Below are 54,564 nucleotides of genomic sequence, written 5' to 3'. Positions count from 1 at the left end.
CGCTGAAGGTCTGGGACGTCCCTCGCGGCCGCCTCCTCTCCGAGGCCCTGAGCCTCGGCGACGGCGGCTTCACCCAGGCCGCCTTCACGCCCGACGGGCGTTTCCTCGCCACGGCGGACGACGGGGAACTCACCGTGTGGCGCCTGACGGATCCCGCTCTCCCGGCCTTCCGCACTCCGTTGACCGGCAGGGAGGTCAGGGATCTGTCCTGGGCCCCGGGCCGCGAGCGGGTGCTGCGCTTCCTCGACGGCACGACGGTCCGCTCGTACGACCTGACGGCCAACCTGGCTCCCGCTTGGCAGCGCACCCCGGCCGACGCGACCGCGCTCAGCCCGGACGGCACCACACTGGCCACGGCGACCCGCGCCGGCGACGAGGGTGGCGGCTTCCGTTTCGAGCTGCGCTCCACCCGCACGGGTGCCGTCCTCGCCCGGGCCGCCCTCGGCTCTCTGCCGACGGGTGTCGGCGACGCCCCGCTGCTGGCGTTCAGCCCGGACGGCGGGTCGCTCGCCGTGAGCGACATCGTGCGGGCGGGTGGCTCGGACTCCGGCTCCGGCTCCGGCTCCGGCTCCGGCTCCGGCTCCGGCTCCGGCTCCGGCTCGGAACGGCAGCGGTTCACCGTATGGGACGTGGCGGCGCACAAGGTACGGACGTCGTTCGACCTCCCGGGCACGTCCGGCGACCCGCTGGCCCCCGTCGCCCTCGGCCCGGACGGCCGTACTCTGCTCGTCTCGCACGCCGCGAGCGAGGGAGTCGTCACAGACCTGTGGACAATCGGCGGCCGTCCCCGCAGAACGGCGACGTTCCACCAGGGCTTCTACGGCGACGCCGTGGCCGTCCGTCCCGACGGAGCCCTGGCCGTCGGCACCGACGACCAGTACGCCGAGCTGCCGTCCGGCCGCGTCACCGGACGGGAGCTGTCCGACGGCAGGAACGTCACGGCCCTGGCGTTCAGCCCCGACGGCGGCAGGCTCGCCGTCGGTGACGAATCCGGCCGGATCACCCTGTGGGACGGCGAAGTCGGCCACCGTACGGGCGTCATGACCGCGTTCGCGGGCGAGGACGCCCCGGAGGCGGTGGCCGCGCTCGCCTTCTCCCCCGACGGCCGCACGCTCGTCGTGGGCGGCGGCAACGGCACCCTCCAGCTGTGGGACACCGCGTCGCAGCAGCTCCTCGGCACGGATCTGCCCACGCCCGGCGGAGAGATCCGCTCGGTCGCGTTCGCCCGGGACGGCGGCACGCTGTACGCGTCCGGCCCGCACACCCCACTCCAGCGCTATCCCGTCACCACGGACCGGGCCGTGGCCGCCGTCTGCGACCGCACGGGCGGCGGACTGACCGAGGCGCAGTGGCGGACGTACGTCCCCGATGCGCCGTACCGGGAGATCTGCGCGGGGAGCTGAGCGGGACGGGATTGTCCACGGGAGACCAAAGGCCCAGGTCAGGCGTGGTTGTCCACGTGATTGTCCAGAGGTGATGGAACGGGTCGCTGGACAACCGCCGGGGCCGTGAGGATCGGGCCGTGGCCGTCCGGCCGTCCGGCACATCCCCGTCCCCTAGGGCTCTCCCATGCGCAAGTACTCGCTCCTCCCCTCGCTCCTCCTGCTCGGCTCGCTGGCCCTGACGACGGCATGCGGGTCCTCCTCCTCGGACTCCTCCGGAAAGCAGCCGTCGTCGTCCGCCCGTCCCGGACCGTCCGCCGCGGCCACCGACCGGGGCGTCGACCCGTCGCGGATCAAGGGCCTGGAGATCGTCAGCGACAACAGCGAGCACAGCTCCTGCCCGTACGCGACCAGCTATCCGGCCGTGCCGGGTGCCGAGGCCATGACGGCCGAGATGAAGGAGGACATCGAGGAGCGGCTCGCGAACTTCCGGGCGGCGGTGTGCGACGGCGGAACGACCGCGGTCGAACGCGCGGAGCTGAACGTCAGCCACCAGTTCCTGGTCGCCTCCGGCGACGTCCTGGGCGTACGGCTGACCACGCTGGACGTCAACACGGCCGGGGACGGGCTGATGACCCGCACGTACTGGTACGACGGCAAGGACCGCGACCGCCGTTCCGCCATCGACCTCATCGCGGACGGCTCCACGGACGCCTTCACCACCGCCCTGAAGAAGCAGCTCGATGGCCGGGAGGGCATCGACGCGGCCTCACTCGACGACACCCTCGCCGACCCGGCCGCCCGTGCCGCGGCCCTGGACGACATGGCGTTCACCGCCGACGGCGGACTGAGGGTGGAGTTCGACCGCGGTGAGGTGGGCGTCCCGCCGGCCGGGCGTTTCACCGTGACCCTTTCGAAGGCGACGGTCACCCCGTGGCTGTCCGACTTCGGCGGGCGCGTCCAGCGTCGGACCGCGCACCCGAGCGGCAGCCTCGACCTCGGCGTCACCGCCAAGCCCGAGCCGCCCGTGCCGACGCACACCGCCTCGAAGGACGACCCGACGGACTGCCGGAGGGTGAAATGCGTCGCCCTCACCTTCGACGACGGCCCCGCCGCCCCGGAGACGGCGACGCTGCTGACGTACCTGGCGAAGTACAAGGCGCGGGCCACCTTCTTCACCGTCGGCCAGAACGTCGCCGCCCACCCCGAGCTCCTCCGCGCCGAGACCCGCGCCGGACACGAGATCGGCAACCACTCCTGGAACCACCCCGACCTCACCGGCCTCTCCCCCGCACAGATCAACTCCCAGCTCGACCGCACCAGCGCGGCCATCAAGGCCGCCACCGGCAAGGAGCCGACGCTGTTCCGCCCGCCGTACGGCGCGATCAACGCCAAGGTGAGGGAGGCGACCCGGCTCTCCCCGGTGCTGTGGGACGTGGACACGGAGGACTGGAAGTACCGCGACGCCGCGAAGATCGCCCAGACGGTCATCGCCAAGACCGGCCGCAACGACGTCGTCCTCATGCACGACATCCACTCGACCTCGGTCGCCGCGGTCCCCGAGATCCTGCGCACCCTCACCGCCCGCGGCTACCGCTTCGTCACGGTCAGCCATCTGCGCGCGGCCCTCTGAGCCGGGCCACAGCCTCAGCCGACGTCCGCCAGCCCGGTCGCCCGGCCCTCCTCGTCCCACCGAACCTCCAGAACACGCACGACGGCATCGCGGTTCAGCGGCCCGAACACATGCGGGAACAGGACACCCTCGGCAACCCCGGGCGGCGGAGCGGGAGCGGCCGCCTCCCACTCGCACTTCGCGGTGAGCCGCTCCTCGTCGAGCACCAGCGTCAGCAGCGGCCGGGGCGCGGTCCGGTAGAACGCGTTGACGACGGCGAGCGTGGTCTCCTCATCGGGGGAGCAGTGCACGAAGCCCTCCTCCGCGAGGGAAGCGGGCGCGTACGGCTGGTCGGGACTGGCGTTCCACTCATCGCGCGGGACGACGTGATAGATCATGGCCCGGTTATACAGCAGCGGTATGCAACTTTCCGTCGCACCGGATCGTCTTACCCAATACCAGCTTTACGCAACAAAGGGGGACGTCATGAGGCGAATGGGAGCGGCAGTGGCAGCACTGGCCCTCGCGGGCACGGTGCTGGGTGTGGGGACGACCGCCGCGGGCGCCGCCCCGGCGGCCACCTCGGGTGCCACGGCCTGCCCGACGGGCTGGGGCAGCGGCGTCAAGGGCGGTGTCACCGCCGGCGCCGTACCGCTGAAGGACATCAGGACCGGCAGGCACGACTGCTTCGACCGCATGGTGTTCGACGTCCCCGGCGGCGGCGACGTCGGCTACTACGTCCAGTACGTCGACCGCCTCCACCAGGCCGGCTCGGGCGACTACATCCCGGTCGGCGGCGGGGCGATACTCGAGGTCCGCGTGGCCGCGCCGAGCTACAACCCGGAGACCGGCGCGGCCGTGTACCCCGGAAAGGTGGGCCGCCCCCTGCCCGGCGTGGACATCACCGGCTACCGCACCTTCAAGGACACCCGCTTCGCGGGCAGCTTCGAGGGCGAGACGCAGGTCGGCCTGGGCGTCCGCGCCCGCCTGCCGTTCCGGGTGACGCAGCTGTCCGACCGACTGGTGGTGGACGTGGCCCACAGCTGGACCGGCAGCCGCTGACCTCGCCGCGGCGTACTTGGCGGAGCGCAGCCCCAACCGAAAGGGAGGGTATTCACTCATCAGAGGCGTTCTCCGCCAATGCCGCAAAATGTCCGGCCGACCGTCATTGGCTTCCTGGCATTGCCACCTGCTTATGCGAGCGACCAGGGGATGCCATGCCCGGAGGCGATCAGAACCGCCCCTCGAGCTGCGAGGGTCATCACGACGGGATGTCGACCCTCGCCGGAATCGACGTCCAACAGCAGCTGGAAACGCTGATTCAGAGTTTCCGGACCGGGGATCCGCCGATGCCGGTTGTCGTTCTCCACGCCGAGGACGATGCCGAACTTCACCACCGCTCACCCCTTCCACGACCGCACCGGCCACAGCATCCGGCTGACGGAGATCCAGAACACGGGAAGCCCAAGGCCGCTGTGCGACCGTGAGGCGGGGAACAGCGACAAGCTCAGCGGCTCTACCAGTCGGTCAGGTCAACGAGGAGATCGCAATGCGGGTCGTCACGGACCGGCTGATGGAGCTCCACTTCCTCGATGAGGGAGGGGAGTGCGGCGATCAGCGCGGTACTCGTGCCGGTCAGGCGGATGTCGGCGCCGATGAGGCCTGGGTGGCCGGGAGGCAGTACGTATAGGCGCATCAGGCTCTCGCCCCGCATCAGGAAGCCGATCAGGAAGGGGTCCTCATCCTCGCCGGGGTCGGTCAGGGCACGCAGGACGGTGAGCGCTTGGCACTGTTCGGGCTCAGGGTCCGGGTCCGGGTCCGGGTCCGGGGTGATCTCCTCCGGGTGGAGGCGGATGAGCGTCATCCCCATGACGTCGCTGATGTCGCCGCTGCTGTAGAGCTGGGTTCGGGTCAGGACGGTACGCAGGATGCCGGGGATGTAGGCGGGGGCCACGTGGATGGCGATCCGTACGGCACCGGGGGTGGGCAGGACGCCGCGCAGGCGGCAGCCTTCGACGATGGGCGCGTTCAGGTGATACAGCAGCAGACGGCTGATGGCCGCCTGCTGCTCTCGGTCTTCGGGGTCGATCACCGGTTCATCCATAGCTGACTGGTCGCTCGTGTCTTGCTGGTGCCATGGGTGTTGTCCTGGCCACGGGATCGTCGCCCTGGATCGCCTGACCAAACGGGAGAAGGATGCGACACAAACGACTCGAAGAAGAGGCTGCCGACGCCGCAACGCTGCGTGCACGGCTGCGGCATGTCTACTGGATCGGTGGCGGGAGCGGCGCGGGCAAGTCGACCACGGCTCGCCGATTGGCGGACCGGTACGGCTGGCGTCTCTACGCGACCGACGACGTCATGTCCGATCACGCTCGCCGGACCACGCCCGAAGACGCCCCGTTCCTGCACGAGTTCATCGCCATGGATATGGACGAGCGTTGGGTGAACCGATCTCCGGAAGTCATGCTGGAGACGTTCCACTGGTTTCGAGGTGAGGGGTTCAATCTGATCGTCGAAGACCTTCTTCGACTGCCACCGGAACCTTCTGTAGTCGTCGAGGGCTTCCGACTGCTGCCGCACCTCGTGAAGCCCCTGCTTGCCACACCTGGTCAAGCGGTCTGGCTCCTTCCCACACCCGAGTTCAGCCGGGCCGCGATCCACAGTCGGGCCACGCCGGGGGGAGGGTTCACCCGGAAGGCCAGCGATCCAGAGAAAGCCGACCGCAACATGGCCGAGCGTGACCAGATGTGCACGCAACGCCTCTGCGAAGAGACAGAGCGTCTCGAACTGCGCACCATCGAGGTCGACACGATGATGACCGAAGACGATCTGGCCAGGCTGGTGACCGAAACGTTCGGACTCTGACAACTGCTCTGTCCGACTCCCTGGCGCTCTAGGCCTGTTTCGAGTTCGGATCATGGTGGATTGGGGGCAGCGTAGTCAGCTGAGTGCTTCGTGCGGGTGGAGACCGGCCGAGTAGCCGGCGGGCGTCTTGTCCCAGCGGGCGGCCGCCGCGCGCACCTTTGCTTCTTGCACTCGGCGGCCCGTCAGCCCTCTGTGCGGGGGCGCAGGGTCACGTGATAGTTCTCCCCGCCGTAGAGGGACTCGTAGCGGATCTCCAGGTGCAGGCGCCGAGTTATGAGGTCTATGAACTCGGCATGAGCCTGTGGCTCGTACGGGTCCACGCTCAGCAAGAACTCCTCATAGTCGGTGGCGATGGTCTGCGACTCGCTGAACGTCACAGCGTAGGGCCATACGACGAGGCCTTCACGCGCCCTGTCCGCGCCCGACTTGTTCCACACGCCGATCACTTCGCCGTCGACCGTCAGGGATGTGCTGACGACGACGGCCGGGCCGAGACCGGCGTTGATGAGCCTGATCCCCGCTTTCTGCCCCTTGGACATCCTTCGTTGCAACTGGAGTATGGGCCGCACCGAGTGGCGGTTGTGCTGCCGTGTCGCGCGTACCTCGTAGACCGAGACGGCGAACGATGCCACGGCGATCACGACGGCACACGCCGCGACGACCGTCCCCCCGTCCATTCCGGGCCGCCCCCCTTGTCCGACTCATCCCGCTTGGAATGCCCGAAGAAGGAAGAACCCATGCACACCGGCGCCGGAGAATTGGTGGCCCGGCCAACTCGTCGAATGATGTGCCCTGGCACGCGGCTGGGCCCTGTTTCGGTTGTGATCAAGATGTGAGGTGCTGAAATGAGAGTTGATCAGGCCGTTCCTGCCGGACGGCAGGTTCGGCCCGTACCCGAGCGGCTGCGGCAGCAGTTCGAGGGGGTGATCTGGCGGTTTCGCGCGGGCAGCCAGTGGCGGGATGTGCCGCCCTCATCCGGGGCCTGGCAGACCGTGTACAACCGTTTCGCCCAGTGGCGTGACGCGGGTGTCTTCGAAGGGCTGCTGGACGGGGGTGATCGCCGAGGCGGCTCGGCTCGGGCAGGTGGATCTGTCCCTTGTCAGCGTGGACTCCACGGTGGTCCGTGCCCACCACGACGCGGCGGGCATGCGAGTCAGGGAAGAGGCCCTGGCATCCCTGGTGAAGGCGGCCGGGAAGGCAAAGGGGGGCGGCGGAAGGGACGAAAGGCGCGGGCCGCAGCCGAGACGGACGAGACCGACGTGCATCAGCAAGAGCGGCGGCGCGTGCGGCGCAGCGGCGAGCGGCGAGCGGCGAGCGGCGAGCGGCGAGCTCTTGGTACTGGGCCGGAGTCATCTTCCCTCGCCTTCGCCACCGAACCGGCGGCGCTCACCTGGCGAACCAGCACCCTGTTGCGGGGCCCGGCCGAACTGCTGCTGCGGCCTGGGCTGATACGACACAAACCTCCGAGCAGGGTGGCCGTGGGTTGTCCGGGGGGCGCGCAGAACCTCGTATCCGCTCAGGCGGCGGTCGCGGCAAGAGGCGCACCCCGCCGCGCTCCCACATTCAGGTGGCCCACAGTCGATCTCCCTGCCGAACACACCGCCCCGCACCTATCCAGGACACATGGATGAACTCCGCACCGCAGCCACCCATCCTCCGTTCTCCCGACGGCAGTTCACGACCGCCGCCGGTACGGCCGCAACCGCGACGGCCCTCGGTCTGACCACCGCCGGCGAGGCCACCGCCGCACCCGCCGCAACCCCCGCCACCGCCCCCGCGGCCACCCCCTGCCCACCCAGATCCACCGCCCCCTGGTCCACCTGCCTCGCGGTAGCCCGCGCCCTGCTCGTCGTGGACGACCACGACCGCCCCCTCGTCCCGGAGTACAAGAAGATCCTCAACTCCGGCCTGCCCCGCGCCAAAACCAAGGACGCCAAGAAGATCCTCGTGGTCGGCGCCGGGCCGGCCGGCCTCGTGGCGGCCTGGCTGTTGAAGCGGGCCGGGCATCAGGTGACGTTGTTGGAGGCCAACGGCAACCGCGTCGGCGGCCGGATCAAGACCTTCCGTACCGGTGGGCACGAGCAGGCGGCGCAGCCGTTCGCCGATCCGAAGCAGTACGCCGAGGCCGGCGCCATGCGGATCCCGGGCAGTCACCCTCTCGTCATGAGCCTGATCGAGCAACTCGACGTCAAAAAGCGCCGGTTCCATCTCGTGGACGTCGACGGCGACGGAAAGCCCGTCAACCGCGCCTGGCTGCACGTCAACGGCATCCGTGTGCGCCGTGCCGAGTACGCCAAGGCGCCGCGAAAGGTTAACCGGTCCTTCGGGGTGCCGCGCAAGTACTGGGACACGCCCTCCAGCAAGATCCTGCGCGATGCCCTCGACCCCGTACGCGACGAGTTCAGCACCGTCGGGCCGGACGGCAAGCGCGTCGACAAGCCGCTGCCCGAGCGGGTCAAGGGCTGGGCACGGGTGATCCAGCAGTACGGCGACTGGTCGATGTACCGGTTCCTGACCGAGCGGGCCGGCTTCGACGAGCGGACCATCGATCTGATCGGCACGCTGGAGAATCTGACCTCACGGCTGCCGCTGTCGTTCATCCACAGCTTCATCAGTCAGTCGCTGATCAGCCCGGATACGGAGTTCTGGGAGCTGGTCGGCGGCACGGCGACCCTTCCGGATGCCCTGCTGAAGCAGGTCGCCGACGTTCTACGGCTCGATCGGCGCGCCACCCACATCGAGTACTGGGCCGAGGGTCAGGGTCATAACGGCCGCCGCTCCGGCGATCCCTCCCACGTCGGCCCCGACAGCCCGCACGTATGGATCGACACCGTCTCCGAGGGACGCGGCGGCAAGGTCGTGCGCGAGCAGTTCACCGGCGACCTCGCGATCGTCACCGTGCCCTTCTCCGGGCTGCGGCAGGTCCAGATCAGCCCGCTGATGTCGTACGGCAAGCGCCGTGCCGTCGCCGAACTGCACTACGACAGCGCGACCAAGGTGCTGCTCGAATTCAGCCGTCGCTGGTGGGAGTTCGACGAAGGTGACTGGAAGCGGGAGCTGGACGCCGTACGCCCCGGGCTGTACGACGACTACCGCAACGGCAAGGCGCCCGGCGACGGGAGTCTGCTCGGCGCGCACCCCTCCGTCCCGGGCGGGCACATCAGCGACGCGCAGCGCGTTCACTACGCCGCCAACCGCTGGGCCACCCGCGACCAGCCCGAGGCGGCGCACATCGTCGGCGGCGGATCCGTCTCCGACAACTCCAACCGCTTCATGATCAACCCCTCCCATCCGGTCGAGGGCAGCAAGGGCGGTGTCGTCCTCGCGTCCTACAGCTGGGCCGACGACGCCTCCCGCTGGGACTCCCTCGACGAGGAAGCGCGATACCCGCATGCCCTGCGGGGGCTTCAGCAGGTCTACGGGCAACGGGTCGAGGTGTTCTACACCGGCGCCGGCCGCACCCAGAGCTGGCTGCGCGATCCCTACGCGTACGGCGAGGCGTCCGTCCTGCTCCCGGGCCAGCACACGGAACTCCTCGCCGCCATCCGCTCCCCCGAGGGCCCGCTGTACTTCGCCGGCGACCACACCTCGGTCAAGCCTTCGTGGATCGAGGGGGCCCTGGAGTCGGGGGTGCGGGCCGCGCTGGAGGTCCACAAGGCCTGACGACGGCTGCCGGCCCGGGCCCCGTTGAGCGGACCCGGGCCGCGCTCGTCGTGGATCTCGACCGTGCGGTCGATCGCCTCCGACGGAACATCAAGGCAAGGCCGCTCGGCCCGTGCCGGTGTGGATGAGGATCTGTTCGGCCTGGGTGACGTTGTCGGCGCGGACGGCTTCGGCCATCGCGGCGCGTGCCGCCTCGGGGGCCGTGTGCGGCGGGACCACGAGGAGGGAGAAGTAGTCCTGATCGCCCCGGGTGACGAGGACGGTGTCGTCGCCGACCGGGAACGAGTCGATGTGGACGACACGGTCCTCGATGACCATGCGCGTCGGCAGTTCCTCCCAGGCGCCGGCGTCCAGGCCGACGCGCGTGATCGGACCGAGGTACTCGGTCAGTGCGGCGATCAGGACCGGAAGCTCGGCGGTGATGTCACGGGACCGCGGCCACCAGGCTCCGTCGAGCACTCCCTGACGCTCGTGCGTGGTCTCCAGCCGTACGACGGCCGTCCCGGGTTTCACGGCCTGGTGGACGGCGTCCGGCAGGAGCCTGGTCACGCGGGGGGCGTCGGAATCGGATGCGGACATCGCACTCGCCTGCCTGACGGATATCCGGTCGCACACAGTGGCTTCCTGGTTTCACGGTACTCCTCGTGCCACCGGCCTCCTGGACACGCCGGAGTACAGTAAGGAACCGGCCCGCTGATCTCCGCCAAGGGCCTGGAGGCTGCGGGGACCGTCGTCGTGGGGCCGTGTCGGCGGTTCGTTCATCAACAACGAGGTCGCCATGGAGCCACTGGAATCGTCGCCGGTCGAGCACGCCGAGGTGCACATCGTCGCCGCGTCACCCGAGGTCGCGCGGCGGGTCGCGGAAGTCCTCCGGCACTGCTTCGCCGCCACCGAGCAGCGCAGCTACCCCGCGGGCGCCGACGGAGGCACCCGTCTCCAGCTCACCGTGGACACCGCCCGCACGGCAGAGCCGGCACGGTCCTGGTTGGACAGCAGTCGGTCCTAGGATCTGTCGGACACATTCCCGTCGTCCGCGGCTGCCGCCATGAGTGGCTCCGCCGCCGCCCCGGACGTGTCCGGAGGCACGACCAGCAGGTCCCAGCGCCCCCGGCCCGGGGCGAGCAGGACGACGGTGTGCGGGGCGGAGGCCGCAAGAGCCCTGCGCAGTCGTACTACTTGGTTGAAGACGAGCATTCTGCCGGGCGTCGCGGACCACGTCGCCCCGTTGACCGTGACACTGCTGATGTGGCCCCATGCGAGCGGCAACCCTGCGAGGAGCTGCGGGAGTTCCGCGAGCAGGTCGTACGAGCGGGGCCACCACGCGCCGTCGACGGGCCGGGGCATGCCGCCGCGGGGTGCCAGACGCAGGCGGAGGAGGGGGTGGGAGGGCAGCGGGGGTTGCAGAGCGGTCGTCACGGGGGCGGATCCTGCCTCGGGCGCCGGGCACCCGGTGTGGTGGAACCACGAGAACGAGACCGACTTGAGCACCGGTATACGAAGAATCCTCGCTTCCCTCACCTTACTCCCGCGTGCCCCGAGCCCATTCGGTGTCCGAGCCGGTCGCGCTACGACGTCAGGCCGATCGCCGCGCAGTCGTCCTCGTACTGTGCGGTGCAGATGTCCTTGACGGTGTAGACGCCGTCCCGGATCACCGTGTCCTTGATGTTGTCCCGCGTGAGGGCGACCACCTGCACCAGCTGCGAGGGGATGTCCTCCTCCGTCGGGCTGTCGACCTTGTCGGGGGTCAGCGCGTCGAACTCGATCGAGCGGCCCTGCACCTTGGCCACCGCGATCTCCGCGGCGTTGTCCGCCTCCAGCAAGAACGACTTGTACACGGTCATGTACTGCTCGCCGGAGACGATCCGCTGCACCGCGTCCAGGTTCGCGTCCTGCCCGGTCACCGGCGGGATGTCGGTGGAGCCCGCCTCCTCCAGCGCGTCGATGACGGCGCCGGCCATGCCGTCGTTCGCCGAGTAGACGGCGGCGATGTTGTTCAGCCCGATGGACTGAATCGCCTTCTTCATGTTCACCTTGGCGACCGAGGGCAGCCACTCCCTGGTGTCGTACTGCTTGGCGATGACCACGCGGCCGTCCAGCTCGTCGAGCGCGCCCGCCTTGAAGCGGGCCGTGTTCGGGTCGGCGGGGGAGCCGTTCATCATGACGATCTTGCTGGTCGCCGCGTTGTCCCCGAGCGCCTCGACGAGGGCGCGGCCCTGCACCTCACCGACGAGTTCGTTGTCGTGCGAGACGTACGCGTCGATCGGGCCCTCGGCGAGCCTGTCGTACGCGATGACGGGGATGCCCGCCTCCTTGGCCTTCTCCACGTCCGACGCGATGGCCTTGGCGTCGACCGCGTCCACCAGGACCACGTCCACCTCGGCGTCGATCATCTGCTGGAACTGCTCGCTCTGCTTGTTCGCGCTCGCCCCGGCGTTGGCGTAGCGGACCTTGCCCTTGTTCCCGGTGAGGGAGGCGACCTTCTTCTTGATCAGGGGGTGGTCGAACTTCTCGAAGCGCGCCGTCTCCTTGTCGGGCAGGAGGAGGCCCACCGTGATGTCGTTGCCCTTCGTCGGGCCCTCGGAGCTGTCGCTCCCGTCGACGGCGTCGATGACTCCGCAGGCGGAGAGGGAGAGGGCCGACGCGGAGGCGGTCAGGGCCATGGCGAGGCGACGCACGGCGGTGTTGCGGGGGGTACGAGCTTTCACATCAGGTGCCTTCCGGGGTGGGGGGGGGAGGTGGCGACCAGGTGGGGGAAAGCCAACGCGGCGACGGCGGCAGCGTCAAGCGGCACCCGTTAACGAGACAGCAACAGCACAATATTCGGTTGCCCTTCACCGCACTGCCGTGGGACGGTTCGGCGAACTCCAGTACGTACACGTACACGTACGAACTCACGCTCACGGCGAAGGACTGAAGCCAATGATTGCGGCGGACCCGAGCGGTCGCCGTCGGCAGCGCTGAACCGCCTGCCCTTCCACGGCACCGCCGTCACGACGTCCTTTTCGCTGCCGTCTCGTGAGGTCATCATCACCGTGGACAACACCGTCCAGAGCTTTGCCGTCATCAATCTCCGCCGCCGCCCCGAGGTGGCCGAAGTCGGGGGTTTCGTCGCCGGGTTCGACCCCTCGACCACCAGCCCGTACCTCAACTACGCAACCCCTCTGCCCGACGCCCGCCCGACCGCCCAGGACATCGACGCCCTGATCGAGGCGTTCCGCGAGCGCGGTCTCACGCCCCGGCTGGAGTTCGCCCCGGCCGCCGCGCCCACCGTGGAACAGGCGCTGCGCGCAAGGGGATTCGGCACGGAGGCGGTGAACGAGTACCTGGTCTGCACGCCCGACACCCTGACGATGCCGTCGCCCACTGGTACGCCTGGCGCTCCCGGCCCGCTGCTCGTCGAAACCCCGTCCACGGACGAGGACTACGTCTCGATCGACGCGGCCCTGTCCGAGGCGTTCGCGGGTGCGTTCGCCTCGTCGCCGGAGGGCGTGGCCCGGCTGCGCCGTATCCAGGACGGCGGTGGGGCGGTCCGGTTCGTGCGGGCTCCCGACGGCGGCTGTGCCGGCGCGGCCTCCTGCTCGGCGCCGGCCGTGGGCACGGCCGAACTGGCCGGCGTGGGCACCCGCCCCGCCTTCCGCGGCCGGGGCATCGCCGCGTCGGTCACCGCCGCGCTGACCGAGACGATGTTCGCGCGGGGGGCGCGGTCGGTCTGGCTGGAGTACTCGGGTGAAGGCTCCCGCCGGACCTACGAACGCGTCGGCTACCGGCCCGGAGGCACCCGGCTGTACCTGACGCTCGCGGGATGACCTGGTGACCTGCGTGACATGCGCGGCTTGTCGGGTCACCCCGATACGTCACGCAGGTCCTCCGGCCGCGCGAGGGCGGACGCCGCCGTGTCATCACAAACGGTCATCACAGACGACGACGGCCTCTCCTCCAGTCAATTGACTATCAGAGAGGCCGTTCAGCGCGTCCCGCTCGATCCGCGAACCCGCGTCCCGGTCAGGCGCCCGTCCAGAGAGGCGGCGCGGGAGCCGGGGCGGGGTCCTCGGACGGGGCCACCGGAGGCGCGGCGTGGCAGGTGAAGCCGAGGCGGGTCAGTGCCCTGGTCACCTCACCGGCGCTGAAGTCGCGGCGATCCTGGCGGGTGATCACCTCGCCCACCTGCTTGACCGGGTACAGCCGGCGCCCGATGGCCACACAGGCACCGGTGACATCCTCGGGGCGGACACCCTTCATCTTGGTCTCCACCTCGCTCTTGTCCAAGTCGAAGGGATAACGGGCGATCACAACGCGCATGGTGCCTCACCAAAGGTTGGGGGGAACGGTTTCTCGGCTGGGAAACGCACAGAAAAGCGGAAACAAACAGGGCCCGCACCCGAGGTGCAGGCCCTGTTTCGCCGTATGCGCGAATGGCTCAAACGCAAACGTCAGGCAAACATCAGGCGGGAACGATGTTCTCCGCCTGCGGGCCCTTCTGGCCCTGCGTGACGTCGAAGGTCACCTTCTGACCTTCCTGCAGCTCGCGGAAGCCCTGGGTGGCGATGTTCGAGTAGTGGGCGAAGACGTCGGCGCCGCCGCCGTCCTGCTCGATGAAGCCGAAGCCCTTTTCCGCGTTGAACCACTTCACAGTACCGGTGGCCATGTCATATCTCCTGAGGCAGTGCTGGAAGCCCGCACCGCGCGGACCTCCCCATCGCCGTGATGATCACCTGCCCGGAAAAACCGGCAGCAAAATGGCAACCACAACTGCAACTGACGTCCAGCCTAGCACGGCAGGACACGAAACAAATGGATGTCGAGAAACCGGCGAGAAGGCGCCGGGAAGGAGCCGAGAGGCAGCGGGCATTGCCCGAAAATATCGGCAGAGCTCACCGCAGAATTATTTTGGGGGGCCACTCGGATTTCTACTCCGGCCGTGTGAGATATTCACTGGCCGCCCGGGACGGATCCGGGCTCTCTCTCCGGCCGACGCAGCTCCTCGTTGTCGCGCAGGGCCTCCTCCAGCCGGTCCTCGAGGCCGATGATGCGGCAGGCCGCGTCGATCGGGGTCCCCTGGTCGACCAGTTCACGGGCCCGGGCGGCCAGGCGCAACTGGTGGCGCGAGTAGCGGCGGTGGCCGCCCTCCGACCTCGTCGGGACGATGAACCCCGCCTCACCCAGGGCTCGCAGGAACCCGGGCGTACCACCGATCAGCTCGGCGGCCCGGCCCATGGTGTACGCCGGGAAGTGGTCGTCGTCGAGCCGGTCGGCGACGTACTGCTGGTCTTCCGAGGGCATCTGCGCCTTCCCGCGGGCCGCCGGAGCACGACCCGCCACAGGGGCTGGTTTCCCCGCAGGAGAACTTTAGTCGCCCGAGGCGAAACTCTGCTGCGGCGGGCACAGGTCTGCCGCGGCGACTACAGCCGGCCGAACACCTCCGGCGTCCCCGGGTGTGTGACGGCTGGTGTGTTCTGAGACCTCTGTGACCAGAGGTGTGTAAAACCCGTACCCAGAGAATCCGCGCAGGAGTGTCACACGGACTGCACACAGTCGTCCGATCGTGTCGTTAGCGTTACTGACCACTCGCTGCCTCATGCGAACGGCGAGTACTGCACGGCCCGGAGGGTCGTCGGCATGTCAACTCAGGAAGACCACAGATGGACTACTGCTCCACGTGTCGTCGGCATCTGAATGGCGCCCTCGTGTGCCCCGGATGCGGTGCCTACGCCCCGGACATCGCACCGGGCATCATCGACGGTCACCCCGTGCCGGGGCCGGCCACCACCGCTTCGCCGGGCACGGCTGCTTGGGGTGTCACCCCCTCGGACACGCCGCGCGAAGCCCCACCCGTCGACCCCACCAGCGATGACTTCGACCATGCGATACCCGCGCCGCGAGGGCGCGCGGCACGCCGTCGGCAGCAGGCCCGGTGGAAGAAGACCCAGCGCCGGGCACTGGTCGCGACGGCGGTCGCACTCGTCGGAGGCGGCCTGACCGTCCTCTCGATGGACCGGCAGTCCACGGACAAGACGCAGGCGGCCACCGCCCCGGACGTCACGGGCATGGGCGGCGCGAAGGAGACGACGGACCAGCACACCCGCCCGGAGTCGACACCGCCCACCACGCGCGGCACCTCGCGCGCCCACGAGGAGCAGGCGCCCGCGGCAGACGACCAGCGTCGCCGGCCCGCCCCTGCCTCGACCCCCACCACACCGGCGAACACCCGGCCGGACGCCGCGACCGTCCCCCGGACGCCGGTGAATCCACAGCCGCGGACCACGCCCCCGACCTCCGTCTCGGCCGGATCGGTCACCGACCAGACCCGGTCCGGCACCGGGTCCGACTCCGACTCCGGGTCCGGGTCCGGTACGACGGCCCAGCCGACCCCCGCTCCGCCCACCGCCGGCGACAACGCAGGCTCGGACTCGGGCAGCTCGCAGACGAGCCCCGACCCGTCGACGACTTCGCCCACCTCGCCCCAGCTCTGCCTGCTCGTGATCTGCCTCAGCTGACCCAGGGCCTGTCCACTACTACGCCGTCCTGCCCGGCGGCGGGCCTCCTCCAGGTACTGGAGGTCCAGCGCAGGCGGTCAGGCCTCGCGCCGCCACGCCGGGTCGCGGCCCGACAGGCCCAGGGCTCGGTCGAACAGCGGGGCGGTCGACGGCACGGGGACCTCCGGGCCGAAGGCCCCGTACTGCCTGGCCATCTCGGCCCGGCCGGCGACGTCCTCGTACGCGGCCGCCGCGAGGTCGTCGTCCACGGTCAGCTGCTGTCCGGTGGCCACCGCCAGGTCCCAGCCGTGCAGCAGCCACTCGCACAGCAGGATCCCGCCGACGAAGCCGGCCGGCATCAGGCGGCCGTTGCCGGTCAGCGCCGTCTCGCCGATCCAGGCCCGCGGGTCGCTCCACACCTCGGCGGTCGCCGCCGCCCGGGCGGCATAGGCCTCGGCCCAGCCCGGCTCCGCGGTGAAGTCATGGCCCTGCTCGACCTCGCCCGGCTGCGGGGGCTGCTTGAGCCCGGCGCCGTACCCGCGTGCGCCGGTCCAGTAGATCAGGTGATTCAGCAGCGCCCGGACGTTCAGCTCGGTGCACGGCGTGCGCCGGTCCAGCTCGCCGGGACCGATCCCGCGCACGACGTCCACGGCCGCAGCTGAGGCCCGGATCATCACGACTGTCGGCTCCATGGCGCTCGCTCCTTGCTCTGCTGTCTCCGGGAGCACGGTCCCCGCTGTCTTTGAGGGCACGGTAGGCAGACCGAGAACGGCGGGGATTGAACAAACGCGACAGCGGGAGCGACGGACGGCGACCGATCCGGAACGTACTGCGTTCGTGTGAAGTTCAGACCACGAGCGTTACGGCACGCGCGATGTGCTGAGCGGACTCGACCTGGAGGTCCGCAGAGGCGAACTCTTCGCGCTGCTCGGCCCCAACGGCGCGGGCAAGAGCACCACGATCGAGATCCTCGAGGGCTACCGCGCCCGCTCCGGCGGCGACGCCGAGGTCCTGGGCCAGGACCCCGCGCGCGAGGACCCCGCCTGGCGGGCCCGCCTCGGCATCGTCCTGCAGGCCAACCGCGACCACGGCCGCTGGCCGTTCCGCGCTGCTGCCCGACAGCGCCCAGACCCTGGAGGTGTCGGCTTCGCGCTCGCCCCGCGGCTGCTCCAGCGGATGGCCCGCCGGGAGTCGGGAAGCCGGCTGTCGGAGCGGGAGCAGCGGCGGATGGTGAAGACGGCGTACTGACGTGGTGGTGAGGCTGGAACCCCGAGAGGCTCCAGTGGGTCTAGAGGGGCGAGGGTTCTCCGCCCTCCCGGCAGTCCCTCACGGGGCAGCCACACCTGAACAGGGACCCACTCGCGAGGCCCGGCGCACGAGGCGCGACACTCGGAGGGCGCTCGGCCCACAAAGCTCCGGCGCACGCCCCCTGCTCGCCCACGCGCCCCTCCTTCACCACACACCCGACCCCAAAGCCGCCCTCCTTCACCACACTCCCGTCCCCAAAGTGCCCTCACCGCACTCCAGACTCTCAAGCCCCCACCACAACGGCCCCACTCGCAAGACCTGCTCGCAAGACCCTGCTCGTAAGGACTCCCCGTGCCCAAGGCTCTCCCTGGCCCGCCGCAGGACGCGCCGGCCGCACAGGCGCCATCGATACCGGCCCAGACCGCAAACGACGACCCGGCTCCTCACATATCCCCGCCGGTCACCCACCCCCCGGGTGACCGGCGCCCCCAGTTGCCCGGCAGCCTCGACCCCTACCTCCTCGCGGCCGCCCTCTTCCTCGTCTACGCGGCCGTCTCCATCTCCCGCTACCGGCATCTGGCGACCATGTCGTGGGACCTGGGCATCTTCGAGCAGGCCATCCGCGCCTACGCCCACCTCCAGGCGCCCGTCGTCGACCTGAAGGGCCCGGGCACGAACGTCCTGGGCGACCACTTCAGCCCGGTCACCGCCCTCCTCGCCCCCCTCTACCGGCTCTTCCCCTCCCCCATCACGCTGCTCGTCGCCCAGGCCGCGCTGTTCGCGCTGTCGGCCGTACCGGTCACCCGCGCGGCCGCGAATCTCCTGGGCCGCCGCCGGGGGCTCGCGATCGGCATCGCCTACGGCCTGTCCTGGGGCGTTCAGCGCGCCGTCGACTTCGACTTCCACGAGATCTGCTTCGCCGTACCGCTGATCGCCTTCTCCCTGGAGGCCGTGCTGGCCCAGCGTTGGCGCCGGGCCCTGCTCTGGGCGCTGCCGCTGATCTTCGTCAAGGAGGACCTCGGCCTGACGGCGGCGGCGATCGCCGTGGTCGTAGCCCTGCGCGCCCGCGGCAGCTCCCCCCGCACGACTCTGTACGCCCTCGGGGCGGCGGCCCTGGGCGCCACCGCCACTCTGCTGACGCTCACCACGATCATCCCGGCCTTCAACACCGTCGGCGACTACGACTACTGGACCAAGGTCGACAGCGGCTTCGCCCTCTTCGACGGCGTCGACACCAAGCTCCGTACCCTGGCCTGGCTGCTGATCCCCACCAGCGGCCTGTTGGCCTTGCGCTCCCCGCTGTTCGCCGTCGCCCTGCCCACCCTCGGCTGGCGCTTCGTCTCCGCCGACGACCACTACTGGGGCACCGACTGGCACTACAGCGCGGTCCTGATGCCCGTCGTCGCGCTCGCCCTCGTCGACGCCCTCACCGCCGCCCGCCGCAGCTCCCGCCCCTGGCTGCGCTCGTACGCGTTCCACGTGCCCACCGCCGTGGCCGCGGCGGCCCTCGCGCTGACGACCGCCCTCCCCGTCTCCGCGCTGACCGAATCCGCCGCCTACGACAAGCCCGCGCGCGTCACCGCGATAGAACGCATGCTGAACCGCAGCATCCCGGACGGCGCGACCGTCGAGGCCAACATCGGCCCGACCAGCCGCCTCACCTCCCGCTGCCGCGTGTTCTGGCTCGGCAACACCCGGGGCATCGCCCCCGACTACATCGCCCTCGACAACACCGACGGCGGCATCCGCGACGTCGAGGAGTACGCCCGCCAGCTCCACCCGAAGGCCCAGTACGCGATCATCGGAAACACCCAGGGTTACGTGGTGCTCCAGCACCGCACTTGAACCCGTACAGAGCCCTGAGAGCACGAGTGGGCGGGCAGTGCGGGCATGAGCCGCGCTGCCCGCCCAAGCGGTCCACGTTTACGGAGCTTACGGAGCGTCGATCAGATCGTGCGGCGGCACGTTGACGGTCCGGGCGCCGGGCTCACCGCCCAGGATGACCTTCCGCAGGGCGACGTTGTTGTCGGTGTTCGTCTCCTGGAGCCGCTTCTCCGGGTTGGCGATCACCTGGATGTAGTACGTGCCGTTGGGCAGGTCGGTGATGTCGAAGGACTGGCCGGGACGGTACTGGGTGTACGTGTCGCCGGAGCCGACGTCGAGGACCTCACGCACGGAGATCGAGTTCTGCTCACCGCAGGCGGTCGACAGGTCGGTGTTGTACGGGTGCCAGTTGGCGTTCTTCACCGTGTAGTCGATGGCGTCGGTGTTGGCCAGACAGAACGCCTCCTTGCCGCTGCGCACCTCCTTCGTCTGGTCCTCGCTCAGCAGCCGGTAGCTGGCGAAGTCCGTGAAGTGCCAGTGCTCGTGACCCTGCCGCGGGTCCCACTCCATGGTGCCGGTGGGCGTGTACCCCACCTGCTTGCCCTTGGCGTCGTAGAAGTACTGGTAAGCGTCCATCAGGTCCTTGCCAGGACTGCGGAACCCGTCCACGACGAGGGGCGCGGGCCCCGCGTTCCACACATTCGCGGAGAAGGCGAGGTAGTCCTTGCCCGGTACGTCCCCGTCCTCGCCGTCGGTGATGGCGATGTCCCAGGCGGGCAGCGAACGCAGGTCGGGCTTGGGCACGTTGGCGGGAGCACCCGCCCGCCCGGTGGGCCGCTTGGTGGCCGGCTCCAGCGCGGGCGCGACACGCGAACCGTCGGTGTGCCCCTGCCCGTCGCCGAGGTGGTGGGCCGTGCCACGGTCCTCGAGGGCGTTGGAGAGCTCGGGCGCGGGAGGAGCGTCGGCGCCGCGGGGGCCGTAGTGGTGGCCGGTGGACCCGGAGTCGGAGGTGGCGTGGGCCTCGTGCCCACTTCCGTGGTGGGCGGAGGACCGCGTGGAGGAGGTCAGCCCCGCCGCCCCCTCACCCTCACTCACGTCCCGTACGGTCAACTTGATGGTCGGGCGCTCATCCGGAATACCGAACAGGTCCCGGTACACCTTGGCCACCGCGACCTTGGCCGTGTACTCACCCGCGGGCAGGTCCACCGGATTGTCCCAGTCGACCCTGCTGGTGTTGGCCGCCCAGCCCTTCTCGACGCCCCACACCGAGCCCAGCGTCCAGGGGTTGGTGGAACAGCCCTCCGGATAGTGCGAGGTGGCCGGCGCGTCGGGACGAAGCCGCCCGGACGCGTTGTTGGGACAGAAGGTCTCGGCGGCCTTCCTCACTTCCTCACCGGCGGCGTTGGTGATGGACATCTCGAGAAACCCGGGCAGCCCGGAGAAGTCCTTCACCAGTCCGGCAGGCAGCTTCTTCGTCTTCGTACGCGTCCCGTCACGAAGTATCTGCTGGGCGACGACAGGATCCTTGTACGACTTCCGCGTCACCTTGAACTCCAGCGGCGCGCCGTCGACGGTGACGTACGTGCCGAGGTCCAGGTGGACACCCTCCTCGCTCCACCGGTCGATGGTCACGGAGTTGGACGCGGCGACGAGCTTCAACGACGGCTGCCCGGCCGCACGCTCAGCCGCCACCGCCCCGGTCCCGGGAACGGCCCCGGACCCCGTGACGACGACGGTGAGCGCGGCCCCCGCGGCGAGCGCCGAGCGCTTTAAGCGACTTCTGTGTTTCTGACTGGTCATCGGTTGCTGGTCTCCCACGCGTTCTCGATCGAGTATGTGAGCGCCCTGTGAGAGACGTATGAGCCTTGTTGAGGTTGCCTGTTGAGGCGGAACTGGACTCGGGGGGCCTGGACACGTCCGAAAATCGCCGCCGCCCTGCCTGCGGACTGGCGGACTTGGCGGCCGGAGGTGTAACGACACGCGCACGTACGAGCGTCCGACGCTGACCACGGTCGGCTCCTTCCGCAAGACCGGTCTGGGCTTTGCCCGGGGGCGGGAAAGCTGGTGGAGCCGATCGGCACGCTGTTCCAGTCCTTCAGCACCATGGAGCAGGGCATGGGCCGTACCGCAGGGTCACGGAAGTGCTGGCGCTGCCCACGGAGCAGGACGCCGTGTCCGGAGCCGCGGCTCCGGCGCCGTACCGGGGCGGGCGGCAGGGGTGGGCGGCCGCGGGCACCCGTGCTGGAGTTCCAGGACGTCTGGTTCGGCTACGAACCGCGGCGCCCCGTCCTGCGCGGCGTGACCTCCGAGATACCGGAGCACTCCCATGTCGCCCTGATCGAGCGGTTCTACGACCCGGACCGCGGCCGGATCCTCTTCGACGACCGTGACATACGGGCACTCGGCCGAGCCGACCACCGGGCCCGGGCCGGCCTGGTGGAGCAGCATGCCCCGGTGCTGTACGGCACGCTGCGGGAGAACCTGACCTACGCCGTCCCGGACGCCGGACAGGACGAGGTGGACCGGGTGGTCGAACTGGCGCACCTCACCGACCTGGTCGACCGTCTGCCGCAGGGCCTGGACACCGACGCCGGGGAGCACGGCATGGCGCTGGCCGGTGGCGAGCGCCGGCGGATCGCGATCGCCCGTGCCCTGCTGACCCGGCCGCGCCTGCTGCTGCTGGACGAGCCGACCGCCCATCTGGACGCGGTCAGCGAAGTGGCGCTGCGCAGATCGATCCGCGAGACCACGGCGGAGTGCACCCTGCTGGTGATCCGGGCACCCACGACGAACTGCCGGCGGACAGCGAGCAGTACCGCGTGCTGTCACGTGCCCAGGAAACGGGGGACGTGCTGTCCGGGTAGCGGTGTCATCCGGCGGGCTCGGCGGAATGCGAAGGGCGTCGGCGTTGTTCGTCGGGCTACGGGGTCACCAGGTTGAAGACCGGGTAGATCTTCGGTTCCGCCTCCGGCGCACCTGCCTCTCGCAGCAGCGGCAGGACGATTTCGCTGAACCGTTGGAACGCCTCCTCGGACTCCCAGACGTCAGCGACAAACCAGCCATCGGGAGTGCGGGCGGAGATGTGCGAAATGAGACCGGGTACCGGCCAGTCCGTGGTGTTCTTGACCAGACCGCGGCCCTGATTCACCTTGTCGGTGACCTGCTCGTACTGGGCCTGTGTCATGCCGGGTTGGTCGAAGACCGCGATGATCGCCATGCTGGGCTCCATTGCGCGCGAATTTGCGGGGTCAGACCCACCCGACCATCTCGGTGAGCCGACCGCACCTCGGGCTGCGCCGTACGGATCGGACCTCTCGAAGCTGTCCGGCCACGGAGGGACATATCCACACCGTCGGGCGAATGCGACCGTTACCAAGATCCGCCTGGGCCGTTGGCCCGACAGGCGCGCACCGCCCCCTTGGGCGGACCAGGGCGCCGGTGCCGTCAGGAATCTCCGACAAGGGAACAGAGATGAACAAAACATCCCGAATGGCGACTGTCACGCTCCTTGCTCTCGGCGCCCTGAGCCTCCCGGCGTACACCGCCTCAGCGGCCGCCCCTACCGCCGACCCCGGTCCGGTCGGCGGCCTGCTGCATCAAGTCACCGGGCCAGTCAAGCCCGTTGTGGCGCCCCTGCTCGAACAACTCCCGGCGGTGAACATCAATAATGTGGGCCGACGCCTCTAGGGCCTGTCACCCGGCCGGAGATTCGTCCCTGGCGTCCGCCGACTGATGCACCGGCAGGCCGCGGCCGTCGGCGCCGAAGCCTGCCGGAGGCGAGGAGGCGGTGCCACGATGCAGCCAGGCCAGGAGGAGACCGAGAGTGCAGGCGATCGCCGGCCAGTAGACGTAGCGGTAATTCGTCGCGGGCATGATGGGCAGGTAACCGAGCACGTATGCCGCCGCACTGACCCCCAGCGCCCGGATCGGCATCGAGAACGGTCCCCTGCCCGGGCGGATGGAAAGCACGAGCCCGATCGTGAGCCAGAACCATCCCCGGAAAAGCGGCCGAAGATCCGTGACCGCACCTAGGACGTACGTTTCGAGCATGTCCTCCATTCGGTCGTGCGACACCTTGAGCCCCAGCTCGTTGTCGCGGACCCCCGGGTGATACGGATAGCCGGTCTCGAAGAGCAGTTCCGTGAAGAGCCGCAGCCGGTACTGGACATAGCCGGGAACGTGGCTGCTCATCTCGCGCGTCCACAGGGACGTGATCTGGTCCGCGTGCCCCACCAGCCCGTTCGCCGGGCGTTCGTAGCAGGTCCAGTAGGTGTCCGACAAGGAATTGACGCGGTCACACTTCTTCGCCGCGGCCACGAGGCGGTCCCGCAGGTCCGGTGACACATCCGCCGACCGCAGTTCTTTCACGGTCAGTACGTGGACCAGGTCGTCGAGCATGATCTGCGCGGCTTGTTTCGTGTGTACGGGCCGGGCGATCCAGGAGATGGCGGTGGCCGGCACGACAAGGCCGACCACGAGTGCCGCTGTGCAGATGACCCACATCCGGCGTCCGGGATTGCGCCACAACGCGAGGACGAGCATGAAGAAGATCGGAATCGCGGCGAAGAACGCGTTCTTGCGAACCAACATGGCGTAGGCGAGGAAGAGCACGCCCAGCCAGAGCAGGCCCCACCGCAGCGCGGGGCGAGGGCGCCCCTCGCGCAGACGCAGGCCGACGAACGCGACCGCGCAGGCGGCGAGAAGCGCGAACGCCGTGTGGACGTCCTTCCACACCACCCCGACGAACGTCAGAACGTGGGGAGTCAGCCCGAGGCCGAGGACGGCGAGCGAACCGGCACGGCTCGCGGTCAGTTCCCAGACGCACCAGGCCATCACCCAGAGCGCCCCCCAGAAGACGACGGACTGGAGGACGGCCATGGACGCGGGCGAGCCGGTCACCGCGATGAGCGCACGCCATACCAAGCTCAAAACGGGTGGGTGCCAGTCGGTGAGTGGCGTCTTTCCCATGGCTTGCCGGAGCTGGTCGATGCTGTCGGGGCTCATGTACCCGGGGGCGAAAACGACGGTCGTGGCCAGGCAGCAGGCCGCGGCGACAGTGGTCAGTACCCCGATCCAGCGCTGTTCGCCCCGGATCCATCGAGTATGTCCCATATGCCGGATGCTAACAGCGCCGGCAGGACCGGCCGGATCAGGGCGCGACGAAGACGTAGCGCCGGTAGGCGAAGAAGCGGAACAGCGTGGCGAGAACCCAGCCGAAGACGCGGGCGGCATTGTCACTGAGGGCCGATTCGAGCCCGATCACGTGCCGTGCCAGGAAGACCGTGCCCGCCGTGATGGCGACGCCGACGATGTTCGCGAAGAGGAACAGGGTCAGCTCCTGGGTCACCTTTTCGCGACGCTGGTGACGGTAGGTCCAGTAGCGGTTCCCGACCCAGCTGAAGAGCGTCGCGGCACTCGTCGCGATCACGGATGCCTGGACGGGCGCGGTCCGCATCGATCCGCCACCCGCGGCGCCGGGGAGGCCGAAGACCAGCAGGTTGTAGCCGCCGTTGTCCACGACGAAGGCCAGCGCCCCGACGATCCCGAACTTCGCGACCTCGCGCCAGACGCCCCTGACGGCGTCACGCACACGGAGTGTCAGAAACACGAGAACCGGCACAAAGCGAGGGTAACGACACGGCGCGCCCTCCCTTTCCGGACTCGCCCATAACGCATCATTTCTTCTTATATGCGGCATCTGTTCGCGCAGGGGTGTTTGGCGTAAGGAGTTAAGGAGTGGTCGTGAGACCGACGATCGCGTGTGTCGTGCCGTGTCACAACGAGGAGGCGGCCGTCGGCAAGGTGGTGCGCGATCTGAGGGCGGCGCTCCCCGAGGCCGACATCTACGTGTACGACAACGCCTCGACCGACCGCACGGTGGAGGTCGCCCGCGAGGCGGGTGCGATCGTCCGGGAGGAGCCTCGCAAAGGCAAGGGCAATGTCATCCGGCGCGCCTTCGCCGATGTCGACGCCGACGCGCTGCTCATCATCGACGGCGACGACACGTACGACGCGTCACGGGCGCGCGACATGGTGAACCTGCTCTTCGAGGGGCCCTACGACCAAGTCGTCGGCGCTCGCCGCGAGACGGTCAGCGGTGCCTACCGGGCGGGGCACACCGTCGGCAACAAACTGCTCACCGGGGCGGTTCGCTCTCTGTTCGGCAATGACGTGACCGACATGCTGAGCGGCTACCGGGTCTTCTCCCGGCGCTTCGTCAAGTCCTTCCCGGCGCTCTCCCGCGAGTTCGAGACCGAGACCGAGATGACCGTCCACGCCCTCCACCTCCGCCTCCCCACGGCGGAGGCAGTGGTGGATTACAGAGTCCGGCCCGACGGAAGCGAGAGCAAACTGCGAACATGCCGAGACGGCTGGCGCATCCTCCGGCTCATCCTCGATCTGGCGCGGCGCGAGCGGCCCTCGCTCGTCCACACCGTGATCGCGGCTCTGCTCGCCCTCGTCTCGGTCGTTCTCGGTATCCCCGTGATCACCGACTTCATCCGGACAGGCACCGTGCCACGCTTCCCGACAGCGATCCTCGCCGCCGCGATCATGACCATCGCGACGCTCGTCCTGCTCGTGGGCTACATCCTCGAATCGGTCATGTACATGCGGCAAGAACAGTTGCGACTCGTGCACCTCGCCTACCCGGCACCGCACCCCTCGCCACCGCACACGGGCCGGGAGACCGACGCCGATCCCGTGCCGGTTCGCAAAGCCGCCGGCCGGTCGTGACACCACCGCTTCTCGAGATCACCTGAAAATACGGTCCACGCCCACGTCGCCCGAAGCCACATTTCGGCGATAATCGGAATATGAATACGGCGATGTATGAACTAGCGGCCGCGGGGGGCGATGTGCTCAACGTGATCGCCGCCTTTGCCGGAGGCCTGTTCATCGCCGGTGCCTTGATCTGGGCCGTGCGATTGGGCATGAAGGCCATGGACCAGGAGCTGCCCCACCCCCGCCCGGAGGAGCAGCCGAAGCTGCCCGAGTCCGGCCCGATCCGCGAGGTCAGGGAGGTGCGGGAGCCGGACGAAGTTCCGGTGCCCCCGGACGGGCGGGAACGGCTCATGCCGTATGAGCTCCACCACTCGGGAAGCAAACGAGGTAAGGACCAGCACCGGAAGCGCTGGCTGCCCGGTTCCAGCGGCTCCTTCGGCAGCGGCGGCCTCGGTCACACGTGACCGCCGCCTGCACCTCGGCGTGCGGGGGCGGCCCCCGCACGCCGAGCTAGCTGTGAGCGGTATCGCGCGTTGCAGCGCTGAGACGACTCTTCCTGGGCCGGTACACCGCCAGTGCCCAGATCACGAAGAAGTTGATGGCGATCATGATGACCGACCAGACCGGGGCGTACGGCAGGAACAGGAACTGGGCGACCATGCTCAGGGACGCCAGGAAGATGCCCGCCATCCGGGCCCAGGCGGCGCCCCGGAGGATGCTCCAGCCGGTGGCGGCGACGACCGTGCCCAGGACGAGGAGGATCACTCCCCAGCCGGTCAGGTTGATCTTGTAGACGTAGTCGCCGAGGCTGGCCCACACGTCGTCCTCCGCGAGCGCGGAGATGCCCTGGAAGATCGCCAGGACGCCGTTCATCAGCATCAGCACACCGGCGAATACGACCCCGCCCGTGACCCAGCCGGCTTCGGTCGGCGTCAGTGCGGGGCCGGCCTCGGCGGACGCGGGAGCGGCCGGCCGGAAGGTGTCGTCCCAGGCCGGGGGCGCCTGCCCCCCGCCCGTCGGCGGCCGACCCCCTCCGGTCGGCGGTGTCGCGTGCGGCTGCTGGGTCATGGCGGTATCCCGTCTCTGCCGGGGCGGACGGCACCGTACGCCGTGAGCCGTACGCCGGAAGCCGTCCGCCAGCGTCTCGTCCTTCGACTCCTCGACGATCGGGCGAGGCGGGGTCCGTCGCCATGAGGGCGGGGCTGTCCGGGTGAAGGTCGGCGTGCGGCCGGCCGTGCGCCGACCTTCACTGGAACCGGACACAACCCCACCGAGTCCCGGAGGCGCCATGGCCGGTCACCGTAGGCACTGGGCCACGAGCACGCCCCTGACCGCCCTGCTCGCCCTCGTCTCCCTGACCGGCTGCACCGACGACGAAAGCCCCTCGGAGACGGTCAGCAGGGCCGCCTCGGCGGCCCGGTCCATCGGCGCCGAGGCCACCGCCGCCGCATCCTCCCTCGCCGCGGAGGCCTCGGAGGCGTTCGCGTCGGCGACGGCGGAGGTGGGCCGGAGGTTCGACGAGATCGAGGGCGGCGTCGACGTCAAGGACGACGTACGGCTCGGCGCCCCGGTCACCGACGGGCGCACCACGGTCGAGGTCACCGCCGACAACACCGCCGACTCGACCAGGTCCTTCGCGGTCGAGGTCGACTTCACCGACCAGCACGGCAACCTGCTCGACGTGGTCGTCGTCACCGTCCCCGACGTCCCGGCCGGCGAGTCCGGGAAGGCCACGGCCCGCAGCAACCGCGAGCTGGGCGCCGATGTACGGGCGGTGGTGGGGCGGGCGGTGCGGTACTGAGCGGCGCGGAGACATGACCGGCACCCCGGTGGCCTTCACCGAGGAGGACTACGCGGCCCGTATGGACCGCGCGGCCCGGGACGCCGCCGCCAACGGAGACGGGCGGTCGGCGCCTGAACACCACCCCCACCGGATGCCGATCGTGGCTTGAGCCGGATCCGTCAGCCCGCCACCGGCCAGTTCAGCTCGGTGCGCAGGTCACGTGTGTCCATCTCCGGCGTGGGCTGCGTGACGTGCCCGCCCCGAAACTCATCGCCGAGCTTTGGACAACGACTTCTTCGCCGACGCGTCCCTCACCGTGATCTGAATCTGCTCGCTCGTCGCGCTCACGCCGTTCAGCGATGCCGTCGCCTGAAGCCGCCCCGCGCCGGCCGCGAGCGCCGGGCCCGGCACGCACGACCAGGTGCCGTCGGTGCCGGCGGTCGTCGCGCAGACCTCGTTCTCGGTCGCGTCCCGGACGGTGACCTGGGCGCCCGGATAGGCCGTACCGGACACCTCCGGCCGGTCGGGCAACGGCACTCCCGACTCGGGCCGGGTCAGCTTCGGCTCGGGCAGTCCGACGGTCACGGCGCACGCGCCCCGCTGCCGGACCAACCCGCTCGCGTCCGTGAGCCACAGCGCACAGCCCCGCGGCCGCGTGCCCGGCACGACGTCCCGGGGCACGGCCAGGACGAAGGGGAAGACCCGGCCCCGCCAGGCCTCGGCCGCCGCGGCACCCGTGAAGGTGTACGTCCCGCTGCCCCCGTCGCGCGCGAGAGCGCCCCGGTAGCCGCGGGCGTCGAGCGGCACGCCCCTGACGGCGATCCCGTCCGGCGCCGTCAGCGTCAACGACGACCCGGCACCCAACGGCGGCCCCGCGTACCCCGCGACCTCGACGACCCCCTCCCGCCCCGGGACGATGGTCACGGCACCCCACAGCTCACGGCCGGGCTCACCGGCGTATGCCGCGGCGGGCGACGAACCGCACAGGGCGGCGATCGCGCCCGCCACGGCTATGCCCGCCAGGGCGGCTGACTTCCTGGACCTGCTCATCGTCGGCGGAACTCCTCACGGCTTCACGACGGACGTCGGCGACCCCCTGCCAGCGATTCTCCCGTCCCGTTTCCGCAGGTGGCATGTGCTGTACGGCCGTATGGGCGAGGTGGGTTCCACGCGGTGCCGGTCCGGCGAGAGCTTCATGGAGAAGACCGGCCTGGTCGTGACAGACAGTCAGGCGATCCAGACGGTGGTGTCCGGCCCCAGCAGCCCGTCCTCCAGCGGGGCGCTGCTGAGCAGTACCTCCCCCGCCGGCAGCCGTACGGCCGCCCCCGACAGGTTGGTGACGCACCGCCAGCCGTCGTGCCGGGTGAAGTCCAGTACCCCGGCCGGGCTGTCGTCCGCCCAGGTCAGCGACTCCCCCTCCAGCAGCTTGCGGCGCAGCCGCAGGGCCGTGCGGTAGAGCTCCAGGGTGGAGCCCTCGACACCGTCCTGGGACTCGACGGCGTACGCCGCGAAGCTCTCCGGCTGCGGCAGCCAGGCGCCACCCGCCCCGAAGCCGTACGACGGTCCCGTCGCCGTCCACGGCAGCGGCACCCGGCATCCGTCGCGGCCCTTGCGGACGCGGCCGGTCTGTTCCCAGATCGGGTCCTGGAGGACCTCGACGGGCAGGCCGGCGACTTCGGGCAGGCCGAGTTCCTCGCCCTGGTAGACGTACGACGATCCGGGCAGCGCCAGCATCAGGAGCGTGGCCGCCCTGGCCCGTCGTAGGCCGTGGGACTCGTCCACCGCGGGCGCGTGACCGCCGGACAGCAGCCAGGCGTTGTCGTCGGTGCCGGGCGGGAGCATCAGCCGGGAGGTGTGCCGTACGACGTCGTGGTTGGACAGCACCCAGGTGGCGGAGGCGCCGGCCTGGTGCGCGCTGTCCAGCGAGTCGGTGATGACCTGCCGCAGCTCGTCCGCGTCCCAACCGGCCTGGAGATACTCGAAGTTGAAGGCCTGGCCGAGTTCGTCCGGACGGGCGTACAGCGTGCGTCGGGCGCCCTGGACCCAGGCCTCCGCGACCGCCATGCGGGGCGGGCGGTAGGAGTCGAGGATCTTGCGCCAGTCGCGGTAGATCTCGTGGACCTCGTCGCGGTCGTAGAAGGGGTGGGTGCCGGGCGCGAAGTGGGGCAGCGCGTCCTCGCTGCTGAGTTCGGGCGCGCCGAGGTCGCGCAGCGGCTCGCTCAGGTCCTTGGCCAGGGCGTGGGCGACGTCGACACGGAAGCCGTCGACCCCGCGGTCGGACCAGAAGCGCAGGGTGGTGCGGAAGTCGGCGCGGACCTCCTCGTTCGCCCAGTTGAGGTCGGGCTGCTGGGGCGCGAACAGGTGCAGGTACCACTGTCCGTCCGGCACCCGCTGCCAGGCGCTGCCGCCGAAGACGGACTGCCAGTCGGTGGGCGGGAGTTCGCCGTGCGTACCGCGGCCGTCGCGGAAGACATAGCGGTCGCGGGCGGGGGAGCCGGGGCCGGAGGCGAGGGCCTCCTGGAACCACACGTGCTGGTGGGAGGTGTGGTTGGGGACCAGGTCGACGATCACTTTCAGGCCGAGCCGGTGGGCCTCGGCGGCGAGCGCGTCGAAGTCGTCGAGGCTGCCCAGGCGCGGGTCGACGTCCCGGTAGTCGGCGACGTCGTAGCCGCCGTCGGCGAGTTCGGAGGGGTAGAAGGGGCTCAGCCACAGGGCGTCGACGCCGAGCGCGGCGAGATGGTTCAGCCGGCGGGTGACGCCTCGCAGGTCGCCGAGTCCGTCGCCGTCGGCGTCGGCGAAGCTGCGGGGGTAGACCTGGTAGACGACGGCCTGGCGCCACCAGTTGGGGTCGCGGGAGGAGAGGTCGGGAGTGGTCTCGGGGCGGTCGGGACGGTCGGTCACGCGGTCTCCCTCGGGGCAGTGGTGCGGGGCGCTCAAGTAGGCACTCCGGTACCTGTCCACATTGTCGGGAAAGCGAACTCGAACGCCGTCCGGAGCAGTTCATTCCCCGTGTGATGAAATTGTGATGGCCTTCTGAAGTCCCCCTCCATAGCCGCAGGTTGACAGCGTTCTGCCAGGAGATCCACGATGTGCGGACACCGTGGCGCATGTGACCAATGGGCCCAGTGCTTTTCAGACCCTGTGCATCACTCTGTGTATCTCAGGGCTCTGTGTGCGTTTTTGACCCGGTGTTCTTCGGAACACTCGCCACCCCCCTCACCCGATGGGATCCGCATGTCCATAGCTAGACGTGTCACCGCGCGCCGCCTGCTGGGGACGGGCGCCGTGGCGCTCGTCCTCTGTGCCGCCCCCGCCTCGGCCGCCTGGGCCACCGGCACCCCCGGCGGCGACGGCTGGAAGTCCGGCGGCACCTACAAGCCCGGGACGGGCGCGGGCACGGAGACCGGTACCGACCGCTGCCAGTTCTCGCTGGACGGCTCCAACTTCTTCGACTCGGTCAAGGTCGACGACCAGAACCTCAAGCCCACCGACGACGGCAAGGTCCACATCAAGGTCCGTGCCGCCGGCGACGCCACCACCTGCACCGCCTCCCTCGCCTCCTACCTCGCCCACGGCGCGACCTTCGCGACCTCCGGCGAGCAGGTCTTCGTCGACTTCGACACGGTGACCGTCAAGCCGGGGCAGACCGACTCCCTCGACATCGCGGTGCCGGACGCGGGCTGCTTCGCGCAGATCGACCTCTACCGCGGCGCGGTCAAGTTCGACGGCAAGCTCGACGCCAACGACGGATTCCAGCACGGCGACCTGCCCAAGGGCCCGGACCGCCCGGTCATCAAGGACAAGCTGATCGCGGCCTGGAACGGCGGCACGAAGAACTGCACGACGCCTCCGCCCACGGAGGAGCCGCCGTCCACGCCCACCCCGCCCCCGTCGACCCCGGAGGAGCCCACCGAGCCCTCGACGCCGACGGAGGAGACGACGCCTCCGGCGACCGAGCCCCCGGCCTCGGAGACGCCGTCCACCGAGACCCCGACCCCGACCCCCTCCGACTCCACCACCGCCCCGGCCCCCAAGCCGAACGGCGGCGGCGACAACCTCGCGGAGACGGGCGGCAGCAGCGCGACCGGCCCGATCGCCATCGGCGCGGCCGTACTCCTGGCGGGCGGCGCGGGCATCGTCCTGGCCACGCGACGCCGGCGGGCCGCTCGCTCGTAAGTACCGTCGGCTGATGGCTTGAACGCCGGACGGGCAACTCGCTCGTAGGCCCATCAGCCGACCCCTCGACCGCCGGCCGGGCAACGTCAGCCCGACCGGCGATCCCCCCGAGGCCCCGCAGGGGTGTCGGGAGCCCCGCCCGCGCACTTCCCCCGTGGTGCGCGGGCGGGGCCGTCGGCCCTGGCCTGTAGGGGTTTCAGTGCGGCCCTGACCGGAGGCAGCCGCCGTGGCCCACGTGATTGCAGACGGCGGTCGCTTCCAGGGCCTCGACCGGCTGTTCGCAGACCACGCACACAACCTGACGGCGGCGCAGCCGCTGTTCGCGGTGCCCCCGGAGAACCCGGTGATTGGCAGATCTGTTCCACCAACACGGCCACGTGACCTGGTGTTTTCCCTCGCGGGGGTGGAACAGATCTGCCAATCACCGCCTCCCACAAGCGTCAGCCCCCGTCGGCCGCGCAGTGCTCCAACAGCCCCCGCACCTCTCCGTCCACCACCCGGTACCGCACCACCCGCCCCTCCTTCTCCCCCTCCACGACCCCCGCCGCCCGCAGCAACCGCAGCGCCTGCGATACGGCGGGATCGTTCATGCCGGTCGCGATCGCCAGGTCGGACACGGCCAGCGGCCCGGTCTGGTGCAGGGCGAGGAGCAGCGCGAGCCTCTTGGGGTCCGCGAGGAGGGAGAAACGGTCGGCCCAGGTGCGGACGTGGCCGGGTTCGCCGATCGCGGCGATGGCGTCGCACACCCGGTGCCCGTCGATGGTGCGGCGGTCCGCTCGGTCGGCGGGGACGAGATGCATGCCGTCATCCTCGCAGGCGACCTGTGTGATCTTGAATACCTGCGCAAGTACGCAGCTATGCAGGAGACCGCCTGCCGCCCTACGGTGGGCGGGCCGTGGTGCTCGGGAAGCCGGTGACGCCCCTTCAGGGGCCATTCCGGAGCGGCCCTCGCCACTGTGATCGGGGAGTTCACGTCCCGTCCGGCGCAAGCCGGTGCCACTGGTCGTACGACTGGGAAGGCAGGAACGGCGGACACACGACCCGTAAGCCAGGAGACCGGCCACGGCATCTCACGAGTTGATCCACGAGGTGCTGGAGCGTGACCGTATGACCCTGCCCGAGCCCACATCCGCCTACCGCTGGCGCCGCGAGGACACCCTCAAGACCGCCGGCCTGATGGCGGTGATCGCCGCCCTGCACGTCGTGGCCTTCGGTGTTCTCTTCCTGCTCGTCGTACCCGGTCACTACGAGGTCGGCGACAAGGCCTTCGGCATCGGCCTCGGCATCACCGCCTACACCCTCGGCATGCGGCACGCCTTCGACGCCGACCACATCGCCGCCATCGACAACACCACCCGCAAGTTGATGGCCGACGGCAAGCGGCCGGTGTCGGTGGGCTTCTGGTTCGCGCTCGGTCACTCCAGCGTGGTGGTGGCGATGGCCGCGCTCGTCGCGGGCGGCGCCGCGCTCGCGGGCACCCTCATGAACGACGACTCCCGCACCCACCAGACGCTGGGGATCGTCGGTACGACGGTCTCGGGGACGTTCCTCTACCTCATCGCCGCCCTCAACCTGGTCGCCCTGCTCGGGATCCTGAAGGTCTTCCGGGCCATGCGGGCCGGCACGTACGACGAGAAGGAACTCGAACAGCACCTGGATTCACGGGGGTTCATGAACCGGATCCTCGGCCGCCTCACCAAGTCCATCAGCCGCCCCGGCCAGATGTACCCCCTCGGCTTCCTCTTCGGCCTCGGCTTCGACACGGCCACCGAGGTGACCCTGATGGTGATGGCGGGCTCGGGTGCGGCGGCCGGTCTGCCCTGGTACGCGATCCTCTCCCTGCCCCTCCTCTTCGCCGCCGGCATGAGCCTGTTCGACACCCTCGACGGCACGTTCATGAACTTCGCCTACCAGTGGGCGTTCTCCAACCCCGTCCGCAAGGTCTTCTACAACCTCACCATCACCGGCCTGTCCATCGCCGTCGCCTTCTTCATCGGCACGATCGAACTGGTCGGCGTCCTGCACGAGAAGCTCGACCTGACCGACGTCGTGACCACCTGGATCGCCGACATCGATCTCGACAACGTCGGTTACGTCATCGTCGGTCTGTTCGTGGTGGTGTGGGCGGCGGCCATCGGCTACTGGCGGCTCGCGAAGGTGGAACAGAGGTGGGCGGTACGGCCGGCCGACACCCGCTAGTGCCCCGACGGGCAACTGCCGGGCGTCGCGACATCGCTGAAGCCGGCAGCGCTGAAGCAGGCCAGCCCGCACCGCGTCGTGTCCATCCCCCGCCCGGCAAGGAGTTCCCGCTGCGCCGCGAAACGCTCCGCCGACTGCGACCGGCCCTAAACGCCCTCCACGGTCGCCAGCCACAACTTCACATACCGCTCCACGTCCACGCCCAACGCCACATCCACCAGCGGCTGTTCACGTACGCCCTCGTGGATCTCGGACTCACCGGGCCGTGAGCGGCGGTCGACGATCGTCTGGCCTCGGGTGGGGCCCGGGGCCAGGGCGACCTCGACCGGGAGGGGCTCGGTGGTGATGCCCTCCGGGTCGACGACCGCGCAGACCGCGCCCGCGTCGCCGAGGCCGCCCATGGGGGTGGGGTCGCCGGAGGTGGCGGGGTCGCGGTGGGCGAGGAGTTCGCCGGCCATGCGGAGGCGGGGTTCCGTGCTCGCGCGCAGGCGCTGGACATCCCCGGCCGGGACGAGGACCTGCTTGAAGACGTCCAGGCCGTACATCGTGATCGGCACCCCGGCCGTGAGCAGGATCGCGGCGGCCTCGGGGTCGTGCCACACGTTGAACTCCGCGACGGGCGTGGCGTTTCCGGCCGCCACCGCGCCGCCCATGAACACGATCCGCTCGATGTTCCGCACCACCTCCGGGTGCGTGCGCAGGAGCAGCGCGATGTTCGTCAGCGGTGCGGTGGGGATCAGGGTGACCGGACGGGGGGAGGCGAGGATCTCCTGCCGCAGCAGCGTGACCGCGTCGACGTCGACCGGGACTCGGGTCGGCGCGGGCAGGCCGAGGTCGCCCATCCCGTCCTGGCCGTGGACGTGCCGGGCCGTGCGGACGGGCTCGATCAGCGGGCGTTCGGCACCCCGCGCGACCGGTATGCCGGACGCCCCTGCTTGCTCCAGCACGGTCAGGGTGTTGCGGACCACCCCGTCCACGTCGGTGTTCCCCGCCACGCAGGTCACCGCGCGCACGTCGAGACCCGGGTGCCGTACGGCGAACAGCAGGGCCAGGGCGTCGTCGACACCCGTGTCGCAGTCGATGATCACCGGGATGGGCTGACCTGTCACGGCTGTCACGGCTGGGATCCTCTCTCCACGGGCTACGAGAGTGACCTTACGCAGCCCGCCACAGTTCGGTGCCGCGCTCCTCCACACAGGCTCCGATCACGCGCAGCAGTTCGGCCACCGGCACCGCCCCCGGACGCCGCCCGTCCCGCAGCCGTACGGCCGCCAGGTCGCCGCCGGCCTCCCGCTCCCCGATCACCGCCTGGTACGGCACGAGCCGCGCCGCCCGGACGCGGGCGCCGAGGGTGCCGTCACCGGGGGCCGCCAGCTCCGCCCGCAGACCCCGCGCCAGAGCCCGCCGTACGACCTCCTCCCCCTGCTCCACCTGCGCCTGCGCCACCGGCAGCACCACCAGCTGCACGGGCGCGAGCCACGCCGGGAACGCGCCGCCGTGTTCCTCGATGAGGTGCGCGACCGCCCGTTCCACGCTGCCGATGATGCTGCGGTGCACCATGACCGGCCGGTGTTTCGCCCCGTCGGCGCCGATGTAGCGCAGGTCGAAGCGCTCGGGCTGGTGGAAGTCGATCTGGACGGTGGAGAGGGTGGATTCGCGTCCGGCGGGGTCGGTGATCTGGACGTCGATCTTGGGGCCGTAGAAGGCGGCCTCGCCCTCCACCGCCTCGTAAGCGATGCCGGAGCCGTCCAGGACCTCCCTGAGCAGTGCGGTGGCCCGCCGCCACAGCTCCGGGTCGGCGACGTACTTGCCTTTGCCGCCCTCGCCGGGGAGGGAGAGACGGTACCGGGCGGCGCGGATGCCCAGGTCGGCGTAGGCGCGGCCGATCAGCTCCAGGGCCGCGCGGGCCTCCTCGACGGCCTGCTCCAGGGTGCAGAAGATGTGCGCGTCGTTGAGCTGGATGGCCCGGACGCGGGTCAGCCCGCCGAGGACGCCGGACAGCTCGGAGCGGTACATGCCGCCCAACTCGGCCATCCGAAGGGGGAGTTCCCGGTAGCTGTGGGAGCGGGAGCGGTAGATGAGGGCGTGGTGGGGGCAGAGGCTGGGGCGCAGTACGACCTCCTCCGCGCCCAGTTCCATCGGCGGGAACATGTCGTCGCTGTAGTGGGACCAGTGGCCGGACATCTCGTACAGCTCCCGCTTGCCGAGCACGGGCGAGTACACATGCCGGTAGCCGGCGGCGCGTTCGGCCTCCCGGATGTACTCCTCCAGGGTGTGCCGTACGACGGCCCCGTCAGGAAGCCAGAAGGGCAGGCCGGACCCCATCAGCGGGTCGGTGTCGAACAGGTCGAGTTCACGGCCGAGTCGGCGGTGGTCGTAGTACATGGTGAGCTCCCTCGCTCGGGGGGCGAGGTACCAGGGGGACCAAGGAACGACGCAGCCCCGGGGCACTCGCCCCGGGGCTTCGGACATGCGGTCCAGTGGTCAGCGCGCCGGGACACTCTCCGGCGTCGTCGTGAGAGACGGATGTGCGGGGACACGGTCGCGCTGCATGGCGGGACCGTAGCAGCGGGGCGCGGGGACGGGCGACCGGTTTTCCCGCCGGTCCATCGGCCTCACCCGGACGGCCCGGCCCCCGCTCACTCGGACGGCCCGGCTCACTGGTGGCCCGACGGGCGCGGTGGTGCCGTAAGAGGGCGCACTCGATCTTGGCCGCCCCAAGGAGACACCCCCGATGACCCCACCGCCGGTCCGCGCCCTCCTCGCCTCCGCGCTCTCGCTCGGCGTCCTGCTCACCGCGACCGCCTGTTCCTCGCTCATCCCCGACCCCCAGACCGCCCCGAGACCCGCCGTCCCGCCCACGACAACCCCGTCCCCGGCCACCCACCGGCCCACCACACCTCCGTCCCCGACCGCCGCCCCCGCCCTCACCCGGGCACAGGCCGAGGCCGCGCTGATCACGGAGGCCGACCTGGGCGAGCCATGGGCGTCGACGCAGGGCCCCGCGGCCTGGCGGGACGGGCTGCTCAAGGCCACGACGAAAGCCCCGGGCTGCCAGCGCCTGCTCGACGCCCTCTACGCCGAGGAACTGTTCGGCGCGGACGCCAGGGCCCGGGCGGTGATCGGCCTCGACGACGTCTGGAACGAGGCCCAACTGCGCTACCAGATCCTCACCCCGCGCCGGGCCGACATGGAGCGGACCCTGGCCTGGCTGAAGACGCTGCCCCGCACGTGCGGCCGGTTCACGGCCAGGACCGCCCACGGCTATATGCAGCGCGTCCGGGTCACCGAGGCGCCCCTGCCGGACGCCGGGGACGCCCGCCAGGGCCTGCGCGTCACCCTGTACGGCGAGACGGACTACGGCGACACCACCCTGCTCGCCCTGGAGGTCGCCGCCGTCCGCATCGGCGAAGACGCGATCACTGTCTCCAACGGCGGCCTCGGCGAAGTGTCGTCCGACGCCACGCGGGGGGCCGTGGAACTGGGGGCGAGGCGCCTGACGGAGATCCGTACGCACGGACGGGTGGAGGTCTGAGCGAAGACCGGTCCTCAGTCCCGCTCGAACCTCGTCCGGTACGCGACCACATCGCGCGCCACATCGAGGGCCGTACGGTCCCGCGCGAAGGCGTGCGCCCTCAGCCGGGCCAGCGCCTCCTCGGAGCCGACCCGGAGCTGGGCCATGATCATGCCCACGGCCTGGTAGACCTCGTCGTGGTCGGCGGCCAGGCCGCTCAGCCAGGACTCCGCACCTCGGCCGCCGTTCTCCTCCCCGCGCGGCAGCGCCATCAGGGCCACCGTCATCACGCCGGCCACCAGCAGCGCGGTGCGCAGCTCGCGGGCCGTGAGCTCGCCGGGGGTGTCGCGGTAGAGGTCGAGCGTGCCCACGCACACGGAGTCGTTGCCCAGCGGCAGCGAGTACATGGCCCGCACCCCGGCGGCCGTGGCCTGCTGCGCGAAGACCGGCCAACGGCCGGGGTCCTCGCCGGACGTCAGGTCGCAGGCGAGCACGGGCGCGCCGGTCCGCCCGGCGTGCAGACAGGGTCCGTCGCCCAGGGTGGCCTGGATCTCCGCCAGGTACGCGGCCCGCTCGCCGCTCGCGCTCAGCCGTACCGGCATGCCGTCGCAGTGCAGCGCCACGCTGGCCCCGGCCACCGGCAGCAGTTCGACCACCACCTCGCACAGCCGCCCCGGGATCTCCCTGGGCTCGGCGTCCCGCACCTCCTCGGCGATGACGTCGACGGCCCACATCCGGTCCTGCCGGTGCTCGCGCTCGTCGTCGACACCCGGTCTGCGTGGGCCCGGCGTCCGGGGGCCCGGCCTCGGGCGGTCGCCACCCGCCGCACCGCGCCCGCCGGCGTCGTCACCGGGGGCACCATGTCGATCGTTCCTGGGCCGCACGGCCACCGCCTCCTTCGACCACAGCGCGGCCAGCGTCGTGCGTGGGCGCCGCCCGACTACCCCTCGCCCATGGGGCGAAACCCGGGCGGGCAGGGCAAGCCCTACCGCTGCTCGTACGGGTCCGCCGGCTGAGGCACCCGCCGCACCGACGTGGCGTCGAGGACCGGCGGCCAGGCCGCGTCCGAGCCGAGCTCACCCTCGGGATGCCAGGTGCCGGTGACGGTGACCCAGGTGTCGACGGGCGGAGCCGCGTCCGAGCCGTCGCCGCACACTTCGGCCTTGCCGGCCGTGGCGTCGGCGGCGCAGCAGCTGACCTGGAGCCGGGTCACGTACCAGGTGCCGTCGTCGCCGTGGGTGACGAAGCCGGTCATCCGGACGGTACGACCCGCCAGCGAGCGCCCGCTGTCGTAGATCGCCCGGGACCCGAACTCCGCGAGGGTGAGCTCGACCGGGTCCCCGGCAGGGAGCGCCGGGAAGGTGCCGACGCCCTGCGCGACCCGCTGGGCGGCCTCGCGCTCCGCGCTGTAGGAGCCGAGGGCGGGCGGCGGGAAGAGCAGCAGGGCCAGGGCGGGGAGGGTGAGGAGCCAGGCGATGCGGGGGCTGTGCGCATGACCATGGCCGGGGTCCTCCTCGGGGTCGGAGTGGCCGGAGTGGTCGGGCGCCGACCGCCGTACGACCGCCATCGCCGCCCCCAGCAGCACGAGCACCGCCCCGGACACCACCAGGTACGGCCGCAGCCCCGCCTGGACGTACCGCAGGTACAGCTCGCTGAACAGCGAGATCCGCAGGATGGCCGCGCCGACGAGCGCGAGGAGGAGGGGCGAGCCGTACCGCCTCACAGCAGCCACCACCCCACCAGCACGCTGCTCGCCACGGCCACCACCCACGTCACGGCCGAGAACCGCACCGCGAAGGCCCGCCCGAAGGTCCCGGTCTGCAGGGCGATCAGCTTCAGATCGACCATCGGGCCGACGACCATGAACGCCAGCCGGGCGGTCGGCGAGAAGCCGCTGAGCGAGGCGGCGACGAACGCGTCGGCCTCGCTGCACACGCACAGCACGACCGCCAGCACGGCCAGCAGCAGCACCGACAGCCACGCCGATCCGGTGAAGACGTCCAGGACGGAACGCGGCACGGCGATGTCGAAGGTCGCCGCTGCCGCCGCGCCGAGGACGAGGAAGCCGCCCGCGTGCAGGAAGTCGTGTTGCATCCCGGCGCCGAAGGCGCGCGGACCGCCCTTGTCCGCGGATATACGTCGCTCGGGCAGCCGTATCCACTTCTCCCGTCCGAAGCGGGCCCACAGCCAGCCCATCACCACCGCCGTCGCCAGCGAGGCGAGCAGCCGGCCCAGCACCATGGCCGGCTGACCGGGGAAGGCGATGGAGGTCGCCACCAGCACCACCGGGTTGATCGCGGGCGCGGACAACAGAAACGCGAGGGCCGCCGCCGGGGCCACCCCTCGCCGCATCAGACTCCCGGCGACCGGCACGGACGCGCACTCGCACCCCGGGAGTACGACCCCCGCGGCCCCCGCCACCGGCACGGCAAGGGCCTGGTTGCGCGGGAGGAGCCGGCGGAAGACCTTCTCCGGTACGAAGACACCGATCGCCGCCGAGACGACCGTACCGAGGAGCAGGAACGGCACGCCCTGGACCGCGACGGCCGTGAAGACGGTCCACCAGGCGGCGACGGGCGGGGTGTACAGGTCGAGGGCGAGCATCGGCCCGAGCACGGAGACGACGGTCGCGATGGCGAGCAGGGCGGTGCCACCGAGAACGGCGTACACCAGGGCGCGCACGGCGAGCCGCAGCCCATCGCCCACGGTTCTCCGGTTCTCCGGTTCTCCACGCGCCTCGCCCGCCACTCGTCCTCTGCCGGAGGCTAATCGGGGCCGCTGCGCGCCGCCCCGGTTTCCGTCACAGAGGAGGCTGTGCGGGTGCGGGCCCGAGGGTGGTGGTGCCGGGGGCGGTACGGTGGCCCAGTCCCGTCCGGTACGCGTCCAGCGCGGCCTCCACCCGGCCGGTACGGCGCAGCAGGTCCCCCAGCATCCGGCACAGGTCGGCCAGGTCACCGGCGGCGCCCGCCCGCTCCAGCAGGCTCAGCGCCCGGACGTAGTGTTCCTCGGCGGCCTCGGTGTCCCGGGTGTCCTCGGCGATGATGCCGAGGAGGCGGTGCGCGGCGGCGGAGTGCAGGGCGCCGCGTTCGGAGCTGAGGTCGCTGAGCACCTCGTGCAGCAGCGAGGCGGCCTCCTCGGACCTGCCGCGCCGGTGCAGTACGTCGGCCAGCTCGACGGCGACCTGGCTGGAGTAGAGGGCGGCCCGCTTGGCGGAGAGCATGGTGAGGGCTTGGCGCAACTCGCCTTCCGCGGACTCCAGTTCACTGTTCTGGGCGTGGATGTACCCGCGCATCCAGTGGCAGTTGGCGAGCTCGGTGCGGAGCTGTAGCTGCCGGTACAGTTCGGCGGCCTTGGCCAGGGAGGCGTCGGCCTCGGCGAGGCGGCCCTCGGCGAGCAGGGTGCGGGCGACGGACCGGTGCATACGGGCGACCAGGGCCGGGTCACCGGCCTGCGGCGCGAGCGCGAGAGCGAGCTCGGCGGCCTGCGCGGCGCGGGCGTGCGCGCCCATGTCCATGTACGGGCCGATGACGCTGGCGTAGAGGAGGAGCAGCGCGTCGGGGTCGTGCAGGCCGCCGCGGTTGAGCTCGTCGAGGGTGGACTCCAACAGGTAGACGGAGTAGCGGAGTTCGCCCGCCAGGTAGTGGGAGACGGCACGTCCGCGCAGGGCCGGGACCCGGGCCGGCAGCGGCACGTCCCCGAACGCCTTCTCGGCCCGCTCGAAGTACAGCCGTCCCGCCGCCAACTCCCCCGTCTCCAGGGCGCATTCGCCAAGCCCGAGCAGCGCGGCGGCCCGCACCTCGTCGAGGTCGAGCGTCTCCGCCTCGGCGAGCAGCCGGCCGTACTGCTCCGCCGCCGCCTCGGCCTCCCCGGTGGCGAGGGTGCGCTGGGCCTCGGTCAGCCTGAGCCGCAGGTCGGTGACGAGGCGGGCCGGCCGCCCGGTCGCCAGTTCGTCGAAGCCGACGCCGAGCCGCTCGGCGAGGTGCCTGAGCGCCTCGTCGGAGGGACGCACGCGGCCGGCCTCCAGCGTCGAGATGTAGGCGGGCGTGTACGCCGGTTCGGCCAACTGCTTCTGCGTCAGCCCGCGTTCGACCCGCAACTGCTGCAACCTGCGCCCGATGGTCACCGGGTCGTCGCGCTCCGACATGCCCAACTCCCCTGACGGCTCTTGCCGTTCGGCTCTGTCAGCCCTTAGGTTAAACGGCGTATTAAGCACGCTTAAGTTACCGCTGCTGCGAGGTCACCGTGGTCGAACGCACCAGCACCACCCAGCGTTACACGAGGAGTTTCGCCGCCGCCGTGATCGCTGTCGCCGCCCTGGTCCTGGCGGCGAACGCGGGTCCGGCGAAGGCTACGGAGCCACAGCAGGCGCGACCGGCAGCCCACTTCGCGGACTCTGCCGGGCGCTAGGTGTATTGACCCGCAGCGTTGTTCACAGGCCGCAGGGTGGCACGCCGGGTGTTCCAACCCGCCACCCAGTCACCGCAAAGTCAGCACGAGACTAGCCAAGAAGCGAGTGGCCCAACGGTCACTTGGAAACGTGGTTGAGGAAGGCCGACCAAGTGGTGGGAGAGACGGTGACGTGCTGAGTGAGGCGACGCTTCGAGTCGCGGATGTGGAGGGCGGAGGTGGCGGCGACCTCGACGCAATCGCCACCGGTGTTGCCGCTGTACGACGACTTACGCCACCGCGCGTTGGTCAGGTCCTGGCTCGTGCCCATAGCGCTCCTCCATCACCCGCGCGATCAGTGCCGCCGAATCCCTTACCGAGAGGGCAGCGGCCTGCACGGAAGGCGTAACGGAGGGCGGCTTCCCTGACGGTGTCCGGGCGATACAGCGCCGCCTCGTCCAGCACCACCGGCGTCAGCGGCGGTTGCTCCCTCTTCAGGATGCGCTGGCGTTCCATTCGAGCTGCCACCAGGTCATCGAGGTTGTCCGGCATGCCGGTGGCAAGGAGACGTACGTCGCCTTCGCCTCCATCTCCGCATACGGCTGAAACCACGCCGGAAGTCGGCTTCGCAGTACCAACCCCACCAGCCGTGAGAACGCCCCGTCCGTCATCAACGCCGCATCCGCCCGCTCCGCGAATTCCCGCGTCGGGACCTTGTGGGCGGTCTCGATCTGGCCGATCAGGGACCCCGTGCAGAAGATGCTGCTGCCGAGTTCCCCCTGCGTCATCCCCGTTGCCTCCCTGTAGCGGCGCAGTTCGTAGCCGAAGTAGTCCAGCGGGGAGGCGCTCGGGTCGAGTCGGCGGAACTGCCCAGCAGAGCACCGAGATTGGCGTCAGGTACGGCCTCAGTCTCACCGTCGGTGACCACTCGGCGCGGCATCTGCGGAGCACACTGCGGGCCTATCTCCGTGCCTGGGAGATGCCCGAGCTGGTCGACGCAGCCACGCTCGCCCTCACCGAGCTGGTCGCCAACGTCGTACGGCATGTACCGGACCGGAAAGCCGCGTTGCTGATCCTGCGGCGGCCCGGCGGGGTCCGGGTGGAGGTGACCGACACCGATCCCCGACCGCCGCAGGCACCGTCGTCCACAGCTGTGGACGAACCCGCATCCGCACCCACACCCGAACTCGCCGACGGCGGTCGCGGGCTGCTCATCCTCGATGCCGTCACCGACCGATGGGGATGGCATCACCGCCCCGACCACTCCGGAAAAACCGTCTGGTTCGAATGCGACACCAAGCCGACGGATTGATGGGCCCGCGCAGCGGACCGGCGAGGACGACGTGTTTCGCCGTTTCGCCAACGCGAGATGTACGCCGATCGACACGAGAGGCACGGCCGGTGACGCCCGCGAGAACACGTCGCGGCACCACCCCTCACGGACCGAGCCACTGGAGAACACCCGCATGTCCCAGGCAGTCAAGAAGAAGAGACCGAAGCCCCGTCTCGGCAAGGCCGCGCTCGTGGCCGCCACCGCCACCGCCCTGACCGTCGGCCTGACCGGCAGCGCCAACGCCGCCGTCCTGACCCCCTTGCCGTGGAACGCGGCCACCTTTCAGGACAAGTACATGCCGCTGTTCGACTAAGACTCGGACAGCTGCTTCCCCGCGGCGGCCGTCGACGCGAGCGGAAGGCTCAACGGCGGCCTCGACAACACCGGAGCGATCACCGGTGGATGCAGGAACAACCACCTCGGCAAGGCCAACACGTACTCGCAGGGCTGGTGCAAGAACGGCTGGTGCGCCTACGTCTACGCCCTCTACTTCGAGAAGGACCAGACGCTGGCCGGCGCCGACGCCTTCGGACACCGCCACGACTGGGAATGCGTCGTGGTCTTCCAGGAACTCGAAGTGGGGCAAGGCCAACTTGACGCACGCCGGGTCCTGACGCACGGCCGGGGAGCGTGGGTACGCTGCCGACGTGACCTCTCCCGCCGCCCGCACCGCGCTGGACCTCACCGCCGACCTCCCGGTGTCCGCCCTGGAGGACTTCTACCGGGACCTGCACCGCCACCCCGAGCTGTCCCTGGAGGAGCACCGCACGGCCGGGAAGCTCGCCGAGCGCCTCCGGCGGGCCGGATACGAGACCACCGAGGGCATCGGCGGCACCGGCGTCGCGGGAGTACTGCGCAACGGCGACGGACCGGTCGTACTCCTGCGCGCCGACATGGACGCGCTGCCGGTGCAGGAGGAGACGGGACTGCCGTACGCCTCGAAGACGGCCGGGCTGATGCACGCCTGCGGACACGATCTGCATGTGACCTGGCTGGCGGGGGCGGCCGAGGCGCTGTCGGCCGGGCGGGAGGCCTGGTCCGGGACGCTGCTGCTCGTCGGGCAGCCCGCCGAGGAGACGGGGCTGGGCGCGGCCCGCATGGTGGCCGACGGGCTGTACGAGCGCTTCCCGCGCCCGGACGTGCTGCTGGGCCAGCACGCGGTGCCGGGTCCGGCGGGTCTGTACGGCCACACGCCCGGCCTGATCCTCTCCGCCTCGACGGACATCGACATCGTGGTGCACGGGGTGGGCGGGCACGGGTCGCGGCCCGAGACGGCCGTCGACCCCGTGGTGACGGCGTGCTTCCTCGTCACCCGGCTCCAGACCGTCGTCTCGCGCGAGATCGCCGCCGGGGAATCGGCCGTACTGACCGTCGGACGGGTCGAGGCGGGCACCCGGCCCAACATCATCCCGGCCGAGGCCCGGATCTCGCTGAACGTCCGTACGCAGTCCGAGCAGGTCCGGGAGCGGATGATCGCGGCGATACGGCGGATCGCGGCCGGTGAGTGCGCGGCGGCGGGCTGCCCGCGCGAGCCGGAGGTGACCGTCGGCGAGTCCTTCCCGCTCACGGTCAACGACGCCGAGACCGACCGCCGGGTGGCCGCCGTGCACGGCGAGGTCTTCGGCGCCGCGACGGTCCTCGACCCCGGCCCCGCGATGGGCAGCGAGGACTTCCCGCATCTGGCCGCGGGCGGGCTGCCGTACGCCTACTGGTTCGTGACCGCCACCCCGCACGAGGTGTGGGACGCGGCCCCCGGCGACGACCTCACCCAGAAACTCGGCGCCGTCCCCAGCAACCACAGCCCGCACTTCGCCCCGGACCTGTCGACACTGGCGCCGGGGGTACGGACGCTGGTCTCGGGGGCGCTGGCGATGCTGGGCTAGTTCTGGGTCTGCAACTGGCTCAGCTGCTGTTTGATGTTCTCCAGTGCGCCCACGCGGCGGCCGGGCACACGGCCGCGCAACTCCGCGAGCGCCAGCCCGAGTTCACGGGCGGGGGCCGCGTCGCGGATCTGCCCCCACTGGTGGTGGGCGCGGTCCACGGCCGCCTCGACGGCGGGCGTTTCCGGGGTCTGACCGGCGTTGAGCCGGGCGGTGGCCACGGCCAGCCAGGTACGGCAGCTGCGGACCGGGTCCCCGGCGAACATCGCCAGGTCCGCGCGGACTTCGGCCCAGTGCAGGGCCTGTTCGGAGCCGACGCCATGGGCGCGTACGGCGGCCTGCTCGTGCTCGGCGGCGAGGGCGTCGGCGTCGCTGTGCCGGCCGGACTGGACGGCGGCGGTGATGTAGGCGTGGGGGTCGTCGTCCGCGGGCCGGGTCTGAGACCGACTGACAGCACCTTCTCGAGGCCGGTCAGCTGTATTCAGCCCGTCGTGGGGGTCCCCCCGCTCGAGCGAAGCCGAGAGTGGGGGAGTTTGAGGACGAGGCCGTTCAGGCCGATACGGGGGTCTGGGGGCGAAGCCCCCAGGGACAGCGGCCACCCCAACGCCGGGCACCCCGACACCCGGCACCCCCAGCACCACATCCGCATACACCTCGCTCCCCAGCCGAGCCAACACCTGCTGATGCAACTCCGGTACGGCAGGCCGGTGTCCACTCCGCAGAATCGTCGCGACCGCCTTCATGTACGTCGGTGCGGCCACCGTCCGCCGCGACGGCGGCGGCGCCACACGGCCGTACACCGCGATGTTGCGTCCGCAGTCCAGCGGATGCGCCCGCAGCCACCCCCAGGTCTCCGCGTCCGCGTGCAGGTCGAGCACCAGGGTCGTCGTCCCGGCCTGCCGCAGCCGCAGTTCCTCGCGGATCCAGTGCCAGGGAAGGCCGGTGTAGCGGACCGTGGCCGTGGTCGTGCGGGCCAGCGCCAGATGGGGCAGATGCTGACGGCGGTCCAGAAGCAGCTGCCCGGTGACGAACACGGTGAGCGGCCCGGGAGCCGCCGCCGCGGCACGCAGGCGGGTGAGGACGGCCTGCGGTTCCAGCGGGTCGGCGAGTTCGACGACGTTCGCGGTGTCGGTGCCGGACAGCACGGCGGGTGGCACGGCCGCGAGGACGGGGAGCACGGAGGCCGCGTCCACCAGACAGCCCTTGCCCACTGGCGCGGCGGCGAGCAGCAGCACGGTTCCGGGCATCGGTCCCTCCCCAATTCCCCGTCGATATCCCCCGTCGATCACGTACGTCAGCACCGTAACCGCTGCGGCTGCAAAGGGGGGCCTCAGGACTGCAAACGTCCCTTTCGAGCGGACTCGTCGGCCCGGCGTACGGCGAACACCGTCGTGTCGTCGGCCAGTCGTCCGCCGCAGTGCCGCAGCGTGCCGTCCCGCACGAAGGCGACCAGCCGGTGGGGATCGGCGGTGCGCGGGTCGGCGGTGACGGCGCGGGCCACCTCGTCGGTGAGCGGGTAGAACAGTCCGTCGCCGTCGCGGGCCTCGGTCACGCCGTCGGTGGTCAGCAGCAGGGTCGTGCCGGGGGCGAGGGGCACGCGGTGCACGGGCGGCAGGCCGGCGGCGAGTTCTCCCAGGCCCAGCGGGAGGCCGTCGCCGGGCGGCAGGGGCCGTACGCCGTCGGGGCCGACCGCCAGCGGGGGTTCGTGGCCGAAGACGACGGCCTCCACCACCTCGCGCCCGTCCTCGCCCGGGGTGAAGCCGAGCAGCACGGCGGTCGCGAACCGGTCGCCGTCCTCCCGGCCGAGGGCGGTGACGAGCAGGTCGTGCCGGCGCATGCGGATCTCCAGGCGTTCGGCGACCGTCGCCAGGTCCGGCTCGTGGTAGCCGGCCTCGCGGAACGTACCGAGCAGCGCGGCCGCCGCCTCGACCGCGCCGAGCCCCTTGCCCTGCACGTCGCCGAGGAGGACGCGGGTGCCGTGCAGGCCGGGCTGGATGTCGTAGAAGTCGCCGCCGACGCGGGCCTGGCTGTCGGCCGCGAGATAGACGGCCGCGTGCTCCAGGCCGCCCCAGACGGGCGGAAGGTCCCGCAGGACGGTACGGCGGGTGGTGTCGGCGACGTCCCGCATGTGCAGCATGCTGCGCTCGCCGCGCAGCCGGACCTCGCAGGCCAGCAGGGCGAGGACGCCGCCGACGGCGACGAGGACGAAGTCGGGCAGACCGGTCTGGTACTGGTGCGGCCAGGCGCTGTCCGCGAGGACGTACGTGACGACCGCGAGGACGGCGAACCCGGCCGTGCCCCACATCCCGCAGATCGCGGCGGCGATGCCGGGCACCAGCACGATCCAGGAGATGATGCGGAACTCGCCGCTGGTGTTGAAGTCGACCGCCGCGATCGCGCCGAGCAGCAGCAGCGGCGGCATCCAGGCGACGCTGCGGCCCCGGACGCGCAGCATCTGGTGCGGTCCCAGGACGTCCTCCTGCCCCACGCGGGGCAGCCGGGCGAGGACACTCCGGCGACCGCCCACCGGTCTCAGTACTCGGCCGCTCACGGGCTCAGCGAAACATGGGCCCGCGGGGCCCGCATCCCTTCCGACGACTTGCCAGGGCGTGTCCCCGGGTGTGCTCTGGTAGGCGGGGGCGAGGAGAGAGGAGCGCTCTCATGGCTCACGCGGCACCCACGCCCGGCGGAACGCACGGTATGCGCGGGACGCGCGCGAAGCGCCGTACGACCAGGCCGACCCGCACGCCCGACATCTTCAGCGAGCAGGTCCACAAGGTGGCGAAGTATGCGATACCCGTCGCCCTCGGGCTCCTCTACGGCTACTGGGCCGCGGCCAACCGGCGCGACGGCGGGCCGATCACCGGCGAGAACCTGCTGTTCGGCTTCGTCACCGCGCTCGCGTTCATCGTGCTCTGCATCGCCGTGGCGGTACTGGCCCCGCGCCTGATACGCGAACTGCACTCACTGACGAAGTCCGCCTTCGCGGGCGCTGCGATCGGCTTCCTCTACAGCCAGGGCGGCGCCGGCGTCTGGGCGTCCGTGCTCCTGGGCCTGGTCGTCACGGCGGCGATCTTCGCGGTGTTCTTCTACCGCTACTACACGCGCGAGGACGCGGAGGGGAACCGCATCCGCTGAGCCGGGCCGGGAGCCACCCGTTCGGCTCCGCCGAACGCACCCGTTTGCAGTCCCGCCGCTCGCACACCCGCCCCCGCGGGTCTTGCCTGGAAGGTGCCCTCGGCTCCGGAAGGGGTTCCACGTGCTCGACATCGCCGCTGTCTGGCTGCCCGTCACGGCCGCCGTGCTCGCCGTCGCCGGGATCGCCCTCGCGGCCTGTCGCCGCCGCGCGGTCACGGCCACCGCGCTCGGCACGGCGCTGGGCGGTGCCTTCCTCGCCCTCGCGGTCGCCGTCGGCCGCCGCCTCACCCTGGCCGACCTGCCCGACCCGGCCCACCAGCCGGCCGCCGGCGCGCTCTACGACGCCCTCACCGCCACCCTGCGCACGGTCTCCCGGCTGCTGGTCGCCCTCGGTCTGACGGTGGCTGTGACCTGCCGGCTCAGCGGACCTCTCGTGCGACGCCGGCGAGCGTCCGCAGCGCCCGCCGCAGATCCGGCACGGCGGCCGACGCGAGCCCGAGCCTGACCGCGTCCGGAGTGCGGCCGGGGTCGACGGCGAAGGCCGGGCCCGGCGTGACGGCGATGCCGTGCGCCGCGGCGGCGGCCGTGAAGGTGTCCGCGCGCCAGGGCGCGGGCAGCTCCCACCAGGCGTAGTAGGCGCGCGGATCGGACCGTACGGAGAAGCCGTGCAGCTCCTGCCGAAGGATCCGCTGCCGGTGCGCCGCGTCCGCCCGCTTCGCCGCGACCAGCCGCTCCACCGTCCCGTCCTCGATCCACCGCACGGCCGCCTCCATCGCGAACCGGCTCGCACCCCACCCGCCGGACCGGATCGCGTCCGCCACGGTCGCACCCCGGTGCGGCGGTACGACGGCGAAGCCGACGGTGAGCCCGGGAGCGACGCGTTTGGACAGTCCGTCGACGACGTGGGTGAGGCGGGGCGCGTGCACGGCGAAGGGGTCGCCGTCGGTCAGGAAGGACCAGATGCGGTCCTCCACGACGGGGATGCCCAAGTCGGTGACGACGTCGGCGAGTTGACGCCGCCGCTTCTCGCTCATGGTCAGGGACGTCGGATTGTGCAGCGTCGGCTGGATGTACAGGGCGGACAGGGGAGCGGTGCGGTGAGCGGTGGCGACGGACTCGGGGAGCGGGCCGTCCTCGTCCGCCGTCAGCGGCACCAGCGTGATGCCGAGGCGGGCCGCGATCTCCTTGACCACGGGATACGTCAGCGGCTCGACGCCGACGCGGCCACCGGGGCGGACCAGGGAGGCGAGGGTGGCGGCGACGGCCTGGCGGGCGTTGCCGGTGAAGAGGAGCTGGTGGGGGCCGGGCCGTCGGCCCGGAGTCGCGAGGAGGGAGGCGGCGGCCTCCCTGGCCGACGGGGTGCCGTCGGCGGGCGCGGGGCGCATGGCCTCGGTCAGGACGTCGGGGCGGAGCAGGGGCGCGAGGGTGGGGGCGAGGAGCTCGGACTGGCCGGGCGCGGACGGGTAGTTGAGCTCCAGGTTGACGGGGGCGGTGGTCGCGGGCTCGGTGAGTCCCCGCCCGGCCCCCGGCCCCGCCGGAGTCGCCCGCACGAAGGTGCCGCGACCGACCTCGCCGACGACCAGCCCCCGCCGCACGAGTTCGCCGTACACCCGCCCCGCCGTCGACCCGGCGATCCCGCGCCGCCGCGCGAACAGCCGCTGCGGAGGCAGCCGTTCGCCGGGCTTGAGCCGTCCGGCGGCTATGTCGTCGGCGAGCCGGTCGGCGATGCGCCGGTAGTCGTCCACAAGGCCCCCTTCGGAAGACAGGTCGGACAGACAGGTCGGGATTGCACCGAGGGCAAAGATCTTATTGCACCGACGAGTTGGGGCGGCCTAGGGTCGTCCACATGACCCCCTTCCTCGCATACGAGGACAAAGGCGCCGATACTTCCTCGGTTCCTCTTGTCCCCCTCGTCCTCGTCCACGGCCACCCCTTCGACCGCACGATGTGGGCCCCGCAGATCGAGACGTTCTCCGCCGAGCGCCGGGTGATCGCCCCCGACCTGCGCGGCTACGGCGCCTCCCCGCGGACCCCCGGCGTCACGGGCTTCGCGCAGTTCGCCGAGGACATCGAGGCGCTCCTCGACGAGGTGAAGGTGGAGACGTTCGTGCTGGCCGGCCTGTCCATGGGCGGCCAGATCGCGATGGACTGCTACCGGCAGTTCCCGGACCGTGTCCGGGGGCTGGTCCTCGCCGACACCTTCCCGGCGGCGGAGACACCGGAGGGAGTGAAGGCCCGCAACGCCATGGCGGACCGGCTGCTGAGGGAGGGCATGCGGGGATACGCCGACGAGGTGCTGGAGAAGATGGTCGCCCCGTACGCGGACGCGCGCGTCAAGGAGCACGTCCACCGCATGATGACGACCGCGCCCCCGGAGGGTGCCGCCGCGGCCCTGCGCGCCCGCGCCGCACGCCCCGACTACCGCGACCTGCTCACCCGCGTCACGGTCCCCGCGCTGGTCGTCGTGGGCGCCGACGACGCGTACACGCCGGTCGCCGACGCGCGGGACATGCACGCCGCCCTCCCCGACTCGACGCTGCGGGTGATCGAGGGGGCGGCGCACATGCCGAACCTGGAGCGGGCGGAGGAGTTCGACCAGGCGCTCGGGGAATTCCTGGCGCGGGTGGACGGCCGCTCGTAGCCTCGTCTGCGTGACCCACCCCGCACGATGGCTCGCCGCCCTGCTGTTCGCCGGTGTGAGCCTCGTTGTCGGATGCCGGGCCGCCGACACCGACGGAGTCACCCCCGTACCACAGCTCCTCGCCTTCCTCCCCTGGCTGCTCGTGCCCGCGGGGCTCGGACTGGCGCTGGCGCTGCTGTCCCGTTGGTGGGCCGGGACGGCCTGGGCCGTCGTGGTGCTCGGGCCGCTGGCCTGGTTCATCGAGCCGTACGGCAAGAGCTACGAGCCCGGCGGCGTCCCCGTCGTCTCGCTCCGCGTGCTGACCTCGAACGTCGAGTTCGGGCAGGCCACCGGCTCCCTCGTGGCCGCCGTCCGCCGGGAGAAGCCGGACGTCGTGTTCGTCGCGGAGTGCGAGTACCGGTGCGACGCGGCGCTGAAGGAGACCCTCGGCACCGCCTACCCGCACCGGCAGGCCGTCGAGGCGGGCGGCTCCGAAGGATCCGTCATCCTCAGCCGCTTCCCCCTCGACGGCACCGACGGCGTCCCCGGCACGATGGGCATGCCCGGAGCCGTCGCCGACGTGCGCGGGAACGCCGTACGGCTCCAGCTCGCGCATCCCATGCCCCCACTGCCCGGCCAGACCGACGTCTGGCGACGCGAGCTGGGCGCGCTCCGCGACTTCGCCGCCGGCAACGCCAAGGCCCCCACCATCCTGGCCGGCGACTTCAACGCCTCCCAGGACCACGCCGCCTTCCGCCGCATCCTCGACACCGGCCTGCGCGACGCCGCCCGCCTCGCCAGATCCGACCGCACGCCCACCTGGCCGGCCCGCACGGCCCCCACCCTCGGCGCCCAGATCGACCACGTCCTCCTCTCGCCGGACTTCTCCGCACCCGACGCCCGCTTCCTCGACCTCGCCGACACCGACCACCGCGCGCTGGTCGTGGACGTCACGCTTCACCAGCGGGGATGAGAGCCGAAAAGGGCTGCCCATAATGGGCGCATGTCCCGAGAGTTCCCCATCGGCCTCACGCCTCCCGACTGGCTGGTGAGGAACCTCCAAGCACAGCCCGCGCCGGTCAACTGGCCCGCCGTCGCCCGCGCCGCCGTCGCCATGGCCCTCCCGCTGGCGATCGGCATCGCCGCCGACAAGCCGGCCTACGGCGCCATCGCCTCCATGGGCGCCCTCTCCGGCGTCATCGGCGACACCGCCGACGCCTATCGCATGCGGATCCTCAACATCGCGATCCCGCAGCTCTTCGGCGCCGTGGGCATCACGCTCGGTTCGCTGGTGTACGGCCACGGCTGGCTCGCCGTCGCCGCCGTCACCGGCGTCGCGCTCGTCTCCGGGATGATCTCGACGATCGGCGCGGTGGCCTCCGTGTCGGGACTGCTGCTGCTCCTGAACTCCGTGGTGGGCGCGGGCCTCGCCATGCCCGGCGAGTGGTGGCTGCCCCCGGCCCTGATGTCCGGCGGCGGGCTGCTCGTCCTGGCCCTCGCGCTGCTGGCCTGGCCACTCAGGTCGGGGGTGCCGGAACGGGCGGCGGTCGCGAACGCCTACCGGACGGTGGCCGACCTGCTCGCCGTCAGCGGCACGGACCGGACGGAGGAGTACGACGAGGCCCGCCACGCCGTCACCCAGTCCCTCAACCAGGCCTACGACCTCGTCCTCGCCCGCCGCGCCCGCCACCACGGCCGCAGCCCCGAACTGACCCGCCTGCTCGCCCAGCTGAACGCCATCACCCCCGTCGTGGAGGCCGCCCCGGCCGCCCACCTCGCCGGCCGTCCCCTTCCGCCCGAGGCACCGGAGGCCGTACGCCACCTCGCCCAGGCCGTGGAGACCGGCTACACCGGGCCGATAGGCCTCAAGCTCCCCGTCCCGGTGACCGAGACCTCGCGGGCGGTCGACCACTCCCTGCGCCACGCGGCCGAGGTCGTGACCTCACCGGACGTGGACCCGCGAGGCATCGACGACCGCCTGGGCCGCCCGGCCGCCCTGAGCATCCGCGCGGCCCGCGCCGCCCGCAACGTGGCCCTCTCCGCGGCCTCCTGGCGCTACGGCCTGCGCCTCGCCCTCTGCATCGGCCTGGCCCAGGCCCTCGTCTCGATCGTCTCCGTCCCCCGCTCGTACTGGGTGGCCCTGACCATCACCTTCGTCCTGAAGCCCGACTTCGGCTCGGTCTTCTCCCGGGCGCTGCTGCGCGCGCTGGGCACGGTGGCCGGACTGGTGGTCGCGGCCGCGGTCCTCGCGGAGGTGCCGCGGAGCTGGTGGGACGTACCGGTGATGCTGCTGCTCGCCCCGCTGATCCCGGCCCTCACGCCACGCGGGTACGGCTACCAGACGGCGGCGATCACCCCGGTGATCCTCCTCCTCTCGGACGTCCTGAACCACCAGGGCACGGCCCTGCTGCTGCCTCGCCTGGTGGACTCGCTCATCGGCTGCGGGATCGCTCTCGTGGCGGGCTATCTCCTCTGGCCGGAGAGCTGGCACACCCGCGTCGGCGACCGCCTCGCGGACGCGGTCGCGGACACCGCGCGCTATGTGGAGGGCGCGTTCGGCGCGCCGGGGGTCGCGGCCGTCGACCCACCCGCCCGCGCCCGCATGCGCCGCCGCCTCTACCGCGACCTCTCCGTCGTCCGTACGGAGTTCCAGCGCGCCCTGACCGAGCCGCCGCCCACCGGCCGCCACGCCGCGGCCTGGTGGCCGCTGGTCGTCGCCGTGGAACGGATCGTGGACGCGACGACGGCGGCCCGGGTGCGGGTACGGCACGGGGCGCCGCCGCCGGCGGAGGCCGAGGTGGGCCAGGTTGCCTTGCAGCTGCGGGAGTTGGCGGAGGGGCTGCGGGAGGTGGAGGTGCTGTACGCGGTGCGTACGGACCTCACCGCGCCGTCCGGCAGCGTGCTGGAGCCGCTCAGGCAGGAGGTGGCGGCGGCGCGGGCGATCGCGTCACCGCACTGAGGTCTCTCAGGGCTCTGGCACGCCCATCCGCCGCGTTGCCGTCGGTCGCCGAAGCTCCGCTTCGACTCCCTCCTCCGCCTTGCAGCTGGACGCACCAGACCCCGCTCACCGCGTTGATGGGTCACCGCCGATTTCCTGCGACCTGATCCGCCGGACAGGCCCCAGGACGCGATCGCCGGGGGTGTTGCCGCTTACACGCCGATGTCGCAGCCGTCCTTGCGCCACACCGCCACGACCGCCGGGCGGACGAGCTTGCCGGGCCCGTCGGGCCAGGTGCTGGCGGGCTTCTCGACGCTCGCGCCGTCGAGCTCGCCGGGGTGCTGTACGGCGACGAGCACGCGCCGGTCCTGGATGATCGGACCGCAGGTCTCCGCGCCCTTCGGCATGGTCAGGAACTGCTTGAGCTCACCGCGCCGGTCGCCCTTCGTGGCGACGCCGAAGAGGCCGTCGTGGTAGCCGAGCTGGGCGCCGTCGGTGGAGATCCACAGGTTGCCGTACGGGTCGAAGGCCACGTTGTCCGGGCAGGAGATCGGGCTGACCTTGTCCTTCGGGAAGCCGGCGAAGTAGGTCGCCGGGTCCTTCGGGTCACCGGCGACCAGGAACAGCGACCAGGCGAACTTGGTGCTGTCGGCCCGGTTCCAGCGCTCGGTCAGCTCCAGGACGTGACCGTGCTTGTTGGCGTTGCGCGGGTTGGCCTCGTCCGCCTTGGCGTTCGTACCGACACCGCGGTTGGAGTTGTTGGTCAGGGCGACGTACACCTTGCCGGTGTGCGGGTTCGGCTCG

57 protein-coding genes, 4 pseudogenes and 1 riboswitch (2 of these 62 cut by a window edge) are annotated in these 54,564 nt (G+C 71.1%); of the genes and pseudogenes, 30 read left to right on the top strand and 31 right to left on the bottom strand.

Annotated features, from left to right (window positions below; translation table 11 throughout):
• Both ABT063_RS26840 and ABT063_RS26835 read left to right on the top strand, forming a co-directional pair.
• Window positions 1-1,403: the end of an nSTAND1 domain-containing NTPase gene (locus ABT063_RS26840; protein WP_351061289.1), read on the top strand. It extends 2,461 nt beyond the left edge of the window; 1,403 of the gene's 3,864 nt are visible here — the last part of the coding sequence; the start codon falls outside the window, past its left edge; it ends in the stop codon at window positions 1,401-1,403.
• Between the two features lie 166 nt (window positions 1,404-1,569).
• Window positions 1,570-3,015: a polysaccharide deacetylase family protein gene (locus tag ABT063_RS26835; RefSeq protein WP_351061286.1), complete on the top strand. Its 1,446-nt coding sequence runs from the start codon at window positions 1,570-1,572 to the stop codon at window positions 3,013-3,015.
• Window positions 3,016-3,029: 14 nt separating this feature from the next.
• On the opposite strand, the gene ABT063_RS26830 is transcribed toward ABT063_RS26835, so the two are convergent.
• Window positions 3,030-3,392 (bottom strand): DUF952 domain-containing protein, encoded by a 363-nt coding sequence (locus tag ABT063_RS26830; RefSeq protein ID WP_351061283.1) that lies wholly within the window; start codon window positions 3,390-3,392, stop codon window positions 3,030-3,032.
• A gap of 88 nt (window positions 3,393-3,480) precedes the next feature.
• Between ABT063_RS26830 and ABT063_RS26825 the strand changes: the two genes are divergently transcribed.
• Window positions 3,481-4,056 carry an AMIN-like domain-containing (lipo)protein gene (locus tag ABT063_RS26825; RefSeq protein WP_351061280.1) on the top strand — a complete coding sequence of 192 codons (576 nt, stop codon included), beginning with the start codon at window positions 3,481-3,483 and terminating at the stop codon, window positions 4,054-4,056.
• A gap of 131 nt (window positions 4,057-4,187) precedes the next feature.
• Here ABT063_RS26825 and ABT063_RS26820 read toward each other — a convergent pair whose 3' ends face one another.
• Together ABT063_RS26820 and ABT063_RS26815 are read right to left on the bottom strand one after the other, a co-directional pair.
• Window positions 4,188-4,388, bottom strand: coding sequence for a hypothetical protein (locus ABT063_RS26820; RefSeq protein ID WP_351061277.1), 201 nt, complete (start codon window positions 4,386-4,388; stop codon window positions 4,188-4,190).
• A gap of 122 nt (window positions 4,389-4,510) precedes the next feature.
• Complete coding sequence (locus ABT063_RS26815) at window positions 4,511-5,086, bottom strand: hypothetical protein (RefSeq protein ID WP_351061275.1); 576 nt, start codon at window positions 5,084-5,086, stop codon at window positions 4,511-4,513.
• A gap of 104 nt (window positions 5,087-5,190) precedes the next feature.
• On the opposite strand from ABT063_RS26815, the gene ABT063_RS26810 reads away from it, so the two are divergent.
• A complete protein-coding gene (locus ABT063_RS26810) occupies window positions 5,191-5,862 on the top strand; it encodes a hypothetical protein (RefSeq protein WP_351061272.1) in 672 nt (223 codons plus the stop codon).
• A gap of 182 nt (window positions 5,863-6,044) precedes the next feature.
• Here the strand turns inward: ABT063_RS26810 and ABT063_RS26805 are convergent, their stop codons facing one another.
• On the bottom strand, window positions 6,045-6,539 hold the full coding sequence (locus ABT063_RS26805) for a hypothetical protein (RefSeq protein ID WP_351061269.1): 495 nt from the start codon (window positions 6,537-6,539) through the stop codon (window positions 6,045-6,047).
• A gap of 175 nt (window positions 6,540-6,714) precedes the next feature.
• Between ABT063_RS26805 and ABT063_RS26800 the strand changes: the two are divergent.
• Window positions 6,715-7,113 (top strand): annotated as a pseudogene (locus ABT063_RS26800) (transposase); the annotation flags it as partial.
• Between the two features lie 372 nt (window positions 7,114-7,485).
• Window positions 7,486-9,525, top strand: coding sequence for an L-glutamate oxidase LgoX (gene lgoX / locus ABT063_RS26795; RefSeq protein ID WP_351061266.1), 2,040 nt, complete (start codon window positions 7,486-7,488; stop codon window positions 9,523-9,525).
• 90 nt (window positions 9,526-9,615) lie between these two features.
• On the opposite strand, the gene ABT063_RS26790 is transcribed toward lgoX, so the two are convergent.
• Entirely contained in the window at window positions 9,616-10,104 is a 489-nt protein-coding gene (locus tag ABT063_RS26790; protein ID WP_351061264.1) for a DUF5994 family protein, read from the bottom strand.
• Between the two features lie 199 nt (window positions 10,105-10,303).
• On the opposite strand from ABT063_RS26790, the gene ABT063_RS26785 reads away from it, so the two are divergent.
• Window positions 10,304-10,531, top strand: a complete 228-nt coding sequence (locus ABT063_RS26785) for a hypothetical protein (protein WP_351061261.1) — start codon at window positions 10,304-10,306, stop codon at window positions 10,529-10,531.
• On the opposite strand, the gene ABT063_RS26780 is transcribed toward ABT063_RS26785, so the two are convergent.
• Window positions 10,528-10,941, bottom strand: a complete 414-nt coding sequence (locus ABT063_RS26780) for a DUF5994 family protein (RefSeq protein ID WP_351061258.1) — start codon at window positions 10,939-10,941, stop codon at window positions 10,528-10,530. The genes ABT063_RS26785 and ABT063_RS26780 overlap by 4 nt on opposite strands.
• A 149-nt stretch (window positions 10,942-11,090) precedes the next feature.
• Window positions 11,091-12,230, bottom strand: a complete 1,140-nt coding sequence (locus ABT063_RS26775) for a sugar ABC transporter substrate-binding protein (protein WP_351061255.1) — start codon at window positions 12,228-12,230, stop codon at window positions 11,091-11,093.
• Window positions 12,231-12,557: 327 nt separating this feature from the next.
• Here ABT063_RS26775 and ABT063_RS26770 point away from each other — a divergent pair, with 327 nt between their 5' ends.
• A complete protein-coding gene (locus ABT063_RS26770; protein ID WP_351061252.1) occupies window positions 12,558-13,331 on the top strand; it encodes a GNAT family N-acetyltransferase in 774 nt (257 codons plus the stop codon).
• Window positions 13,332-13,527: 196 nt separating this feature from the next.
• Here ABT063_RS26770 and ABT063_RS26765 read toward each other — a convergent pair whose 3' ends face one another.
• The 3 genes from ABT063_RS26765 to ABT063_RS26755 form a co-directional block, all read right to left on the bottom strand.
• Complete coding sequence (locus ABT063_RS26765; protein ID WP_351061249.1) at window positions 13,528-13,824, bottom strand: SCO5918 family protein; 297 nt, start codon at window positions 13,822-13,824, stop codon at window positions 13,528-13,530.
• Window positions 13,825-13,966: 142 nt separating this feature from the next.
• Complete coding sequence (locus ABT063_RS26760) at window positions 13,967-14,170, bottom strand: cold-shock protein (RefSeq protein ID WP_010986199.1); 204 nt, start codon at window positions 14,168-14,170, stop codon at window positions 13,967-13,969.
• Between the two features lie 284 nt (window positions 14,171-14,454).
• Window positions 14,455-14,805, bottom strand: a complete 351-nt coding sequence (locus ABT063_RS26755; protein WP_351061246.1) for a MerR family transcriptional regulator — start codon at window positions 14,803-14,805, stop codon at window positions 14,455-14,457.
• Window positions 14,806-15,164: 359 nt separating this feature from the next.
• Between ABT063_RS26755 and ABT063_RS26750 the strand changes: the two genes are divergently transcribed.
• Window positions 15,165-16,019: an SCO2400 family protein gene (locus ABT063_RS26750; RefSeq protein ID WP_351061243.1), complete on the top strand. Its 855-nt coding sequence runs from the start codon at window positions 15,165-15,167 to the stop codon at window positions 16,017-16,019.
• Between the two features lie 77 nt (window positions 16,020-16,096).
• On the opposite strand, the gene ABT063_RS26745 is transcribed toward ABT063_RS26750, so the two are convergent.
• Window positions 16,097-16,690 carry a TIGR03086 family metal-binding protein gene (locus ABT063_RS26745; protein WP_351061240.1) on the bottom strand — a complete coding sequence of 198 codons (594 nt, stop codon included), beginning with the start codon at window positions 16,688-16,690 and terminating at the stop codon, window positions 16,097-16,099.
• A gap of 184 nt (window positions 16,691-16,874) precedes the next feature.
• Here ABT063_RS26745 and ABT063_RS52290 point away from each other — a divergent pair, with 184 nt between their 5' ends.
• Together ABT063_RS52290 and ABT063_RS26735 are read left to right on the top strand one after the other, a co-directional pair.
• Complete coding sequence (locus ABT063_RS52290) at window positions 16,875-17,246, top strand: ATP-binding cassette domain-containing protein (RefSeq protein ID WP_502990895.1); 372 nt, start codon at window positions 16,875-16,877, stop codon at window positions 17,244-17,246.
• 351 nt (window positions 17,247-17,597) lie between these two features.
• Entirely contained in the window at window positions 17,598-19,091 is a 1,494-nt protein-coding gene (locus ABT063_RS26735) for a DUF2079 domain-containing protein (protein WP_502990894.1), read from the top strand.
• Between the two features lie 87 nt (window positions 19,092-19,178).
• Here the strand turns inward: ABT063_RS26735 and ABT063_RS26730 are convergent, their stop codons facing one another.
• A complete protein-coding gene (locus ABT063_RS26730; protein WP_351061237.1) occupies window positions 19,179-20,870 on the bottom strand; it encodes a lysyl oxidase family protein in 1,692 nt (563 codons plus the stop codon).
• A 139-nt stretch (window positions 20,871-21,009) separates the two neighbouring features.
• Here ABT063_RS26730 and ABT063_RS26725 point away from each other — a divergent pair, with 139 nt between their 5' ends.
• Together ABT063_RS26725 and ABT063_RS26720 are read left to right on the top strand one after the other, a co-directional pair.
• Window positions 21,010-21,372 carry a keywimysin-related RiPP gene (locus ABT063_RS26725; RefSeq protein WP_351061316.1) on the top strand — a complete coding sequence of 121 codons (363 nt, stop codon included), beginning with the start codon at window positions 21,010-21,012 and terminating at the stop codon, window positions 21,370-21,372.
• The gene (locus ABT063_RS26720; protein WP_351061234.1) at window positions 21,309-22,010 is read left to right on the top strand and encodes an ATP-binding cassette domain-containing protein; all 702 of its coding nucleotides are present in this window, start codon (window positions 21,309-21,311) and stop codon (window positions 22,008-22,010) included. Before ABT063_RS26725 ends, ABT063_RS26720 begins: the two co-directional genes overlap by 64 nt.
• Here the strand turns inward: ABT063_RS26720 and ABT063_RS26715 are convergent.
• Complete coding sequence (locus ABT063_RS26715) at window positions 21,991-22,287, bottom strand: hypothetical protein (protein ID WP_351061232.1); 297 nt, start codon at window positions 22,285-22,287, stop codon at window positions 21,991-21,993. The two genes, ABT063_RS26720 and ABT063_RS26715, sit on opposite strands and share 20 nt — an antisense overlap.
• A 272-nt stretch (window positions 22,288-22,559) precedes the next feature.
• Here ABT063_RS26715 and ABT063_RS26710 point away from each other — a divergent pair, with 272 nt between their 5' ends.
• The gene (locus ABT063_RS26710) at window positions 22,560-22,757 is read left to right on the top strand and encodes a hypothetical protein (protein ID WP_351061229.1); all 198 of its coding nucleotides are present in this window, start codon (window positions 22,560-22,562) and stop codon (window positions 22,755-22,757) included.
• A gap of 6 nt (window positions 22,758-22,763) precedes the next feature.
• On the opposite strand, the gene ABT063_RS26705 is transcribed toward ABT063_RS26710, so the two are convergent.
• Together ABT063_RS26705 and ABT063_RS26700 are read right to left on the bottom strand one after the other, a co-directional pair.
• Window positions 22,764-24,182: a hypothetical protein gene (locus ABT063_RS26705; protein WP_351061226.1), complete on the bottom strand. Its 1,419-nt coding sequence runs from the start codon at window positions 24,180-24,182 to the stop codon at window positions 22,764-22,766.
• Between the two features lie 37 nt (window positions 24,183-24,219).
• Window positions 24,220-24,690, bottom strand: a complete 471-nt coding sequence (locus ABT063_RS26700) for a GtrA family protein (protein WP_351061224.1) — start codon at window positions 24,688-24,690, stop codon at window positions 24,220-24,222.
• A gap of 116 nt (window positions 24,691-24,806) precedes the next feature.
• On the opposite strand from ABT063_RS26700, the gene ABT063_RS26695 reads away from it, so the two are divergent.
• Together ABT063_RS26695 and ABT063_RS26690 are read left to right on the top strand one after the other, a co-directional pair.
• Window positions 24,807-25,805, top strand: coding sequence for a glycosyltransferase family 2 protein (locus tag ABT063_RS26695; RefSeq protein ID WP_351061221.1), 999 nt, complete (start codon window positions 24,807-24,809; stop codon window positions 25,803-25,805).
• Window positions 25,806-25,885: 80 nt separating this feature from the next.
• The gene (locus tag ABT063_RS26690; protein WP_351061218.1) at window positions 25,886-26,257 is read left to right on the top strand and encodes a DUF6479 family protein; all 372 of its coding nucleotides are present in this window, start codon (window positions 25,886-25,888) and stop codon (window positions 26,255-26,257) included.
• Window positions 26,258-26,303: 46 nt separating this feature from the next.
• Here ABT063_RS26690 and ABT063_RS26685 read toward each other — a convergent pair whose 3' ends face one another.
• Window positions 26,304-26,861 carry a DUF7144 family membrane protein gene (locus tag ABT063_RS26685; protein ID WP_351061215.1) on the bottom strand — a complete coding sequence of 186 codons (558 nt, stop codon included), beginning with the start codon at window positions 26,859-26,861 and terminating at the stop codon, window positions 26,304-26,306.
• Window positions 26,862-27,081: 220 nt separating this feature from the next.
• Between ABT063_RS26685 and ABT063_RS26680 the strand changes: the two genes are divergently transcribed.
• Both ABT063_RS26680 and ABT063_RS26675 read left to right on the top strand, forming a co-directional pair.
• Window positions 27,082-27,594: an FxLYD domain-containing protein gene (locus ABT063_RS26680; protein ID WP_351061213.1), complete on the top strand. Its 513-nt coding sequence runs from the start codon at window positions 27,082-27,084 to the stop codon at window positions 27,592-27,594.
• Between the two features lie 13 nt (window positions 27,595-27,607).
• Window positions 27,608-27,745: a hypothetical protein gene (locus ABT063_RS26675; protein ID WP_351061211.1), complete on the top strand. Its 138-nt coding sequence runs from the start codon at window positions 27,608-27,610 to the stop codon at window positions 27,743-27,745.
• A gap of 98 nt (window positions 27,746-27,843) precedes the next feature.
• On the opposite strand, the gene ABT063_RS26670 is transcribed toward ABT063_RS26675, so the two are convergent.
• Complete coding sequence (locus ABT063_RS26670; protein ID WP_351061208.1) at window positions 27,844-28,626, bottom strand: Ig-like domain-containing protein; 783 nt, start codon at window positions 28,624-28,626, stop codon at window positions 27,844-27,846.
• A gap of 177 nt (window positions 28,627-28,803) precedes the next feature.
• Window positions 28,804-30,477: a glycoside hydrolase family 13 protein gene (locus ABT063_RS26665; RefSeq protein ID WP_351061205.1), complete on the bottom strand. Its 1,674-nt coding sequence runs from the start codon at window positions 30,475-30,477 to the stop codon at window positions 28,804-28,806.
• Window positions 30,478-30,810: 333 nt separating this feature from the next.
• Between ABT063_RS26665 and ABT063_RS26660 the strand changes: the two genes are divergently transcribed.
• Window positions 30,811-31,752 carry an LAETG motif-containing sortase-dependent surface protein gene (locus ABT063_RS26660; RefSeq protein WP_351061202.1) on the top strand — a complete coding sequence of 314 codons (942 nt, stop codon included), beginning with the start codon at window positions 30,811-30,813 and terminating at the stop codon, window positions 31,750-31,752.
• A gap of 440 nt (window positions 31,753-32,192) precedes the next feature.
• Here ABT063_RS26660 and ABT063_RS26655 read toward each other — a convergent pair whose 3' ends face one another.
• Window positions 32,193-32,552 (bottom strand): ArsR/SmtB family transcription factor, encoded by a 360-nt coding sequence (locus tag ABT063_RS26655; RefSeq protein WP_351061199.1) that lies wholly within the window; start codon window positions 32,550-32,552, stop codon window positions 32,193-32,195.
• A 79-nt stretch (window positions 32,553-32,631) separates the two neighbouring features.
• Window positions 32,632-32,831: riboswitch (cobalamin riboswitch) on the top strand.
• Window positions 32,832-32,859: 28 nt separating this feature from the next.
• On the opposite strand from ABT063_RS26655, the gene nicT reads away from it, so the two are divergent.
• Window positions 32,860-33,951 carry a Nickel transporter NicT gene (nicT, locus tag ABT063_RS26650; RefSeq protein ID WP_351061196.1) on the top strand — a complete coding sequence of 364 codons (1,092 nt, stop codon included), beginning with the start codon at window positions 32,860-32,862 and terminating at the stop codon, window positions 33,949-33,951.
• 146 nt (window positions 33,952-34,097) lie between these two features.
• Here the strand turns inward: nicT and ABT063_RS26645 are convergent, their stop codons facing one another.
• Entirely contained in the window at window positions 34,098-35,060 is a 963-nt protein-coding gene (locus ABT063_RS26645) for a nucleoside hydrolase (protein ID WP_351061313.1), read from the bottom strand.
• A gap of 46 nt (window positions 35,061-35,106) precedes the next feature.
• Window positions 35,107-36,336, bottom strand: a complete 1,230-nt coding sequence (gene thrS / locus ABT063_RS26640) for a threonine--tRNA ligase (RefSeq protein WP_351061193.1) — start codon at window positions 36,334-36,336, stop codon at window positions 35,107-35,109.
• A 349-nt stretch (window positions 36,337-36,685) separates the two neighbouring features.
• Between thrS and ABT063_RS26635 the strand changes: the two genes are divergently transcribed.
• Complete coding sequence (locus ABT063_RS26635; protein ID WP_351061190.1) at window positions 36,686-37,486, top strand: hypothetical protein; 801 nt, start codon at window positions 36,686-36,688, stop codon at window positions 37,484-37,486.
• Between the two features lie 14 nt (window positions 37,487-37,500).
• Here the strand turns inward: ABT063_RS26635 and ABT063_RS26630 are convergent, their stop codons facing one another.
• The 6 genes and pseudogenes from ABT063_RS26630 to ABT063_RS26605 form a co-directional block, all read right to left on the bottom strand.
• Complete coding sequence (locus tag ABT063_RS26630; RefSeq protein ID WP_351061187.1) at window positions 37,501-38,355, bottom strand: GAF and ANTAR domain-containing protein; 855 nt, start codon at window positions 38,353-38,355, stop codon at window positions 37,501-37,503.
• Between the two features lie 95 nt (window positions 38,356-38,450).
• Window positions 38,451-39,188, bottom strand: a complete 738-nt coding sequence (locus ABT063_RS26625; protein ID WP_351061310.1) for a TIGR03943 family putative permease subunit — start codon at window positions 39,186-39,188, stop codon at window positions 38,451-38,453.
• Window positions 39,185-40,171 carry a permease gene (locus ABT063_RS26620; RefSeq protein ID WP_351061184.1) on the bottom strand — a complete coding sequence of 329 codons (987 nt, stop codon included), beginning with the start codon at window positions 40,169-40,171 and terminating at the stop codon, window positions 39,185-39,187. The genes ABT063_RS26625 and ABT063_RS26620 overlap by 4 nt, the downstream gene beginning before the upstream one ends.
• A 94-nt stretch (window positions 40,172-40,265) precedes the next feature.
• Window positions 40,266-41,609, bottom strand: coding sequence for a helix-turn-helix domain-containing protein (locus tag ABT063_RS26615; protein WP_351061181.1), 1,344 nt, complete (start codon window positions 41,607-41,609; stop codon window positions 40,266-40,268).
• 381 nt (window positions 41,610-41,990) lie between these two features.
• Entirely contained in the window at window positions 41,991-42,182 is a 192-nt protein-coding gene (locus ABT063_RS26610) for a DUF397 domain-containing protein (protein WP_351061178.1), read from the bottom strand.
• Window positions 42,142-42,687 (bottom strand): annotated as a pseudogene (locus tag ABT063_RS26605) (helix-turn-helix domain-containing protein). The gene ABT063_RS26610 and the pseudogene ABT063_RS26605 overlap by 41 nt, the downstream one beginning before the upstream one ends.
• 143 nt (window positions 42,688-42,830) lie before the next feature.
• Here ABT063_RS26605 and ABT063_RS26600 point away from each other — a divergent pair.
• The 4 genes and pseudogenes from ABT063_RS26600 (at window position 42,831) to ABT063_RS26585 (ending at window position 45,067) form a co-directional block, all read left to right on the top strand.
• Window positions 42,831-43,163 (top strand): ATP-binding protein, encoded by a 333-nt coding sequence (locus ABT063_RS26600; RefSeq protein ID WP_351061175.1) that lies wholly within the window; start codon window positions 42,831-42,833, stop codon window positions 43,161-43,163.
• A gap of 154 nt (window positions 43,164-43,317) precedes the next feature.
• On the top strand, window positions 43,318-43,497 hold the full coding sequence (locus tag ABT063_RS26595) for a hypothetical protein (protein WP_351061172.1): 180 nt from the start codon (window positions 43,318-43,320) through the stop codon (window positions 43,495-43,497).
• A gap of 15 nt (window positions 43,498-43,512) precedes the next feature.
• Window positions 43,513-43,743 (top strand): annotated as a pseudogene (locus ABT063_RS26590) (NPP1 family protein); the annotation flags it as partial.
• Window positions 43,744-43,831: 88 nt separating this feature from the next.
• Entirely contained in the window at window positions 43,832-45,067 is a 1,236-nt protein-coding gene (locus tag ABT063_RS26585) for an amidohydrolase (protein WP_351061169.1), read from the top strand.
• Here the strand turns inward: ABT063_RS26585 and ABT063_RS26580 are convergent.
• A complete protein-coding gene (locus tag ABT063_RS26580) occupies window positions 45,064-46,311 on the bottom strand; it encodes a hypothetical protein (RefSeq protein ID WP_351061166.1) in 1,248 nt (415 codons plus the stop codon). The two genes, ABT063_RS26585 and ABT063_RS26580, sit on opposite strands and share 4 nt — an antisense overlap.
• Window positions 46,312-46,394: 83 nt before the next feature.
• Entirely contained in the window at window positions 46,395-47,615 is a 1,221-nt protein-coding gene (locus ABT063_RS26575) for a PP2C family protein-serine/threonine phosphatase (RefSeq protein WP_502990893.1), read from the bottom strand.
• Between the two features lie 110 nt (window positions 47,616-47,725).
• Between ABT063_RS26575 and ABT063_RS26570 the strand changes: the two genes are divergently transcribed.
• Together ABT063_RS26570 and ABT063_RS26565 are read left to right on the top strand one after the other, a co-directional pair.
• On the top strand, window positions 47,726-48,202 hold the full coding sequence (locus ABT063_RS26570; protein ID WP_351061163.1) for a hypothetical protein: 477 nt from the start codon (window positions 47,726-47,728) through the stop codon (window positions 48,200-48,202).
• A gap of 97 nt (window positions 48,203-48,299) precedes the next feature.
• Window positions 48,300-48,707 (top strand): annotated as a pseudogene (locus tag ABT063_RS26565) (hypothetical protein); the annotation flags it as partial.
• On the opposite strand, the gene ABT063_RS26560 reads toward ABT063_RS26565, so the two are convergent.
• Complete coding sequence (locus tag ABT063_RS26560) at window positions 48,622-49,947, bottom strand: aminotransferase-like domain-containing protein (protein ID WP_351061160.1); 1,326 nt, start codon at window positions 49,945-49,947, stop codon at window positions 48,622-48,624. The pseudogene ABT063_RS26565 and the gene ABT063_RS26560 sit on opposite strands and share 86 nt — an antisense overlap.
• 101 nt (window positions 49,948-50,048) lie before the next feature.
• On the opposite strand from ABT063_RS26560, the gene ABT063_RS26555 reads away from it, so the two are divergent.
• Genes ABT063_RS26555 through ABT063_RS26545 form a run of 3 tightly spaced genes read left to right on the top strand, consistent with a single transcriptional unit; the run spans window position 50,049 to window position 53,781 of the window.
• Window positions 50,049-50,843, top strand: a complete 795-nt coding sequence (locus ABT063_RS26555; RefSeq protein WP_351061157.1) for an alpha/beta fold hydrolase — start codon at window positions 50,049-50,051, stop codon at window positions 50,841-50,843.
• A gap of 10 nt (window positions 50,844-50,853) precedes the next feature.
• Window positions 50,854-51,795, top strand: a complete 942-nt coding sequence (locus ABT063_RS26550; RefSeq protein WP_351061154.1) for an endonuclease/exonuclease/phosphatase family protein — start codon at window positions 50,854-50,856, stop codon at window positions 51,793-51,795.
• A gap of 30 nt (window positions 51,796-51,825) precedes the next feature.
• Window positions 51,826-53,781 (top strand): FUSC family protein, encoded by a 1,956-nt coding sequence (locus ABT063_RS26545; protein ID WP_351061151.1) that lies wholly within the window; start codon window positions 51,826-51,828, stop codon window positions 53,779-53,781.
• Between the two features lie 191 nt (window positions 53,782-53,972).
• Here the strand turns inward: ABT063_RS26545 and ABT063_RS26540 are convergent, their stop codons facing one another.
• A protein-coding gene (locus ABT063_RS26540; protein ID WP_351061306.1) for a PhoX family protein crosses the window boundary here: on the bottom strand, window positions 53,973-54,564 show its end. It continues 1,484 nt past the right edge of the window; only the last 592 of its 2,076 coding nucleotides appear in the window; its start codon lies off the right edge, out of view — the gene reads right to left on this strand; its stop codon occupies window positions 53,973-53,975.

The organism is Streptomyces sp. NPDC002838, assembly GCF_040295365.1.
Lineage (GTDB): Bacteria > Actinomycetota > Actinomycetes > Streptomycetales > Streptomycetaceae > Streptomyces.
The sequence above is the reverse complement of the archived record's forward strand: the minus strand, read 5'-3'. Positions and strand labels throughout refer to the sequence as shown.

What these genes read in the sequence shown, in the direction of transcription:
- ABT063_RS26835 (WP_351061286.1), top strand. Translation starts at nt 1,570, where the DNA reads ATGCGCAAGTACTCGCTCCTCCCCTCGCTCCTCCTGCTCGGCTCGCTG.
- ABT063_RS26830 (WP_351061283.1), bottom strand. Translation starts at nt 3,392, where the DNA reads ATGATCTATCACGTCGTCCCGCGCGATGAGTGGAACGCCAGTCCCGAC.
- ABT063_RS26825 (WP_351061280.1), top strand. Translation starts at nt 3,481, where the DNA reads ATGAGGCGAATGGGAGCGGCAGTGGCAGCACTGGCCCTCGCGGGCACG.
- ABT063_RS26810 (WP_351061272.1), top strand. Translation starts at nt 5,191, where the DNA reads ATGCGACACAAACGACTCGAAGAAGAGGCTGCCGACGCCGCAACGCTG.
- ABT063_RS26805 (WP_351061269.1), bottom strand. Translation starts at nt 6,539, where the DNA reads ATGGACGGGGGGACGGTCGTCGCGGCGTGTGCCGTCGTGATCGCCGTG.
- lgoX (WP_351061266.1), top strand. Translation starts at nt 7,486, where the DNA reads ATGGATGAACTCCGCACCGCAGCCACCCATCCTCCGTTCTCCCGACGG.
- ABT063_RS26790 (WP_351061264.1), bottom strand. Translation starts at nt 10,104, where the DNA reads ATGTCCGCATCCGATTCCGACGCCCCCCGCGTGACCAGGCTCCTGCCG.
- ABT063_RS26785 (WP_351061261.1), top strand. Translation starts at nt 10,304, where the DNA reads ATGGAGCCACTGGAATCGTCGCCGGTCGAGCACGCCGAGGTGCACATC.
- ABT063_RS26765 (WP_351061249.1), bottom strand. Translation starts at nt 13,824, where the DNA reads ATGCGCGTTGTGATCGCCCGTTATCCCTTCGACTTGGACAAGAGCGAG.
- ABT063_RS26760 (WP_010986199.1), bottom strand. Translation starts at nt 14,170, where the DNA reads ATGGCCACCGGTACTGTGAAGTGGTTCAACGCGGAAAAGGGCTTCGGC.
- ABT063_RS26755 (WP_351061246.1), bottom strand. Translation starts at nt 14,805, where the DNA reads ATGCCCTCGGAAGACCAGCAGTACGTCGCCGACCGGCTCGACGACGAC.
- ABT063_RS26750 (WP_351061243.1), top strand. Translation starts at nt 15,165, where the DNA reads ATGGACTACTGCTCCACGTGTCGTCGGCATCTGAATGGCGCCCTCGTG.
- ABT063_RS26745 (WP_351061240.1), bottom strand. Translation starts at nt 16,690, where the DNA reads ATGGAGCCGACAGTCGTGATGATCCGGGCCTCAGCTGCGGCCGTGGAC.
- ABT063_RS26730 (WP_351061237.1), bottom strand. Translation starts at nt 20,870, where the DNA reads ATGACCAGTCAGAAACACAGAAGTCGCTTAAAGCGCTCGGCGCTCGCC.
- ABT063_RS26715 (WP_351061232.1), bottom strand. Translation starts at nt 22,287, where the DNA reads ATGGCGATCATCGCGGTCTTCGACCAACCCGGCATGACACAGGCCCAG.
- ABT063_RS26710 (WP_351061229.1), top strand. Translation starts at nt 22,560, where the DNA reads ATGGCGACTGTCACGCTCCTTGCTCTCGGCGCCCTGAGCCTCCCGGCG.
- ABT063_RS26705 (WP_351061226.1), bottom strand. Translation starts at nt 24,182, where the DNA reads ATGGGACATACTCGATGGATCCGGGGCGAACAGCGCTGGATCGGGGTA.
- ABT063_RS26690 (WP_351061218.1), top strand. Translation starts at nt 25,886, where the DNA reads ATGAATACGGCGATGTATGAACTAGCGGCCGCGGGGGGCGATGTGCTC.
- ABT063_RS26685 (WP_351061215.1), bottom strand. Translation starts at nt 26,861, where the DNA reads ATGACCCAGCAGCCGCACGCGACACCGCCGACCGGAGGGGGTCGGCCG.
- ABT063_RS26680 (WP_351061213.1), top strand. Translation starts at nt 27,082, where the DNA reads ATGGCCGGTCACCGTAGGCACTGGGCCACGAGCACGCCCCTGACCGCC.
- ABT063_RS26675 (WP_351061211.1), top strand. Translation starts at nt 27,608, where the DNA reads ATGACCGGCACCCCGGTGGCCTTCACCGAGGAGGACTACGCGGCCCGT.
- ABT063_RS26670 (WP_351061208.1), bottom strand. Translation starts at nt 28,626, where the DNA reads ATGAGCAGGTCCAGGAAGTCAGCCGCCCTGGCGGGCATAGCCGTGGCG.
- ABT063_RS26660 (WP_351061202.1), top strand. Translation starts at nt 30,811, where the DNA reads ATGTCCATAGCTAGACGTGTCACCGCGCGCCGCCTGCTGGGGACGGGC.
- ABT063_RS26655 (WP_351061199.1), bottom strand. Translation starts at nt 32,552, where the DNA reads ATGCATCTCGTCCCCGCCGACCGAGCGGACCGCCGCACCATCGACGGG.
- nicT (WP_351061196.1), top strand. Translation starts at nt 32,860, where the DNA reads ATGACCCTGCCCGAGCCCACATCCGCCTACCGCTGGCGCCGCGAGGAC.
- thrS (WP_351061193.1), bottom strand. Translation starts at nt 36,336, where the DNA reads ATGTACTACGACCACCGCCGACTCGGCCGTGAACTCGACCTGTTCGAC.
- ABT063_RS26635 (WP_351061190.1), top strand. Translation starts at nt 36,686, where the DNA reads ATGACCCCACCGCCGGTCCGCGCCCTCCTCGCCTCCGCGCTCTCGCTC.
- ABT063_RS26615 (WP_351061181.1), bottom strand. Translation starts at nt 41,609, where the DNA reads ATGTCGGAGCGCGACGACCCGGTGACCATCGGGCGCAGGTTGCAGCAG.
- ABT063_RS26610 (WP_351061178.1), bottom strand. Translation starts at nt 42,182, where the DNA reads ATGGGCACGAGCCAGGACCTGACCAACGCGCGGTGGCGTAAGTCGTCG.
- ABT063_RS26600 (WP_351061175.1), top strand. Translation starts at nt 42,831, where the DNA reads ATGCCCGAGCTGGTCGACGCAGCCACGCTCGCCCTCACCGAGCTGGTC.
- ABT063_RS26595 (WP_351061172.1), top strand. Translation starts at nt 43,318, where the DNA reads ATGTCCCAGGCAGTCAAGAAGAAGAGACCGAAGCCCCGTCTCGGCAAG.
- ABT063_RS26580 (WP_351061166.1), bottom strand. Translation starts at nt 46,311, where the DNA reads ATGCCCGGAACCGTGCTGCTGCTCGCCGCCGCGCCAGTGGGCAAGGGC.
- ABT063_RS26570 (WP_351061163.1), top strand. Translation starts at nt 47,726, where the DNA reads ATGGCTCACGCGGCACCCACGCCCGGCGGAACGCACGGTATGCGCGGG.
- ABT063_RS26555 (WP_351061157.1), top strand. Translation starts at nt 50,049, where the DNA reads ATGACCCCCTTCCTCGCATACGAGGACAAAGGCGCCGATACTTCCTCG.
- ABT063_RS26545 (WP_351061151.1), top strand. Translation starts at nt 51,826, where the DNA reads ATGTCCCGAGAGTTCCCCATCGGCCTCACGCCTCCCGACTGGCTGGTG.